Source organism: Paenibacillus sp. IITD108, assembly GCF_036541265.1.
In the GTDB taxonomy this organism is placed as follows: domain Bacteria; phylum Bacillota; class Bacilli; order Paenibacillales; family Paenibacillaceae; genus Pristimantibacillus.
In genome coordinates this window covers 1-57,671 of record NZ_JAZHCT010000017.1, presented here as the reverse complement: position 1 = coordinate 57,671, position 57,671 = coordinate 1, and the positions used below count along the sequence as shown (strand labels likewise).

The following is a 57,671-nucleotide window of genomic DNA, read 5'->3' as shown; positions in this document are numbered from 1 at the left end:
ATCCCGCTGCTGCTATCAAAAGGGATAAAAAAAACAAAGCGTTAACTTTAATCTTCATGTTATTCTCCTCACAAGAAATCCATATCAAAAGCGCGAATAGTTGCCTCTCCTGAAGCATTCATTGTAGCAACCCGCCACGCATAACGTAGGTCATTCTCTTTAATAAATTCGTCAACGAGAAAAAACTGTGTTATGTCGCTTGGAAACTGTTTTTGAACACTCAGTATATTCCGCATAGCTTCTTCCGATCCGCAACTCCAAACGATAACAGGTGGCAAACTATTTGGTATTGGATTATATAACCCTCCATTTTCTGAAAATGTCTTTAGGTATTGTTTAATTTTTCTAGCCATGAAGCGTGCAGGAAGCTTATTTTGAGATAGCCTCTCGACGTACATTACCATCTTACCTATTGGGGTCTGCATTGCCATCAGTGCCATTGGTGATTCGTAATCTGGTGCCAATTCCGGATACCAATAAAATTCGTCTGGTTTTAATACACCCTTTTCAACAAGCATAATTCTTATGTCGTTTATGGCACAAAACGGTAAGCAATTTTTTATTGATTGAGAAATGCGGATGGGATCAGGTACTTCCATCCCTAGACCGTACCCTAGATAATTTTTTGCAGCTATCCCAATACTCCACAAATGTTCCCGATCATTAAACTGACTTTCCAGGCGCCATCCTTCAAACCAACCAATCTTTTGTAAAAACCTTAATCTGGTTGCCAATTTGTGTGACTGCGGAAAGATATTACGGAATAGATGCCGCAATTGCTTCTCTGTCAGTACCTTTGCCCGTGCTAATACAATTGCGATATCAATATCAATCTTTGATATTTCACCTCGAAGCACTCGCCTATAAACAGAGTCAAAGGCCGTGTCCGGTTCGCGGTTCCACTTTAACATCTCAATATTAAAAGTCGGGTCATCGAAGAAAGGAACTTGCCCATCTTTTGTAGTCCAAAGTGAAACCGGCTGAGTTTGTGTATTAGATAAAGTTGAATGCATTAGACATCATAGCTGCGTGATTGGCTTCTAACTTAAATATTAGAACTCTTCCACGCTTAGTCTCTTTATCAAGACGAGTGATTTCCGCAGTTGCAACAACACCGGATGGCAAACCGGAGTAGTATTTGTTTCTTAAATTACTTGCTAAATTCCCAATTAGGGTAATACCCGTTGGTAGTTCACAATAGTAACTATTATTACCTGGTGCCTTGCCTGTAATGGTGACTGCTACTTTATCGCCAATATTGTGATGTTCTTCAATATCGTCCCAAAATCTTTCTTTACCTTCTACAATTACATCCTTACGTGATAAGATGACACGATAACCAAACTCTCTAGAACTGGAAGACTTAGTTTCTGCCAACTCTTGCTCATCTGCCGCCATTTCATCCGTATTTTCTTCCCTTAGTTCTGTTCCTAGATTTTCTTCCTTTCTAATTTCCAAAACCTTTGCTTCAACCTCGGCTCCTATAGGAAGAATGTCTTTTAGATTTCTGATTTTTCGAACATCCCATTCAGCTGCTGGTATTATACAAGGGAAACCATCTACATCTAGAAAGACTACGTTTGTGTCCAATACCCCTGTTACAACCCCTCTTACATGATCTCCTTGACGAGTATTGGCTAGAAATTGGTTCACGACTTTAGGTATAGCCTGCAGCCTGCTAACTAATACATAATCTTCATTTAAGGACGTTACGATAAATGGTACTTTTGTATGAACAAAGCCATTTAACGATGCTACATTACGATCAACAAAGTCTTCCTTTTTGCAATAGAGATTAACGTTTTGGAAATTAATAATGACAACTTCTTCTTTTTTGCCTTTTATAATAGCCGACTTAATTTGTTCAACTTTTCCGTACTGAACCCACTTTCTAACCATCGACTCTCTCAAAATCTCCAATACGTGCTGATTCAGACTCATTTGTACTCCTCCTTGGATTTGTAGGGGTAACGAAAAAAAGACGCATAAACAACCCCTATAGAGGTTATTTATGCGTCCTTCGCTACGATAATATTTTCTTACTTATTACCATAAACGATAGATCTACGGAATTCAAGAGTTTTTTATTTTAAACCAGCTTCCTTCAGCAGATTGTTTTTGAACGCCAGAATGAGACGGAAGGCATTGAAATCGATCATTGAACGGAAAGCTATTTTTAAAATTCAACCAACAATCAACGATTTGTACCATTCCAGAAATAAAGAACTTCTTACGGTTTACCTTGCGAAATTTAATTTCGTACTTAATCTTCGAATAGCCACCCGTCAGTTTTTTCGAACATACTCTCTATCTACCATGCTGTGTATGTCTTTTCCCCCTTGTGAAGAAGTAGATTTAGTCACTTTTAAATAGCAAATACATATACTTTATTGTTAAATCTAAACATAAGGGATATAATCTTGTTTATTACATAATATGAATTTTCCTACAACACCATTACACAAAAACAGTGGAGTTCAATTTTAATTTTAGAATAAACTCCCTTCAAGATGATTTAGAGTCGAAGTTTATGAAAATTCGTTTAAAGGAGATAGTCTATTGATAAAAAAACTTCCCATTGGCCATCCAATGATTGAAGGGTATCCTAAACATGCAAATACGCTATCTATCTTGTCCCAGCATGATTCTGCCCTCGCTTGGATTCTATGCAATTATATTCAATTAAAACTTAGAATTAATCACGAAGGGGACTATTTTGATTTTTACACAATAAATCCAGTATTTCAGAAATCTCTTTTCGACTACCAACGTCATTCTAGAAAGTCTGTATTTCGATGGCATGGTGAAAATATAACTAAGTATATAATTGATTGCATTGATATGGACTATTACATATACACCGTTGTTGACGAATTTCATATCCCCAATACTCGTGCATATAACAAGCGTTTTTTTCCACATTCAGTCTTAATATATGGCTATGATACAGAAAGGCAAATTTATAATCTTGCAGGTTTCAATTCTCCTGAAGGCCAACCTCAAAAATTCAGAAAATTTGACCTGGCTTTTTCTGAATTCGAAAAAGCCTTTGTCTCAATTAAGAGTGAACCAAATCATAATCACTACCATAATAATGTATATTTACTAAGATACAATAATAATACTTCTTATGATTTTGATGTAAACGTTGTCATATATTATTTAGAAGATTATATCCTTTCAAAAAACTCATATTATAGAGAAAGCAACTATTTTAATCCTCCTCAAAATGAATATATTTTTGGTATTGAGGTTCTTAATGAATTGAAAAAGGTTTATTCCAGTGATTCAAAATGTAAATTTGATGTACGGCCACTTTACTTATTGAAAGAACATAAACAACTCATGTTGAATAGATTGAATTATTTTCAAACAAATGAAATATTATTTATACCTGAACAAATAAAACAATATTCTCATGTTGTAAATGAATCAACAATCAGTATAAATCTCCTCTTAAAATATCTAATAACGAATGAGCTAAAATTATTGTCAAAAATTCATGAGAAACTCGATAATATCTATAATCTTGAAATGGCTATTTTACCTACGATTTTAAATCTGTTAAAAGAGCTTAATATTGACTCTCCCTCATCAGATAAACTAGCTAGCAAAAATAAAGACCATTAGAAAACCTAACACGATTAGAAACTAAATTTTATTCTCTAACGATAATTCTCTCTACATGGTTGAATAGAACGGGGAATTTCATCCCCGTCTCCAAACCGTGCAACTGTCGATGAAATAGGCAACAAGAAGCCTCTAAGATACTGTAGCTAATAGAGTACGACGTTAAAATATTGTTTGACAATATCGACCAGGCTTGATGATAGAGACGGTAAATAAATTGATGATTCTATATTGAACCTTTTCTTTGCGCACCGTGTGTCGCCATATGTAAACATAAAGGAAGGAACCTCTGGCACACAACAGTACGAAGTTATCAGTCTCGTTTGGGCTAATCTCTATTCACTGTGCTTTTGATAATTAAAGATGAAAAGATGTTTAGAGTCTATAGAAGGATCCTCTTCACAAGCTTTTAATGCAAGGTTCCACAGCCGATCTCATTTCTAGGATTAAACTGGATTTGTAAACACGCTTTTCTGTGAATAAGTTGCAAGTCTTTCGTACTTGCCCTTTTATAGATAGGTAAATATATCATGGCGGTGAACACTATTGGATAAAATTCTTTCTTTTACAAAACCAATAATTACCTCATACCCTCTTCATGCCCAGCTTCTTTCGGGAATTCAAAATTCTCACGGATCTAAACCTTGGATATTAAGTAATTATATACAGCTATTTGCAAGTGATAATTTTATAAAGGATAATAACTATATTTCTGCGTGGTTTGATTTCTTTACCACGAATTTCCTACACCATGAAGTCCCTGTTATATCCAAACAGAAAATCAAAAGAAATTTAATTGACATGCTTTCAAATGATATAACAGAATTTGTTATTAATATGCTCAACGATGATTATTATGTTTGGTTATTTATTGATAAATATTACATACCAGGAACTCAACATTATTACAAAAATACTTTTCCTCATTCAATTCTTGTGTATGGATACGAAGAGGAAAGGAACGTGTTTTATTGTGCTGGCTTTTTTGATAATACAGGATATAAACAACTAACAGTAAAAAGGGAAGATATTAAAAAAGCTTATTATAGTAAAGAATTATTCGAGATAAGAAATCGGGCTGAATACTTAGATTATGTTATTATGTATAAGTCCAGTAATAAAAACGAATATAAATTAGATATTAATAATATAATTAGTCTTTTAAATGATTATTATTACTCTGTCAATTCATCTGAACACCTTTCAATGATAAGGAACCCCATCAAAGGTAAATATGGTTTAGACGTATATACCACCCTTAAGGAATATGTGATTTTTAGGAATAATGATCAACTAGATTTCGATGTTCGTGCCTTTCACATCTTATATGACCATAAAAAATGTATGAACTTCAGAATAGATTATCTTTATTCTCTTGGTTTTTTGAAGTTTAAGGAAATAAAGCTTTTTTTAGACATAGAAAGAAAATCTCTTATTTTGAGAAATACTGTTATTAAATGCAATATAAAATACAATCCTGATACAATTAAAAATATCTTAAGTATGATAGATGACATAGCATATCAGGAGCGAATTGCCTTGGATGTGCTACTTTCAGAACTAATTAAGTAGTAATGTTACGATTTCTAAGATGATGGTCTATTATTTGATGATTTTTAGTACAAAGACTATAACATTGTATTGTTGTTTATTTATTTATAGGCTTAAAACTGTTATATTTTCATGATAACTTAGATTGACCTAGCTGTAACTACTTACGGTAATAAGGTGAATATCATAAATTTGTTCCTACCGTTTTCCTCTAGCGAAGCTGAGTATTGTTCAGACTGTTAGGAGATCATGTTTAAAGCATTGATCTTCGTAAGTTTGTGATGTATTCGATAGGAACTTCTTACAGATTCCGCTGGCAGGAGGTGTAGGAAGTTCTATTCTATTCAAGAGCAAGAATAAACCTCCTGTCAAAGGACTGATTCACACGATTACATAGTCTTTACATGAATTCATGGGTTGAATAGTCCATCCAACAGCCACACCCAAGGCTTTAATCTTACCTCTCGTACGAGTATGGCTTGCGACTCAAGGCTTATCCTTAAAAGCAAATTCAGCAATCAAATCTATCAAACTATGCCATTTAATTAACCAGCAGCTCATTCTGTTCATGGCTTATCCATAACAGTTGCAATTCCTCGTGATCATTTAGAGTAATACGACTATATCGTTCAATCATGTAAACTCTTGTCAACGCCTATCTTTTCTATCTTCGCAAATTTTTCACCAATCGACACCAACCGCACCTGTACCCAGTTCCAAGCTTCCTCAACGTAGCCAATGTACAGATTTTGGCATACAAAGCGTGTAATTACGCTTCTTCTTCTAGACTACATGCGATGACATAACTACTCTTAAATTCCTGAAAATGACAAATGACTCATTTCGTCTTTTACATTTTTGTTCTTTGCAAGTGATTTAATTCTTTAAGGATTTTTCTTTTACTGCTTGATCTTCATCCCGCTTCCTCTCAAATAAAGAATGTACGCTTCCATTCTGGATAATAGTCTTCTTCTCTGCCTTTTCTTCTAAGTTTTGAGGTGCAACACATTGCTGTACTTCTGTTGTCTTATTAAAAGAATACCCATCAAAACGCTTGGATATCTGTGTGAAATCCTTTATTTCCTCATCCACTTGGGCAATAATCTCATTCGCTTCAGCATCAATTCTATCTTTAAGTCTAGCAAATTCCAGAACAACTTCAGCTTGAAGATCAATAATTAACTCATCTCTCCAGTAGTTCATAAAATACTCTAAATCGTCATTATTTAAATTTAAAGCCCATTCATCTGCTTCACCTTTATCAATGAAGTCACCTTCGGCTAGAAATGCTTTTTTTTGTACTGCCCTCATGCACAAGTCGGCAATAAGAAAATTTGAATAGATTGAACATATTACCCTCGACCTCAACATGATCGAATCCAATCAACATCTGTTCAACAGGATTCGCTTTAAGCCTGAGGATGATTCTTTTTCTAGGAATTTTTCATACACTATATGGATTCATAACTGAAAGAACCCTTATGCAGGCAAGATTTAAGTTTTTTCGGATATACTCTCAATCTACCACGCTATATATGTCCTTTCCCCTCTCTGATGAGCTGGATTTAGTCACTTTAAAATTAGCAATTACATTTACTTTATTGTTAAGTTTAAATATAAGGGATATAATCATGTTTATTACATAATATGAAATTTCCCACAACATCTACATTAAATAATGACATACTCTTTTTTATTCAAATAACACCATTTGAATTTTAGAATAGTCATTTAGAGTCGAAGTTTCTAAAAATCCGTTGAAGGAGATAGTATATTGATAAAGAATCTTCCCATTGCCCATCCAATGATTGATGGGTATCCTAAACATGCAAATGCGCTATCTATCTTGTCTCAGCATGATTCCGCGCTCGCTTGGATTCTATGTAATTATATTCAATTAAAACTCAGAATAAATCATCAGGCGGACTACTTTGATTTTTACACGGTAAATCCAATATTTCAGAAGTCTCTTTTCGACTATGAACGTCATTCTAAACAGTCAGTATTTCGATGGCATGGAGAAAATATAACTAAATATATCATTGATTGCATCGATATGGACTATTATATACAAACCATTGTTGATGAATTTCATATCCCAAATACTTTGGCGTATAACAAGCGTTTTTTTCCACATTCAGTCTTAATTTATGGCTATGATATAGAAAAGCAGGTTTATAATCTTGCAGGTTTCAATTCTCCTGAAGGCCAACCTCAAAAATTCAGAAAATTTGACCTGGCTTTTTCTGAATTCGAAAAAGCCTTTGTCTCAATTAAGAGCCAACCAAATCATAATCACTACCATAATAATGTATATTTACTAAGATACAATAATAATTCATCTTACGACTTCGATGTAAACGTTCTCATACATTATTTGGAGGATTATATTTTTTCAAAAAACTCATATTATAGAGAAAGTAATTATTTTAACCCTCCTCAAAATGAGTATATTTTTGGACTTCAGATTCATAAAGAATTAAAAAAGGTTTATTCCAATGATTCAGAACGAAGATTTGATGTACGGCCACTCTACTTATTAAAAGAACATAAACAAATCATGTTGAAAAGATTGGATTATATACAAACAAAAGAAATATTATTCATACCTGAGCAAATAAAACAATACTCTCATGTAGTAAAGGAATCAACAATCAGTTTAAATCTCCTCTTAAAATATCGAATAACAAATGACATAAAATTACTGTCAAGTATTCATGAGAAACTCGATTCTATCTATAATCTTGAAATGGCAATTTTACCCACGATTTTAAATCAGTTAAAAGAGCTTAATATTGACTCTCCTTCTTCAGATAAACTTGCTGGTAAAAATAAAGACCACTAGAAAACCTAAAATGATAAGAATCTAAAATCATTTATCCTTTAACGATAATTGGTTGGGTAGACCAGGGTATTTTATCCCCGGTCTCTCAACTGTTCTGCTGCCGATGAAATAGGCATAATAACTGTAGCGACGTTGTAACATGCTGTGGTATAGAGTAATCAATAAGGATCGTTTAACCATATCGAACATGTATGAAGATGAAGGTGGTTTGCATACAGAGAATAGATGGATTCCCTTCATAACGCCGCTGTTCACGTTTCTGGGAACGTTGCTTAACTAAGTTGCAAGCTTTTTATACGTGTCCCTTTTAAGATAGGTAAAAACATCATGGAGGTGAATATTAATGGGTAAAATTATTTCTTTTACAAATAATTACCTAATACCCTATTAATGCTCGGCTTCTTTAGGGGAATCAAAATTCTCAAGGAAGCATGCCTCTTTTTTTAAGTGCCCGGCGGCTATGGCACTATGAATCCGAACTCCCTTCTACAAATGATTTATTTCGCCTTTCAGACTTATAAAACATCCCTATACATTTTCAGGAGAATTTAACTCTTTAAAGATTTTTCTTTTACTGCTTGGACAAAAGCTTGTGCATCATAATCAATTTCCAATGACACATTCTTTAAATCATCTAATTTATGATTGGGACCAGCCTCAAGCTTAACCGCGATAAAATTAACTTTCTCATTTTTTTTTAACCTAACTCCATTTAAAAGGTCACTCATGTTTCTACTAAATGATAGTGATTCAGCCGCAAATATCTTATCCTCTTCATCCCGTTCCTTTGCAGATGAAGTATGTAAGTACCCATTCTGGATAAAATTCTCCTTCTCTACCTTTTCCTCTAAGTATTGAAGTGCAACGCATTGCTGTGCTTCCGTTGTCTTATCAACTGAATATCCATCAAAACGCTTGGATATCTGTGTGAAATCCTTTATTTCCTCATCCACTTGGGCAATAATCTCATTCGCTTCAGCATCAATTCTATCTTCTAGTTTAGCAAGTTCTGGTACAGCTTCAGCTTGAAGATCAATAATTAGCTCATTTCTCCAGTAGTTCATAAAATACTCAAGAGCACCTTTATTTAAATTTAAAGCCCACTCATTTGCTTCGCCTTTATCAATGAAGTCGCCTTCAGCTAAAAATGCTTTTTGTGTGCTGCCCTCATGCACAAGTCGACAATAAGAAAATTTGAAAGGATTGAACATAATATCATCCTTAGTAGCAACAGCAACTTCTTCTCTCGTAACCGACTCCGAATAGGAAAAATTCGGACTTTGCATTTTATCCGGTGTAATACTCTCTCTAACCATGATTTGATCCATAGTTGTTGATCCAAAATATTCAGTTAGAATTTCAGCATCATAATTACTAACTCCACCATAGACAATTAGATTCCTAGTCGTACCAAGAGTAACTTGAACAAACTTGTCATCATATTTTACTGCTAACTGAGCTAGTGTTTGAAAGGCAACAAATGGAGCTATCTTATATTTACGTCCTTGACTAGCCAGTTTTAAGTAAGGTGGATTTATATAATCAAAGAATTCATCTACGAATAAACTAACAAGGGCTCGCGTATTCTCATCGCCCTTACGTCTGAATACAGCATTTTGCACGGTCATTAATACTAATTTACCGAAAGCATTAGAGACATCACCAAGTAAACCGTTATCCGTATTACAAAGTAATATACCACCTTTAGCAAGAATCCGATCTACATCAACGCTCCTGTCATTTATGAGTATTCGCGCTAGATATGGATTCATAATCAAATCAGATAGTAAATTTCGAGTCTGTCTTGTAAATTCTGATTGTAAATCAATAACTCTCTCCTTACCTTCATGTTCATGGCCTTTTGGATACCGCATAACAATTCCATCTCTATCGGTTTGTATTGAAAGTGCATCGTTTCTGAACCAACGAATAACCCGCTTCACCAGCATCCAATATAGTCTTTGATCCTTCACCATTGTTGCTATATCTTCATCGGGCGGAATCGACTTTTCAACAGATACGACTAAATCCATAGTAAACCGTGGATCTTGATACATTCGGTCTAGATCAAGTAAGTCACAATTATTAATACGATCAATTTTAATAAGATAAATATACATCTTTAGGACAGTACGGCATGCCTGCCGAAAAAACTCATTACTAACTTCGCTCATTCCATCTAATACAGCAGTAATGGTTTCTGCAACTTGAGATAATGGTCCGATCATGCAGTTAATACCAGGCGTATCCTCAGTGCTAGGATCAAGATATATAATTAATTCTTCAGGCAATCCATGACCTAGTGCGATACTGTATGCAGAATCACATAAGTCTTTCGCAGGCTCAATAATGATAGAGGCTATTAAATGTTTGGCCATTGCACGTTTAAACTCTTCTGACCCTGTGCCATATTTCTTCGCGTATTTTGGGAAGGCATTAATCATGTTCTGCATATGTTCCATATCTTGTCGAAATGCCTTAATGATCTTCATAGATGTTTTCCCGCTTCCTGGCGGGCCAAGCAATGAAACCCCAAGCTGTCTTGAATCACCAGTTAAGACTGCAGGAACGTTCGTTTCAACTTTAGTTGCTAAGGTTATATCTGGAAATACATTTGCTTTTTCATCACCGAATCTCCCCAAACGCTTATTCTCAAACTTATAATTCTTAAACCACTCTTGTATAAGGTTATCTTCCCGATATAGTCCAAACAAGCGTATGAGAACTAAAAAAAGTACGATATAAGGTAGAGACAATATAATCATTGAAACAAAGTGAACGGATTGACGATTAAGACTATCTTTGAAGGGGGACTCGAAATCGTCATGAACTGACATTAACGGATCATACCCGATTGGAATAATTTCGATTGAGCTAAATAAACAAACATGAAATGCAACTGCAGCTGCACAAATAATAAAACTTATTACCCTTCGAGCAAAAGTTGAATTTGATACTTTAACTCTTGTGCCAAAGAGCCAGGTAAAAATAGATAAACATACAGCTATTAAAAAATAGACTACGTTCGCATCCATAGGATTTGTGTAGAAAGGAAAGAATAAATGTAAATACGTTGGAACTTGTTCTTTAAAAGAGGTTGCACCTATACCTCCAATTCCCCAAAAAAGGGAATAGCTCATTCTTAGAACAGATAGCAGCATCAGTAATACAATGGTATGACTAATCACAACTAAAGAATGAGGAAGCCACTTTCGATAATTTAAATCAGACAGCTTTTCATTCAACTTGGATAAAAGACTACTCATCCTCAACCCCCGCTTCTGCAGATATAACTCCTGTTATCTTCTCCCAACGAATTCCTTTTTTAAATACTGGAACACGCACATACATTTCATCCCACTTCCTTTCAACCTCCAGCTCTTCAAAACTAGCAAAGTAAATGTTCGTTGAAAATTTCACAGGGAAAATATCGTCATGAAATTCTTTTGAACTCGGATAAAGCAGAATGACTCGAATCTGTGAGACAAATGGCCACTCTCCACCGGATTTAATCCATTTCTCAAACGTTGCAGCTTTTAGTTGAGGATTGACCCAACCATTTCGCGCATAATATACAAAATCAATTTTCTGAGCAGTTGAATTAAACCGGTCATTAATACGATTAACATCATCTTGTTTAACAATGAAATCCGGTAGTCCTGCTCCATAGGATGTAAGATCACACCAAGCCTTTCCTTGTTCTGAAGCGGGTGTAAAAATGCTCAGATTCGAAGAATGATTTGAAAAAAGTTTCTGTAAGTAAGAAAGATCATTCAATCGTTCCGGAAAAACAAATTGCTGGTTGTTAGAAATATAATCTGCAGCTCTAATAACTGTTTCGAATTCATCCCCATGGAGAACTGTTAGTTCATCCTCAAGTAGTGACTGGTGTAGAACTTCACACATGTACTTTCTTGTGTTTCTTAATCGTTTTTTACTATTTGGATGTAACTCTAGGACAAGGTTATCAGTTTTATCCTCGTTGAAGCGGGGGCTAAACCGTTCAACATAATTACAGAAAACTAATAATTTCGGTAAATTGGCTCTATCCTGTTCCCGCTTCAACGTATCCAAGATAGTTAGGTACTTATTCTTCAACTCTTTATGATTCATAGTGCCAGTATCCATTTCCAATACGAGCATTGGTTTATAAAATGACTTCCAGTCCCACGTTCTACCTTCGGATAGCTCACTGTATTTTTCAGTTAATACTTCATCTCGGATAGTTAGAGGATAAACAAATGGATGTAGGTCAAATCTCTCATTTTCGATGATTGTATTGTGAACAATATGAGGTTCATACATAATCCAATCGGGTTTATAAATCGTAGTTGAAATATTAGGATCACCGTTCAAGTAGCGCCTCCATTCACTATCAGGAATTTGCAATGGTTTTATTCGTTGTTGAACACGAGAAACCCAATCTACACTCAAATAGTGATGTTTCTTTTGAGACCCCAATCTTAAATCCATTAATGAAAAGTATTGTTTTGGTTCTCCTCGTAACTTGAGCGGAATTTGAAGTACATCCAATATGACTTGAAGGCCAAGATCTGTAAGAATGTAGCGATACTTGCTGTTTAACGAACCTGTTGGTTTGTCTGTATCAACTATTGTCTTAATAACTTTTCTTTCAGTAAGATAAGTCATTTTGCTCCAAAGAGTATTTTTTTTCATCCCTGTTACACCTAGACGGTAAATTTGGTCAGACGATAATGCTCTGTAAAAGTAAAGTGCCAATATAATACTGAAGTCATTTTTATTCTCTTTGGTTAGAATCATACGTTCTTCGAGAGAATACTTTTGTTGCTTTTCTTTACGTGTAACATTTTTCTTCCATCGACGAGTCAATGAAGTTGAAGTACGCAAGAGTGATCATCCTTTCCCAAACAAAAGAACGCACAAACAACACCAATAGGTGTAGCTGTGCGTCCTTCGCTAGCATTATAAGATTAGGACAAGTATAAGCCTAAATAAGTATTTTGACAATGAATAATTCCTTAAAGGCAACACGTTGAAATGAAAATTAAAGTAGAAAATTGATATGTAAAAAGTGTTTTAAAAATCAAGCTTGCTAATATACCTTACTCTCCTTCCGCGCCAATAATATTATGGTAAAAATCAAGCTATATAATTTTTACTCAAAGAATTGACGAACTCCTATGTTAGCAAGGCTTTATAACTATATGGTTTGCATTGTTTGCCATGGAAAGATGATGTGGAAAGATCGACTTTCCATTTTAAATTAGTCAAAAAGACAAATCTTATCTTGTTTCATCTTTCCATGATTTTAATATCTCTTTAGTCAGATAATAGCTTGTACTGTTCTAATAATATTTAGAGATTTTATAGCTGCTTTCGATTAACTGCTGGTGGACATTCATATACTCAATTCTGATCTAGTTTTCTGTGGGCCATTACTTCCAAGATTATTTCGTTATCTTTAGAGTGTTTGAGTGATCAAGAGGCAGCTGCTGGGATGTCGTGTGCAAAGCTGTTAAGAGGTTCTATGTAGATGATAAACACTTAAAAAGAGCCTATAAGTATATCTTTATTGGCTATACAATCGTAATGACATATTAGAAGGTGATTGTCAGAGCGATCTTCGCTTATTATGCTTCTATTCATAATCATTTTAGAATTCCCCCCTACTCCCCTCCATTAATAAACACTTAAACCATGTAGCAAGCCAAATCCTGATTACAAAACGCACTTTCAAATACAATCCTTCTAGACAAACCAACATCTTGATTGTATGATAGAGTCGTATATTTGAATCGATTCGATTCGATTCAATAACTGCATCAGTAGAAAGATTCATAGATTACCGCTGTTTCTACATTGCATCAGTTATTGCGTCAGTTATTGCATCAATTACTACATAAGCAACAAACATTCTCATGAAAGGAGGAAATATTTTGCAACGCGAAGAAATTCTAAACACCTTATTATCTCGTTTAGGTAATGGATTGTGGATTTTAGCTGTTTTAAAGAAAGAAGGTCGCCCCATTAATAAAGAACGACTTGGGGTTTTAACAAACGAACTTTATCATAAGGCTATGGCTCAAACAAATGAACCTGTCACAAGTGATTTAATAGGATCTAGGCACACTTTAGATCAATTGACAGCCCAACTATATGGTGCTGGTCTTGTAGACACTCCTGACTTGCCTGGACGAGCTACATTCTACACTTTATCTTCTCTAGGTAAAGAACTCATTGACTACAGAGAAAGTATAAAATAAGGAGGAATTTAGATATGCGTGAATACATAAACCGTGATGATCTACGATTAAGCTTAAAATTTGGTTTTTTGGGAATTGGTATGGGAGGTAATGCAATTGCTTACGAATGTGCTTCTGTCCGCACTAAAATTCCAAACAATTTCAATCCCTATACTGCCCTGCTTATTAATACAAATGACGTCGATCTGCAACGTTTCAAAGAACAGCCAAACATTAAAAAATATCAACTAAAAGGTTACGAAAAGGGTGCCGGCAGAGATCCCATCATCGGTGAAGAGGCCTTTTTAGCACATAAGGAAGAGATTAAACAGCACATTGAAGAAATGTTCTCAGACCGCGACTTTGTTTGGATTATTGTTGGTCTTGGAGGCGGAACTGGTACGGGGGCTTTATTGGAGGCAGTAAAAACCGTATTAAATGCTGGATTCCATAAAAAATGTGGTTTCATTTTAACAATGCCACGTGACCAGGAAGGCCTGAGTGTATTAGAGAATGCTATTGATCGATTACAAACTTTCTCGCAAGCAATGAAAAATCTTGGTGGAATCTTACCAGTAGACAACAAAAAACTATATAATTCTTTTATAAAAGATCATCCAAACGCAAGTATCAACCAATACTTAGACTACAGTAATAAATTTATTGCAGAGACTTTGCATGAATGGAATATTGTTACTGCTTCATTCGATCCTATAGGAGGATATCATTTTGATAGTTCAGAATTTCTCAATACACTAAACACTCCTGGCATCTTATCACTTGGTAAGGTAAAACTAGAAGCTCCAAATGTTGATGTTGAACAAGATGCATCCTATCTTCCAACGTTTAAAAGATCAATAGAATCAGGTATTTTATCTGATGGCTATAATTTTAATGATGCAAATCGTCTTGCTGTTTCTGTTGTAGCCAGCAAAAACAATTCAGAACGTATCTTCACAATGAAATTTATCAATAAAATTGAACAGACTGTAGAAGAATTAGCTCCATTTGCAGGTGAAAAGCCTATATCTTCATATCAAGATAACAAGGCTAACAATGATGTATCCCTATATTCTATTGTTGCTGGACTAAGGCTTCCAGCAAGAGTAAAAGAAATGGTGATAAAAGTGAATGAGCTGCGAGAAAAGAATGAATCTAGCACAGACGATATTTTCTCATCTTTACAGTCGTTTTCCAAAAGAGAACGTAAAACTGAAAGCCTAAATGTAGCTGATTTATTTGCTGCTCCCGCAAAAGAAGATGTTAAAAATACAAAGCCTACTGAAATCGATCCTTTCAAAGTTTAATCAACTATAGCCCCATTAAAGGGGCTATTTCTATTTCACTTCCTCCTTTCTCTTACCCAGCTCACTATTGATTCTTATAGCCGCAATAACTGAATCAATTACTGATGCAGTTATTGCGGCAGTTTAAACACTAGATATCTCCCTAAAACAATCTGTAAATGTTAAAATATTAATTCTTCGTGCATCTTCCTCTATTCAGCTGCATTTTAATACCTATCTTTGTTCCTGTGTACTACAATTCAGCAAAAGCAATTCAGAACGTATCTTTACCATGAAATTTATCAATAAAATTGAACAGACTGTAGAAGAATTAACTCCAACTGCAGGCGAAAAGCCTATATCTTCATATCAAGATAACAAGGCAATCAATGATGTACCCCTATACTCTATTGTTGCAGGACTAAGGCTTACAGCAAGGATAAAAGATATGGTGATAAAAGCGAATGTGCTGTGAGAATAGAATGAATCTAGCACAGGATGATATTTTCTCATCTTTACAATCGTTATCCAAGAGAGAATGTAAAACTGAAAGCCTAAAATTAGCTGATTTATTTGCTGCTTCCACAAAAGAAGATGTTAAAAATACAAAGCCTACTGAAATCGATCCTTTCAAAGTTTTATCAACTATAGCCCTATAAAGGCGCTATTTCTATTTCACTTCCTCCTCCTCCCTTCTTTTACCCAGCTCACAATTGATTCATATAGCCGCAATTACTGATGCAGTTATTGCGGCAGTTATAACACTAGTTATCTCTCTAAAACAATATATTAAGTCTTTGTGCATCTTCCTCTATTTCAGCTTCATTTTAATTCTTATCTTTGTTCCTCTGTACTACAATTCCTTTCGAAGACAGCCTATTAACAGCTCATACACTCTCAACATGTCAAATTTCAAGTCCACCCCCTTCTTTAAATGCTATCCATTATCAACTGCATGATTTTATACAACTCAATTAATAGCCTATCAATAGATAATAGCCTATTATTAATTAATAATGATCTATCTATTAATATATCAATAGACTCTAATTACATCATGGCAAAATATTCATGATAATCTATTGATAGTTAATAAGCTGTTATTAATTAATAACTATCTATCTATTGATATATCAAAGTATGAATTTAGTGATTTAACATCGACTCCAATGATATCCTTTTAACAGGTGGGAGTGCCTTATTAATTGTCTATTGATATGTCGAAGTGTATTAATAGGGGCTTGTTATTATTCTTCAAGCTTCAGTTGGTAGTTTCTTGATAGGTGATAGACTGTTATTAAACGGAAAGTTGCTATCATTTTATCTTTAAAGATGGCAATAGTATGTCTGTATTGCATGCACAAATATGCTATAATATTCTTAATTCATTACCCAAATGACCTATTAATAGGCTATTATATGCTCCTAACAAGCTATTTAAAGGTGAAACGAGTGGGGCGACATGTTACAAGCAGCAATGGCTACATAAGAATACAAAGCTAAAGCAGTTGCTTCGATAATGAGATGTATGGGAGGTAAAATTTATGCAAAACGTTGAGCATGACCATTTAAAGCAATATGAGGGTTTTTATACAATCGGTGATGTTCATACTAAGTTATTAGAAATGGGGATCAATAAGCCGGTTCCAACAATAAGGAACTGGGTTAATGATTTGCACCAATTCCAAGTGCATACTTTAGGCCGAAATTCTAGAGGAGAACGAATTTTTAAAACCTCTGATATTGAAATTATTCGTTTTATAGCTGAAGCTAAAAATCGATTTGGCAACAATCTGTCGATGGCTACAATATGTCAGATGATTGTTGAAAATGAAGCGTTTAAGGAACATTTATTTTATGACCCCAATGATGGAAATACATCAGGTGAATCAAACGCTCCAGCATTACCCGAGCATCGAATACGGGAATATTTGAAACAAGAGCTTGAAGAGATTAGTAAGATAAAAGAGGAAATGCTAGAAATGAAGAATAATTATGAACTCCAGCTAAAACAACTTCCTAGTCCAGAAAAGGAAAAAGAAGAACGTGCAATTGAATTTAGAACTATGATCCTGGATAGAAATGCTTTAGAGAGAAGAGTTAGGACTAAACTAAGAGAAGAGGCAATTAAGGAGTGGGATAAAAACCCTATAAAAAAGGGCTTTTTAATTAAAAGTGAAGATACTGCTGCCAAGATTCTTTTTATAGATAAATTTATTGATGAACATTTTGAAGAACGACTTAAAGGTGAAGATCAATGAGCCAGTGGGGGAGAGAGTATGCTATTTACGTGAAAAAATATCTACTCTTTACAATGAGATAATTATTAGAACCTTGGGAGAGTGGTACCATGAACCAACAGGGGAGAGTGAGGAGGAAAATCAGTCGTGTAAGGGAATTCTACTTCAAGATGGCGAAAGATTTAATCAGAGAACTTGGGATTGTGAAACTAACAGGCTGGAATCTAAGCCTTGAATATATCCGCGAATACAATGAAGAAGAGCTTTCACATTATGAACTAGAAGAACTAATAATAAATCTGCGACAATTCAAAAACAACTTACTTGTGGACCCGTAAGAAAAAGAAGGCAATCTGGAAGACGAGCAGAAGCAGTCAACCTTATCCGAACTTTTGCCTCTGGAAATCGAGGGAACACCTGCCAATTCACTCAACGAACACTCTACGAATGAGTATTCCGAATCGGACAGTGAAGAAGAGACTCAAGATGAAATTGATTTCTTTGATGGCGAACCCATTTATATTGACCCCTTGGAAATCATTGAGCGCTATAAAAACGGAGATCTATATATTGGAACCAATAATGAGCGGAAGTATATTGAGGATCAGTCTTGGCGCAATAATTTTCCAGATATCGTAAAAAAAATATCACGATTACAATGAACGACTCTGTTGATGAAGTTATAATCAGACAAAAAAACTTATGAGTTCAATAAAAGGTTCTGGAAGTAACGAAATAACACGATTTATATCAAATTTGTCGCAGATCATTTATGATCGAAAAGAGTTCCATGCAGATATCAACGAAGAAGAGTTTGAGCATCATGATACTTTGGAAGAAGATAAAATTGCTGAGTTGGTGATGTTTAGAGTCGAAACAATCATTTTGCCTCGCAATGAAGCTGTCGACATATATAATAAGTCAAAGGGAAATATTTCATTCAGCAATCTTTGGAATGTTCATTTTTCAGAAGCCCTAAAACAAGAGGTAAGGGAAAGGGACGGCCATAAATGTGTTGTTTGCGAAAGCGACATTGACTTACACGTTCACCATAAGATTCCTCGCGATTTTGGTGGTGTTCATCATAGAGACAACTTGGTTACGCTGTGTAGTTCTTGTCACCCGGCGATTGAAACGGGAGATGTAGCGAAGGCACATTCCAAGTGCCTTTTTAATTTCAGGAAAACAAAGGCAATGAAAAGGGTAAATCTTGATTTGCCATTAGATAAGATAAAGCTCAAAGCACAGGTCGATCAGAAGCTAGAGTACTTGTTGACTGAGTTAAGTAAAAAGAACGAGGATAACTTATCGGGCGTTGTTGTCGAAATCATGTCCCGTTTAGAACTTCTATTGGATAGGAACTTCAAATTCAAAAAAAAGCTAAGCATAGGTAGATGACCAATGTAAAAACATGTCCAATGCACTTTGGGCTAGACTAGAGAACTAGCAAGTCCTCATTATCATTCTGGTGTCATTGTCCAATCACTATCATACAATTCCTTATCTTCTTTTAAATGCAATCTTTTTATGAAGTACTCATATCGGATAATCGCAGGGATTTTAATAACTGCCTCAAATTCTTTCTAGTTTATCGGCTTCATTCGTGTCTGTTAAAAGCTTTATTCAAATATACACTATTCTGATTTAGATAACGAAGTTCCGGCAGTCTAACAGGAAGTGGAGAGGGCAGCAGCCGCAGTGATTTTTTCGTTCAGAAGGTAACGAAGAAAGTCAGATCAATAGACTAAAGGAACCTAAAGATTTAATAGAATGGAGATTTATTATGAAATCGGTCATTGATCAATTTTCTAAACTATTATTGAACTGATTTAATAATAATGATATTCATACAACGGAAGATAAAGTCAGATATACCTTTTTCGCATCACTTTTACTGTACTCAAATATTCAACCACACGAGGTCATTCTTGAATATCCTCATCCGGGTCTGGCGATGAAAGAAGTAGATACATACATTCTTTCTGTCCCTGGTCGTGACGGGCTTATTATTGAGTTTAAGTACGACAGATATTCAGGAACGACATCACCACGTCCTCATAAGGCAGGAAAATTCTTCAATGATTTGTATAGGCTAAAGATATTTAACACTGATCGGAATGTGAAAAAGTGGTTGGTGTATCTGACGGATAACGAAATTGTGCGTTATTTATCCAAAGAAAGAAACGGTTTACAGTCCTTTTTTAATTTAAAAATTGGCGGCATTTTACTAATCAATGAACAGTATATTGCAACCAAATCAAATACCTTTAGCAGTGCAATAACGTGCTATGACAATGAGGAACTTACAATTAGATGCATTTGCAACGAAGACCCGAAACAACATAAATTACAGATTTATGAATTGTCACATGAATCAGCAATTTAATTTAGGAAAAGGAATAGCTTGTGCATGATGCCATTAATTGAGGTTGACAGAGCAATAAAAGAGATTTGGATTAACAACATTAGTACTGATTATACCAATGGATTTTTACTGCTTGAGGACAGTTTGAAAAATGCTTTATACTCTCACCTAAGAACAAAACTAACGGACAGATTTCTATTGAGCAATAATATTAGGATATTTACAGAACTGAAAACTGAGAATAATGAGCGCATTGATATCGCTGTTGTAAGAATAGATGATAACAAAGATATCATCTGACTAATCGAATAGTTGAATATCTTGCAGTTATCGAATTGAAATATAAAAAGGAAAACACACCAATTACTCCATTCTTGAAAGATATCCAACAAACGAGAAATTACTTAAAAAGAAGTGGAATGCAGGATTGCCAGTATTACTTAGGTTTTATACACGAAGAGGAGTACATCATGGAGGAGACTTCTTGGCTGTCGGAAGAAGAGAAATATAGTTGAGCTGCGGGAAATGTAACCGAACTTTCAGGTTTTTATAATAAAGGAACTCAAGTATTTACTGTAATATCTTATAATAGTATGAATAAGGATTTAAGCAAAATTACGGTTTAGGGATCATCTGCCTTATTCTAAACTCCTGTTTAATTTTTTTCTCTTATAGTTTATAATTCATCTTTTTTGGTATAAGCAAACCACCATTGAATAGCGTAAGAAACTGTTGTATATAAAAAAGATCACATTGCGCTTAGTCAATGTGATCTTCTTTATAAATATTAGTTATATAGTTATCTTTTACTATAGGAACTGCCTCCGAATTGATTAATTCAATAATTTCAAACTTGTATGTGCTTTTCTTTCCATTTTGAAGCGTAATAGTAAATGAACAGAGTAGGGGAGAGGCGTTGACTGATGGTATGAAAATCGAATAATTTTTCATCTCGCCTGGTTCCCATAGATTCACAATTTCATATGAGAATTCATCACTACTTAAATTATTATAATAATAATTTGGATCGATGTAGTAGATTGCTTCTTCATAATTTCCTTCATTTATTTTCTTTATGAATTCCGTAACAATATCTTTTGGAGAACCAAAATCAGATAATGGCTTCCCAATGTAAGGAGCATCAATGTCTTCAAATCCTGGATTTAAATCTTTACTAGGCTGATCACCAGTCAGACGGCCATACATAAATATGAATAGAACAATGAGTGCCCATAATACTGATAATGTAATTATTATTTTTTTCATAATTCACCCCGGTGGTTTGATGAATTTTAATGGATTATCATATTTGCCATTTACCATTACACTAAAATGTAGATGTATTCCTGTTGATCTTCCTGTTGAGCCCATGATGCCTAAGACCGTACCAGGCTCTACAATAGAACCGACCTTAATATTCTTGTCAACGGATTTTAAATGAGCATAAATAGTGACTAATCCATTTCCGTGATCAACATACACAGCTGTACCGTAAGTCCCTTTTGAGCCTGCATGGGTCACTTTACCATCAGCTACTGAAAAAATCGGTTGAGCACGTTCATCAAATTTACCATTAACAATTGGACGGCCAATATCTATTCCAGTATGCATAGATTTTTCTTTCGTTACTGGATGTATCCTAACATAGTAACTAGATGTAATCCTTGTAGACACGGTAGGCCATTTCCAATCACCATTTATAGGTGCGCCCGAATCGTCTTCCCACCAACTTGTGTCATCACCGTAATACATACCATAGGTTCCGTCATAACCATCTAAAAATTCTTCATTATTTGCTATGATGGTTTGAATAAGTAGATCAAATTCACTACTCCCAAACTTCAAATCCATTAGAAGCTCGTCAAATTTTGTATAATCAGACGTAGAACTGCATGAAGCTTCAACCCATTCAACCGTCTCCACAGTAACGTTAACTTCATTTCCTTCAGTGTCAGTTGTTGTATAACTATAGGAAGTGGACTTTTGATTATAAGTAATTTCTTCAATTCGATTCCACGCGTGTACAGAAGTTATTAAATCAATATCTTTCTCATTAACTGAAGTGCTTACACTTGTTTCCGTTTTTTTATCTTCGGTCTTAATAATGGTTTCTCGAGTAGTTGTTTCTTTAGTTTTAAATTTTGTCGTAGTAATGTCTGCTTTAAGATGCTTCGCAATCTTTTTTGGGTTAACCTCCCATAGATCCTTATTATCTTTAAGAATTTTAATGTTATCTATAAACTGCATAAGCAACTGCGGGGAACGATATTCATCATACGAACTTGTAGATTCATACGCTACCACATATTCCTGTGTTAACTCTTCAGGTGTTTTGGGTGATTTGCTTCCCGAGAAAAACCATCCGAAGAAAGGCATGATATACATAACCATGCCTCCAACTAAAATAATTACAATAATAATTAGAATTCCCTTAACACCTAATAATCCAGCAATAGCAAGTAGTAACTTTCCTATTAAGGCAATAGCTTTGGCAAGAAGTTTCTTTAATAATTTGAAAGCAATTTTTATTAATTCTTTTTTAATTTTATTCTTTGCATAACTTTTGACTTTATCTATCATATTGAATCACCAGTAAAATCTTTAGAACTCATTGACTTCTGACGTCGGATATCAACTTGATTGATTGGTTTCTTCTCTATAAAATTCATAGGATTATTTGTTCGACCTTCATAAGCCGCTTTATTGCCTTCAGAGTCATAACTATAAGCTGTTCTTTCAACAAAGGTATTGTTAGTCTGATCAAACGCACCAGCCGGCTTAAATTTGAAAACACCATCAGACTTATCCACGTTGTATTCTTTTATAGCCTGCTGCCCCTTTGACAAGGAGACGTTACCATGTCCGACATTTGATATACGATGATACTGACCACTATTATCCTTTTTGGCTAACCAGGAGCCATCTCTTGTCTCTACAGTAAATACACTTTCTCCATGATGAAATGATCCTGCAGAGCTAGTTATCCCACTAACTTTTGATGTTGCAACATCTGCTCCGCTTGTATATCCGCCTTTACCTAGCAAGACTTCGCCAGCAATCCCGCCAGCTTGCTCGGCAGCTGCACGTCGATAAACTGGATCATTGAAAAACTGCTTACTTGGTGTGGCTGTACGACCTACACCGGCAACACCACTTGCGATTGCAACACCGCCACGTTGAATACCATTTAATGATTTCCCGTTAGATTCAAGGTTGCCCTTCATATTTTGATAGGTTTCCTTTGACTTATCCATCCAGCGATTACCGACTCCATAGGCTGCAGCTCCAGCTCTATGTCCGGCAGATTCACCAACTGCAGCAAAACCTTCAGCAAATGCAAACTGTCCCATTGGTCCTAAAGCTGTTCCAGCGGTAGCTCCACCCATGCGCATAAAACCTCGACCGATACCAGCTGCCATTGTTGAAAAGCCCTGTAAACGAGCTTGATGAGCATTTCGAGCAGGAGTCATACTATAATTACTTGATGGAGAAGTTCTATAGCTTACAGCGCCACCACCATTTGATACGGTAACGGACCCAGAACCATCCCTCTGCGAAGCTCCAGATTGCCCTTTAGAACGCATTGTCGATCTACCTTCACGAATACCTGAGTAGACATCCTTAACCGCTCTAGCGCCGTGCATAAGAGCCCCAGCACCAGCCATTGTACCGATTGTAGCCATAACTCCTGAACTTTTACTGGTTGCCCCTAAAACAAAACGAATTGATTCTGAAAGTGGTATGAACATGGCCAATGATATTATTAACTGTAACCACGTAATTTCCTTGTTCTTAAACAACCAAAAAAACAACCAAAACATAACAGCGTGTACAAGTTGTGAAATGATTTGTGCCCAAAGTTCTTTCATTGCTGCGCCAGTAATTCCTTTTAAGTGAGGGAAGAACATAGTTCCTATCCAAATTGGAGCCAAAACTACTAGACTAGCGATCATAAACATACGTTGAATGTAAAAAGCTTCAAACCAAATAGAAATACCTATTGAGAAAAAGTTAACAATAAGTTGCTCTAAGCCATTTAGATCTTTAGCTAAGTCACTAACCGTGATTCGATCTCCACCGCCTGTATAATTCCCAACCAAGTTAGCACCGTATTCTGAAAGATTTAATGGAACCTTAATATCTCGTTCGAGTAAGGTAACGCCCATCGATGTAATATCAAAAAACAGTCCTACTATCGTAAAAAAATTCATCAACAATAAAAGTGCTGTAAAAGTCTTTATACCTACATCCATTGCATTTAATTTTAAATTCGATGAGAGAGGGGAGAGGGCAAACTGAACAAATAACTTGATCAGTGCTATTAAAAACATACCTCCTACAAAAATAGAAAATATTGCAAACCCGCGAAATATTGCATTATTAAATTCTTCGTATTCAAATATTCCCCAATACTTCTGAGTGCAGTTTGCTCCATTTGCGTCGCAAGTCAAATGCTCTTGAAAAACATGCTCCGCGGGCTCGCTAATACCAAAAAAAGGTTTGAGGATGCTGTCAAATAGAAACACAAAAATATCTACATACCAAGGTTCATCTTTACCAGCAGCAAAAGCTACCGAAGGTATTGCAAAAACTAAGAGAACTGAGAGGACAACAATCGTAACAAACTTTTTTCTGTTCATTGTGGCCCTCCTAAATCGACCCGATGGTCTCTGATTCGATTATTTCTCTTTCTGGATATAAATTATTTTTTTCCATATAATCAGGGTCTGTATCAATAAATTTCCGCATTTCTTCAGATACAGTAACCTTTACAAATGCACTTGAACCCCCTACACGAAGGATACCTTCCCCGCGGCTTTCGTCCTCTTCTGATTCTGGGGGACGACGACAAATTATATCGAGTTCTCCTTCACTAAAATTAAAAATAGATTTCATCTGTTCTTTTTCTTCTGCAGAAATAGATCCGATTCGTAAAAATACTGCTGAAGTAGCATTTTTAACTACTGCAATACCATCCGGATCGTCTAAAAATGGAGCTAAATCCTGTGTGATAATATCTACACCAGCGTTATATTTCCGACTTCTTCTTGCTAGCTCCTCAACGAATTCCATACCTCCTGGAACCTTCTTCAAACGCCACGCTTCTTCTATTTTTAATCTTTTCTTGTATTTTCGAAGTGATGGGCGCTTGATAAAATATTCCCATCCTAATGTCGTAATCGTATGCATAACTAATTCGAATACATCGGAACCTTCAACGGATTTGATGTTAAAATTAACCCAAGGGATACTATCAAAAAGATCATCAACATTTCGACCTGGCCCGAATGAAGTTTGTCCATCAAATAGCTTTCCATCAGGTTTATCTCTTAAATAGCCACGTAATACCTTTAGTAATCGCTTTGCATCATCATCAACAAACTTTTCGAAAGTAAGGTTTTCCAAGTTATAACCCGATGTACAATTTACAAGCAGCTGCTTGTAGATATCCATAAGTGTAAATTCTCTTTTTCTTTTTCTTTTGTAAACAATCTCTCCAGTATCAAGCCTTTCTGCTTCTTTTTCTTTTTCAAATAATGAATTGGGATCTTCAGTAATCCCCATAATGGAAATAACATCTGAAATGGCTTGTTTTAAAAGGGCTTTTTCTTCTGGGACAAGACCATTCATCAACTTATCATAGAATTTTATTAATTGACCCTGTTTTGTTCCAATTGGCACGATAATTTTTGTAACTCTTCTGCCGTTTGATAGCGTAATGTCAACTTCTTCTTCAGTCATTGCACAGACATTTAAGCAAACATCGCCACCTTCTCTTACTTCAATTTCTGCGCCACCCATTAGAACGCAAATAGGGCCCATCTCACCCTCTGGATCTACGGTGAATTCACGAATCCCTAGCAGTACTTCTGAGCTCGAAGTATACTTCGTTGTCAATGATTTACCCGATCCAGATGCTCCAACTATTAAGCATGAATAATTATCAAGATAAGGAGCGAACACATTGAGAAATTCCATATTATATGTGTGTTGATTTACACCTAATGGAACTCCACCTGAAAAGGGGATTTTAGAAGAATAAAACGGACTGGCTGCTACAATTGCAGTACGATCAAAAAAACGACGATCAACAGCATCAATTAATTGATTGTTTCCAATTGGAAGGGAGGAGAGCCAACCATCTCTTTGACGATTATATAAAGTCCTTAAATTGTGGTCGTTGCCAATTAAGTCATCTTGTATGATCATACCGACTTGATCGAGTGTTTTTTCATCCGGTGCGAATAAAGTTACTACTAATGTTCCAAGAATACCATCGTTATAGCCATCTGCAATTTCCTCTAGTAACATAGCTGCGTTTTCCATAGATTTTTCTGCTTCACGGGCTTCAATATCATTTCCAGACTTTCTCATTTGTATTAGACGAGATCCTTCATCTGTTGAAGCTTGTTTGTACTTTTTTATAGCTTGTGTTTTTGTTAGTTTATTAAAATAAAAAGTAACATTCACAGCTCCTGCACGATAAATGCTTTCAAGCGCCCCTGTTGTTAGATTGGTATCCCCAAATTCGAGTATAAATGAGCGAAAACAATATTCTGATCCTCCACGATCACATTGAAACCCTCGATCTCTAGGATGTCGTGGGATTTCGTGACCAACTAATCCTATTAGGTCCATAATTTCTAACTGACGAGTATCATTATCTAATTTTTCTTTAATATGGTTCTCTGGCTTAACTTCTTTTGGCTTTCTTTTAAACCATTGCTTTATCTTCATTATCGGTCTCATCCTCCATATATCTATAAGATTCTCGGGAGAAATCACTCATTACAAAAGGGGAAAGCATACCTTCTTTTTCCATTAGACTTCTAAAATGATTCATACTACCTTGCTGTTTGTTTAAAGCAAAATATAAAGCTTCATATAAATCGATATTCGTCGAAATTTTACAACGACCACCCATACGTTTGTAATTTAAACGAATATTATTAGCTAAGCGACCGAACTCATTTCTTGCCTTAACTAATATTGATTCTTCCGTAAGATTCTCAAGCATTTTTGCTGTATATCGTAGTCGCACAATAAAATAACCTTGGTAATCAAATTCATCTACTGATTGCTGCCATGACTTTAAGAATGGGAAAAATATAGACTCTGCATATCTTTGTGCTCCCGCTCCTAAGTTAGGAAAAGATTTTTCATATGGCCGTAACTGATCACCTAAATCTATTGGACGAGAAGAAACATGAGTAGCAAATTCAACTTCTCTACCTGGGCCAAGTGAAATAGAGGCTAACATATGCTCATAAGCAGTATCTGTCTCAACTTGCTCTTCGTGGGAGCGAAGCAAGTAATTAATTGGCTCGGTTTTAACAATACCAACAAAAATTCTTGTCCCATTTTTCTCTTCGAGCAGTTCGCATAGATTTCCATGGAACTCCTTTATTCCCAATAAAGTTTTTATAGGTACATCAAGTTCAATGTCCTCTTTTTTGTTATATTTTTTATTTGTCTTTTTTTTATTTTTGTCTAATCTTTTTGAAAGCCAAGGGATAATAGGTTTATCTGTAATTAGGCAGTACACGCACCAGCCAACGAAAGCCAATCCCGCATACATAAACATATCCCACACCCATTGTTCATTCATTATCGTTTCCTCCAAACACCAATTTGCTTTTTGTGTCTTAGATAATAGTAGAGGTGCCTATCCATGTAATATCCCGTCTGTGAATTCGTTACTAAGGCAAAGTAAAGAAAGGGAGCTTTTACTGGTAATAACACAAAAATTAAAATAATCATTCCGAAAAAACCCATACTATCGGTATAAATTGTCTGAATGAGTTGAATGTATACAATAAAAGAAACAGCTAAATATGCTACTTGCCGGTAGGAAAAAAACTTAATTGTTTTCCTTTCTTTCTCTGTATCAAATGGCATTCTAGCCCTCATAATTTAACCTCCTGTAAAAACATCCCCCCTCAAAAAAGAAGGGGGGATGCTCACAAATTTTCTTTTATAAGGTATATGTGATATTTGCGGTTTGAATTGTCGGTTGAATTTCTTCAATATATGTAGTTTTTTTCTGTGCATCGTCAATCATCCAGTTAGCTAATGCAGGGGCTTTAGCTACTCCATAAATAGCTATAGCTGCACATACAACTGCACTTATGCCTATTGCTCGTTTCTGAGCATTACCTAACGATAACCCTACAATAATAAAACCAATTACTAAACAAGCGATTATTATAAGTACTCCAATAATTCTGATTTTAAATATCAAACTTTCGATTGTTTTTTCGATGTCTTCAGCTGATCCGGTTGCACCGCCAATTTTTGGTATGGTGCTTGCAAACGCACTATCTCCAAAAGCTATTAGAGTAGACAAAACAATTGCAAAAAACATCAGATAAAATATAACTCTTTTCCCCACTAATGCTCGACCAAAACTCATACTCTTTCCTCCTAATTTAGAATTTTAACGCTGCTTAAAACCATCATCCTCCTCGCAGCAGCACAAAAAGGACGCAAACAAAGTCTCACGTAAGTGAGATATGTTTGCGTCCTTCGCTATACATGTATTATATTCCTAACCTCATATTACACGACCTTAGGGGTAACTGACAATATTGATCTTTACAAATTTGAGAAATTAGAATAGGATGGAGGTAAGGAAATGTAAGGAATCGGAGGGGTTGAACTTATGAGAATCATAATTGGTTTTTTCAACTTATGTTTTATAATAGCTTGTTTTACCTTTATTCCAGAGATTACAGAAGGTTTAATTAAGTTTGGAATTCTTAAAGATTTACAAGTATATCGAGAACCGACCTGGGTTTACTTTTACATGGTCATATTTGTTCTAATGCATTAGTTATTGTATACTCGGTACTTATTTTATTATTTATTAATGTATATGGTAGGCAGTGGGGGAGAGAGGAAAAAAAGCCAAACAATTGTCACTTGAAACTTATGGGGTATCATATTTATATTTTCTTTTTCTTGATAAGAAGTACCAGGCTAATTTCGTTCAAGAGTCTTCTAGCTACCCTTACCGATTAGTTGAACATTATGAAAAGCTTCATAAATTAGGCGGGTATGAGGCAGCTGCAGATAAACAGGATTATGTAAAAAAACACTATGAACTTTATCGAAAGCAACTCAACTGGCCAGATGTTGAATTTCATTTCTAACATTTAATTAGTCACTGGAGAAGATCTAATAGCTTCTATCAACATGTCATAAGAGTATGGCCAAGGAGGAGAATGAGAGTGGATTTATTATATAACTATTATAAGAGCTGTACGAGTGGTGTGAAAAGGATGCTGCAGAACAGTAATTCAAAATACGAACTAAAGAGGTAATATTATTCCATTGAGGATATTGTTACCTCTTTCTCTTTGTTTTTAATTAATAATGAAAACGCCTCTACCATTTCATCTAAATATTCTTTCGAGATCACATTCTGCAGCATATGCCAAGCTCACGCTGCGACAAAATCTGCGTTTTGGTCATTCAAAAAAGCATTCTATAAGTTATTTCTCGTGTCTAAAAATGTCGTTTCTTTGATTCCCACGAACAATTTATTACACCAACAAGTCGTTGAAATGGCAATGTGCAAAAGGACACGAATGGGAAGCATTGTCTCACGGCATAAAGAAGGGACAATAGTGTCGAAAGTGCTCGGGACATCATAAATTATCTATTGTCGAAATGCAGGAAATTGCAAATTCAAGGGGAGGACAATATTTATCGAATCAATATAAAGATAATTAGACTAACCTAAGGCGGAAATGTTCGAAAGGGCACGAATGGGAAGCTACCCCCAATAATGTAGCAAGCAAAGGGCATTGGTGTCCAAAATGCTCAAAGAATTGGAATCATAAGTAACGGGGGCTCTTTTACTTATGCAAGATAGACAAGTTTAGTGGGCCGAAATTAACTTAGAGAGCGATGTAGTTAAGAGGTCCTTGCGAGAAAGACTGAGGGGATAAAAGGATGATTATACTACAGAAGCGGATGCTGTTCCGTAGTGTTACAATCTCATTAAGGTGGTGGATCAGCGGGCGGATGTGATCTTTTTCAATTTGCCAAAAGTAATTAGCGTCCAGCAATCAGAGAACCTACTACGTGGGGGCTTTTTTGTATTATATCGAAATTGACATGGGGTATGTCATCATGAAGAAGTTGCAACTTGAAACTGGCCGCCAATCGAAGGTTGTTAGATAAAAAGACTCCGCGGCGCCGGTAAACGGCAGCTGGTTGGATCGGCAGACGCTGCCACGATATTTGCTTAATAAGATCAGGAGTGTGTGATCCATTGAAATCAATAATGTAAAATAAGCCACAGAATCTTAATATCATCGAAGTTGTTCATTTAACGCTTTAACACCGTTCGAAATGGTGGATGGAGAATGTCAATTGAAAATAAATTGGGCGTTGTCGAAATAATTTATCTAGAAAGGCAGCAATAAATCCGTCAATGTGCAATTCGAATTATCAACGTAAAAACAAACAAGATGGTTACTGCTCTTGTTGCCTGCGCTTATTTGGTATAGAAGGAATATTATCCAAAAAACCGATTTATTCAGAGTTAAATGTTATGCAACGGAATGCGGACTTTGCATTGTAATGAGCTTATATGGATAATATGTCATCACACAAATCAGAAAGTTCCTTTTTTTCTACATCATCAGTGAACTCCTCAACAAATCCACAAACGGACAATTTATAACCGTTGTCAATATGGTATTGTCTAAAGTATATGCTCTGAGTCACTTCGCAGCTCTTGATAGTAATATCTCCATTAACTTTAACTTGACATGTAAAAGAATCCAATGGAATATACAACCCTTTCCCAACAGCCTTTATATAGCTTTCTTTTAATGTCCAAAGATCATAAAAATAAGATAGTTGGCTACTACTTTTTAAATTCAATAAGGCGCTGTACTCCTCCATTGAAAAAAACCTTTTGGCTATATTAAAATCGATAGGTTGAATATATTCAATATCAATACCTACAGGATGTCTATTCGTAGCACAAACAACCCAGTTTCCAGAATGTGAAAGATTAAATTTATAGTTATAGAAGCTCCTTAGAAATGGTTTCCCATATTCATTTGTTGCAAAATCAAGATCACTATTCTTAATACCTAAATCGTTACAAATTACAGTACGAACCAATAAATCAGCAGTTAACCCCCGCCACATATCCTCTCTCCTATGAAACTTCCTAAGCCTCTCTTGTTTATCTGTATGTAAATAAGACATCAAATAGTCAATCTTGGAATCAAAGGTCTTAAAATTTTTTATATTGACTGCATAAATTCGAATAATAAAATACACCTCATTTCGATTCAAGCATATTATTCAAAGTCATTAGCATTAATAAAAATTAACACTTTCGTTTTTTAGAAACGATTTTTCAAAGGGAAGTAGCCCCCTTCAAGTCGCTAGTCCATTTGGTTGACTTATGCCAATCTGTTCACTATTGAATTTGAAAATGACCTGCGTTTTAATCGGTTTTTCTCTTTTCGTTGTCGTCCCTTTGACTGGCGACCTTGCTTTTTCTTGTACTGCTCAAATTGGACGAACGATCCATTTTCGTTGGTCAGTGCGAACTCTTGGATCGTTTAAGTTTGCAAACATACACGTCGATCTAGCTATTCATTGACCTGATAAGTTTGATCAAGCGCAGAGTGCAAAGTATATTCAGCTACATATGGTGTATTCGGGGGCGAAGTGCAACATCATCTCGAACTGCGCGATCGACGACATTTGCCGCTTTGACGGCAGGGCAGCTCGTCTGATTAACAAGGTATGTACTCTCGCGCTTGTCTATGCTGCTCCACAAACGTTTTATTAATATAATTATTAATTTATCAAGAGTTTTTCAAAGATTAATGGGTGTAAGTTATGCTATATATAACTTTCATGTCGTTTTTGCCCATAAAAAAACCTTATTATTAGGGGATGGTAGTCCTGCCCTAATAACAAGGGATTTCTCATGAATAAGGATAACATAAAATTGATCTTAGCGGAATACCTCATTTCGTTAAAAGACAAATTGATATTGGAACATATCCAAACGATGCAGTTGGATAAGTGCGTAAAGAAGCCGGACAGTGTAACAACAACCCAATTGTTCATATTCGCTCAGTTGATTCAAATTGAATTATATACCGAAATCAGCTTGGTACTGAAGACAAAAAAAAAGCTGCAAAATATCATCGCTTGGATCCATTAGCGCTTTCCTAGAAGCTGTATTTCTTGATTTGGTGGGCAAACTCTTTCACCGTTTAGGAAAAGCCATGCAGCTCAGAAGATTGAAAATGAAGAGAAGAATGGAAATGCGCCTCATGTCCGATGCAAGCCGTTATGATAAGCGGTTTGGAAATTCCTTCACGGTCAAGTCTAATGGCACTCTACCGATGTTGCAAGTGTGAAGATGCTGCCTGCCCGTACAACAAAAATTGTCGAGAAAATGTCGAATATCCAATTCTACATATATCATTTATTTGGATCATTTTGTCGTATAGAATAAATGTTGTAAGAGGTGCAATCTATTTGCAATATCATCCAAAGAACACTGAAAAGTAGTTTTATCGCCATTCTCATAGACCAAATGTGAAATGGGAGAGACCCCGAGGGCTAATATGAATATCCACAGTGGGATCGATCATATTTCAATTACCTCAAATCTGGTTTCCCAAGCACTCTACATTCTCCATTCTTATCACTCAAGCTGTCAATGACGAAATGTTGAGGATTTGTGAAAAAACAGGAGAAAACATTACTTTATAGTGGGAGGAATAAAACATGAAAATTATGCAGGAAAATTTTAATCACAAGTTTGCTCGGAAAACAGACCATTATGAGATCACTTGTCACACTCAACACAATAGGTTGTACAAGATTACATTGAGTAAAGAAACAATAAAATCTTTTTTGTCAGATTTTTCAGTCTATGAAACGCAAAACTTGGAGTATGTGCCGTATCTTCGCTTTAATATGGCGGGAAGGCTGCAAGAATTACTCGGAGAATCGTTTACACAAGATATTCAAGGTATTTTGCAAGATCGTCAATCCGGAGGTTTTACGATTTCTATTCAAGGTCAATCTATCAACACCGATGACTATGTTAAGTTTTCAACGGCAATCAGCCATTTGATTGGAATTCCAAATCATGATTCGATGTCTGGGACGTTTTATGCACGATTTTCAGTTAAAGATACTGACAACAGTGATTCTTATCTACGCCAGGCGTATCGCTTTTTCACGTTACACACAGATGGGACTTTTGTAGACGAACCAACAGACTGGTTATTGATGATGAAGATGGAGGAACGTAATGCCGTTGGAGGTGAATCGCGTCTTTTACATCTAGATGACTGGGACGATTTCGATTATTTCAGAAAACACCCGCTTGCTTCTCATAAGTTTTTATATAAAGCGTCACCGAGTAAAAATGTACCACAAGCAATTTATCGCACCACATTTTATGAGCATGAAAGAGAAATATGCATATGCTTTATAGATCAATTTGCTTATCCTGAAACGATTGAACAATCATTATATCTTATGAATCTTTCGAAGTCACTTGAATCTTCACCTGCTACAAAGTCCCTCGTATTACCCATTGGCGAAATGATTGTAATTAATAATAGGTTTTGGATGCACGGACGTGCTGCTTTTGAAAAACACCCAGATCTCCATCGCGAGTTGCTCCGTCAGCGCGGAACGTTTGCCAATGAACGTCGAAAGAACCTTTTCATCAATTACATGCAATAAGGTACTTTTTGTGAAACAAAACATGGAAAACTAATAAATATTCAGAAATGAGTTTCAATTGATTAGTGTATCTAAATCTAGTATGAACATCATGTAATTATCTCGAATAACTAAGCAATATCAATTCAGATGGTTTAACATTAGCGCACTGTTTATCGTCGCAAACACATCTCTAGGCCTTACTGAGTCTTTATAAACATGAAATTAGGAAATGAGAAGGGGTTATTATATGGTAAATGGTAAAAAACTATTAGTTATAGGTGGCCCTAAAATTGCAATCAATATTGTGAAAAAGGCTCAGGAAATGGGAATATATACGATAGTAACAGATCAATTTATTAATTCTCCTGCTAAAGTCATTGCTGACGAAAGCTATATGGTAAGTACATATGACACAGCTGGTTTAGTGGAATTATGTAAGAAATTGAGAGTAGATGGAGTGATTACTGGATATTTTGATTCCATACTCCCTCATTATCAGGAAGTATGTGAACAGTTGAATATGCCATGTTATGCAACTAAAGACCAGTTTGAAATCTCCGTGAATAAAAATAAGTTTAAAAAAGCGTGTATTGAAAATGGCATCCCCGTAGTCCCAGAATTTAGATTGACTAGTGAGCTATTGAGTAGTGATTTGGAGAAAATAGAATATCCAGTACTTGTTAAGCCTGCCGACAACTGTGGAACTAAAGGTATATCGGTTTGTAATAATGAGTTGGAGTTAAGGGTTGCTTGCACAAAAGCCCTTGAGTTTTCCTCTTGTAAAGAATTCTTAGTAGAAAAATATATGGATTATCCGCATGTTGAGATGGACTATCACTTGGATGATGGAAAAATCGTTTTAGAGACTATGTGGGATAAAAGTGAGATAAATAACCAAAAAGGTTATGCTAGTTTGCCTGAAGCATTTATGTTTCCTTCAAATTATTTAAATAGTTATATTAATCAAATGAATGATAAGGTTATTAAAATGTTTAAGAATTACGGTTTTAAGAATGGTCTCATCTTTCTACAGGCATTTGTTAATAATGGGAGTTTTTATTTTTTTGAAATGGGATATAGATTGGGAAGTGCACAGACATATAAATTTATTGAAAAATGCTGTGGTTATAATCCATTGGAATTGTTAATAAGATTTTCATTAACTGGTTCTATGACCGAAGAAAATTCAAAGATCAATATATCTCCTTATTTCAATAGTAAGAAAGCGGTACAATTAATTTGTTTGTTACATGAGGGTACTATAAAAACGATTGATGGATTTGAAGAAGTCCAAGCGATTCCAGAAGTCATACATATTGAACAAAAACATTTTCCAAATGATGAAATTAAATTAGTAGGTACATACGATCAAATTTTAGCAAGAATCTATTTAGTCTCTGAAAATGTGCATTCAATTATACAGGCAATTAATAAAATTTCCAAAAATTTACGTGTCTATGATGTTGAAGGTAATAATCAACTGTTTCAAATCTATGATGCCAATAAATTATATGACTGGTCAATTGTTAAAGAATTCAATGGGGTATAGATCTGGGTTGAATAATACTTCGAGCCTCTCAATAAAAGTTATGTAATGAGTATGTAATGAGTATGTAATGACTTCATTGGTAAGTCGCGTTCCGAAAGAAATCGCCAAACCTTAAACGAGCGCGGCATCCAAGCTAGTGAGCACATACTCAAAATCTATACGAGCGCTTGCAAAGCCTGCTAGTAGCAAACCTCAATGATCATATGCGGAGCGTATTTCCAGAAACGGCCGACCGCGTTTTACGGAGGTATTGTCCTGTCCAATGAATGGTGTACAGCCGGAAAAAGGAAATAAACTCTTGTGCATCGTTAGCGGAACGGTGCTTTCCACTCAAAAAAATAAAAAGGGTCTGCGACATAATTGCAGACCCTTATTGAGCCAATCATCGCCCTTAGTTATCCCATTGTGGGTATCGTAAGCGACTGTCAGCACTAGATTCGCTTGGCTTTCGAAGGCTTGTTGCCGATGTCCCTTATGAGAACTGCCATTACTGCTATTTAAAAGATATTGCCAAACCGGTCGTCGATACGGATCGCAAGTTGAAAATGAAGCTCAAGAAAGCATGCTTGCAAGATATCGAACGAAAAATTGGAATAACCCGGGAAACTTCCGGAAGGTACAACAAGCCTAAATAGAGGAGAGCAACGTTCTTATTATAAACAACTAGCTACGTTACTCCAAAGGATTTTGGAATGGTTCTTTTAAAAGAATAAGTTATTCCTCTTAATTTAGTAATATTGGATGCGAATTTATCATTTGAATAAGCAAAGAATTGAGCCGAATTGACTCCAGCAAGAGACGCATGGGGACGTTCCTGGTTGTTGAATTGGACTCTTATGAAACGCGTGATGTCCATCGTATTCGTTGAAAATGATACGTTCATACTTGAGAGATTGGAAATATGATCCATCCTTTTGTTGTCTGTTGCTCAACCCTTACCATCCATAGGGACCTTCACTTTCAAGCAGTTCAACATAGTCAGAATTGGACCTGATTTGAACATTCAATAATTAACATTAAACCGCTTAGCTGATAGGAATGTGCGTACGTTCCATGTAGGCTCGTGCTAAAGTTCGGCTTCGAATAGAGCTTCGAGACCCAAAAGCTACATAAGACGAGTATACGCTTACGATTATCTCATAGACTTTCTCTTGAAGGATCCAGGTCTCCGCTAACCGAAGTAAGAGGGCGTCGTACTTCTTGTAAATTTACTGATATAGATATTATATTTAATTACATTTACATTTTATTCAATTATAGAAAGGATCATAAAGTGATAAATAATAAAGTTGAAGACTATTTCGTTCAGTTGGCTGGGCTATTAGAAAAAATGGAAGTAACATGTTATATTGCTGGAAGTTATGCTATGGGACTATACATCGAAGGGACAAGTGATTTAGATATCACTTTTATTTTTAAACATGAGAATTATATGGATAATAAAAACACTATACTTCGTCACGCTGAACAATTTAAGTTAGAGCTCGATTTAATGTTTTTCTGTGAAAATGAAATATTTATGAATCCTAGTTCTAAACAAGTAAGGGAAGGAATACTAAGTCCAAAAGTAAATGGAAGATTGTTTTGGGGGAAGAATGTATTAGATTCGTGGAACCTTCCATCACCAAAAGATTATATTGAATCAACTATTGATTTAACTCTTGATTTTATAAAAGAAGCCAGGGGCTTAAATTATCTAGATCTACCAATAAACTATCCAAATGAGAATGATTATTTTAAAGGTTATATAAGGAGTAGAAGAGGGAAGATATCGACTAAATTGCTTGTTTGCATCTACACATGGATTGCTGGGTGTAGATTAGCAGTAGAAAAGGGGCTATATATGCCATCAAAATATGATGTGGTTAGCGAATATAAAAAACATTATGACGATGGAGAGTATTTGGCTACTTTGCTACGGTATTGTAGGGATCAATGGGGCTATAATATACCTACTGATGATAAGGGGTTAACTCTACTACACCACTATTGCGCAGAAGCGTTAACTTGGGAAAAGAGATTTATTGATGACATTTATATAGAAAATAATAAAGTTAATACCCTGATCGGAGGATTTCAAAATGGATGAAGTATATTATGATTATATGATCGATCAATTCAAAAAAATCTTAAGTATTGACAGCATTTCTGGTGACTACGAGGAAATTCAAGAATACATAACAGATCAAATCAATAAAATGGGTTACGAATACGAGCTCCTTAACAAAGGGGGCATTATCGCGACACTTGGTGGAACTAATGAGGCATTAGCAATAACAGCCCATGCAGATACACTTGGACTAATGATTAAAAATGTAAATAAAGATGGATCAATATCACTTACTCCTATAGGAAGATTACCTGAGTATGCAGTGGAAAATGAGAATGTCCGAGTTAAAACGCATACAAGAAAGATATATACAGGTACAATTCGGCGTAAAAATTCGTGTATCCATGTCACACCTTTAGATGAACGATCTACTGTGGCAAGTTACTCAGATAATTTGGTCCTTTATCTAGATGAGCCCGTGGCTAATGAGAAAGACGTAGAGGCTTTAGGAATTCTGTGTGGAGATATAGTATCTTTAGAACCAAGGTTAGTCTTGACTGATAACGGGTATATAAAATGCCGGTTCTTGGATGATAAAATAAATGTTGCTATCTTGCTTACATATATGCATTTTCTTAAAAAGGAAAATCAAATTCTTAAGAGAAAAATATATGCTTACTTTTCAATGCATGAAGAGATTATGCATGGTGGTGCATGTGGATTCCCAAAAGATACTGAAGAGATATTGGCACTAGATGTAGGGTGCGTTGCACCTTTACAAAACTCGTCAGAATATAAAGTTACCATTTGTGCTGCTGATTCGCGGTTCCCTTATAATAGAAAGAGTTTAAAAAAACTAATCGATGTTGCAAATGATCATAATATTAGTTATACACTTGATATTTTCACACCAACCTATGGTACGGACGCAGATCTTGCGCTTTTGGCAGGATATGATGTTAGGCACAGCCTTATAGGTCCTGGAGTAGTAGGTACACATAGTTATGAACGAACGCATAAGTTGAGCCTGATAAATACATTTGATTTGTTAAATTCTTACGCACAAAGTTAACCGAAAATACATTTTGCGATAAAAGTATAAACAATAATAGGTTTACCGGAATCATCTTTTTATTTACTCTAAAGGAGCTACTAAAGAACATGTATAATGTGGGGATAGTGGGATTTGGTAAATCAGGGAGTCGATTTGTTCGAGCCTTTATTTATTTACAACGAAAATATAAAAATATTCTTTTGAAAGGAGTATGCGATAGAAATATAGATAAAGTAAAAAGACTTAGTGACTACGGAATAGAAGTATATAATTCTTTTGATGAATTTATACAGAAAGATGAATATGATATTTTAGTAATTTCGACGAATGAAGATAGTCACTATGATTTACTGTGTGAGGTGAAGAAAAAATCAAAAAGATGTAAAAAAATAATTATTGAAAAACTGCTTGTGGAAAAATTGCATCAGGCTTATGAAGTGAAGAGAATGTTTGATGATTCTTTTGTATCAGTACATTTTGTTGAGAGGCATAGCCCTGTTATAGAAGAATTAATAAGATGGATGAAACATGAAAATTTGTCTGTAAGCAGGTGTTCCTTTTTTTGGGGAAAGTATAGACTTTATGATAAAAGACCAACTATTGGGGTTTCCTCGGAAATTTGCCACCCCATTGATTTAGCGATTATGTTGTCCGACACAAAACCAGGGGCAGAATTTGAAATTTTACAAGGAAATTATGTATGTAGTAACTATTCACACTCCGGAAAAAATTTGATAGATACAATGTCAGTTAATATAATGTTGCAAAATAAAATATTGATTAACGGAAATAGTTCATTTTTATGGTATAGCCGTAAGAGGGAACTGAATCTTTTTTTAATAAATGATATAGGGATTATTAGTTATGTAGTAGAGATAATTTTTGATAATCCGCATTGGGATATTGATACATGCACTATTAACGAGATCAATAAGAATGGTAGCAAGAAACTCATTAAAAGGTTTAATGCTGAATCGTTTGATAATAAAACAGCTTGCATTACAAAAACAATTCGTTTTATTGAAGAAAACATAAATGAGGTAAAATATGGAGATGTAAGTGGAAATATTGTTCATATAAATCAAGCTGTCTATATCCAAGAAATTATTGCAAAAATAGAAAAGCACTCTAAAAAAAATAAAGTTGTAAGTATATTTAATAAAGAGATTATTCAGGAAGAAGAGGATGATACACCAGATGAGTGGTTATTTGATTACTTAGATGAACTCTATGAAAAAATTGATGTGAGTAAAATAGATAATTTGTATTGAAGATTATCAATACAAATCCAGAAAAATAAATACTGAACTATATTTGTTTTGAACGAGCTAAAGTATCATTTGGAAATCCTTTGTTAATCATTATGATTTGTTGAGTTACATTACATTAAGGGGGCGAATGAATCATTAGAACAATAAAAGGTAAAAATATTGCCTTTATAGGCATGGCGACATCTGGGAAAAGTACGATTGGACCACTGGTTTCGAAAGAGCTCAATATGACATTTATTGATACTGATTCAATTATTGAACAAAAATACAATAAGTCATTGGGGCAACTACTCGAAGATATTGGTAATGAAAAATTTATTATTGAAGAATCAAGTGTCATTTCTTCGCTCAGTTGTACGAATACTTGTATATCAACAGGGGGAAGTGTTGTTTATTCTCATACAGCGATGAAATTCTTGAAGCAAATAGCACATATAGTGTTTATAAATCTTTCATACCCAAAGATAGAAAATCGACTTGCATCTATTGATATTAAAAGTCGTGGGATTGTTATTGAGAAAGGAAAAAACTTATTTGATATTTATAGCGAAAGAAAACCCTTATATAGTATATATGCAGATTATACAATTGAGGCAGATGACAAATCTATTGAAGAATTAGTAGCAGAAATAACTGGCATATTTAGAGGATAAAGATAGCTTATAAAAAGGAACGAAATATTGAGCTTAGAGGTCTATGTTCAAAAAAATTCTAATGGTGTATACCACTTCTTTAGGAAACGTTAGGGGTGATTAGGTGCACAGCTCACAACAGTATGAAATAAACATGAATAAAACTGGCTTGCAGCTGGCCGAACGTGCGAGGGATTTAGTACATTCGAAGGCTTGGCATTTACTTACGAAAGAAGAAAAAAAGTTTGTCCGCAATCATTATATGGGGAGACAGGTATTCAGAGGATTCTATACAGACTTACAACTGTCACGCTTACTTACCATGCTCTTAAAACCATTAGCAGGCCGATTATTAGAGCCTTCTTGCGGGACGGGAAGATTGTTAGAGTATCTTGACCGCAGCAAACTCCAAATCGTTTGCTGTGAGATAGATCGGCAAGCAGCATCCATATGTAAAAGTATATATCCGGAAATCACACTATTGACAGGGGATACTCTGGCAAAAATAGACGAACTTCGTTCGCAATTTGATTATGTCCTAGCAAATCCTCCTTGGGGATTAAGAGTTAACCAATATTATGATAAGTATGAGTTGTTTAATGTAACACCGGAGAAAAGGAGCACTGCTCTCTTTTTGGAACTTTGCATTAATGCACTTAAGCCTGGGGGAAAGTGCGCCATTATATTACCGGAGAGTTATAAAAGTGAAGAATTTTCTTCGGTAAATAATTATGTTCAAAATTCTTCTGCGGTTTTAGCTGAAATCCATTTTCCTAAACATGTATTCTTTTCATCCAACATTCTGGTCTCGGGGTATATTCTGATACTAGAAAAAACGACTAGTTTTCGTAACTCATATATCAGTTCTTTAGATAGTTGGGATATTAACGATCTAGATTGGAATGAAAAATTGATTGAAAATATCGTTTGTGAATTTGAAAATTCACAAAACAGTGGGAAGCAATGACTCAATAATCAAGTGTTGCATATTATTGAAAGTCGATATGGAACTCGACTCCGACTTAAGTAATTATAACTGTCATGTTTAACAGTTGCCCCGAAGTGGTAGTAATGTGGGAAACGGGTGATTATTCGGATGTTCAAATGTAACAAAGGTAAGCTGGTACGAATCTCGCTGAAAATAAAAGGAAATTGGGGTGCTTATGAATAGAAAAATAGAATCAATTCGGAAGCAGGACATCGCTTTACGCAACATATTGTCTCATGCTCTACAAACAGTACCTTACTATCAGACATCACAAATCTGGGATAGTCCCACAATAGAAGATTTTCCTATACTTGAGCGATCGGCCGTAGCAGGTAACGAAACATCTTTCCTCTCAACGGCTGTCCCTTTCGCCAAATTAAAGTACCAGACAACGAGCGGCTCGACAGGAACACCAATACGTTGTTTCAAGTCGAAAATCGATTCTGTTCGCATGGGCATTCCATTATGGAAGCGAAGGAATTGGTTCGGAAAGGTTTCACCAAATGATCGATATGTGATGTTTACTATGAGGTACAACTTAGACAATCCGGTGATATATTCAAATAACATTTTATTTTTAAGTTTGTTGGATCTTAGTCCAGCAATGGTGAGTCTCTATATAAATGAAATTATTAAATTTCAACCTAAATGGTTGTTTGGACCACCGTCAGCACTTCATTATATCGCTTTGCATCTAATAGAAAAGGAAATAAAAGGGTTTCCTAGGTTGCAATTTATTGAATTGGCTGGTGAATTTTCCACCCCAGAGGAACAAGCTTTTTTGTCAGATGTTTTTAGATGTCAGGTTACCAATATGTATGGCTCTAAAGAAACATGGCTTATTGCATACAGTTGTCCTAATGGACATATGCATGTCGCTGATGATAATGTTTTTCTCGAATTAATCCCCCTACAAATGGAAAACACACAAACAAGTGAAGTACTAATAACAGGCCTAAATAATTTTGCTATGCCTTTTGTGAGATACAAACTTGGGGACATCGCTCAATCTAACCCTAAGTTAGAATGCGAATATCCTGGTCCATCTATAAAACTAATTGGCGGAAGATCAGGTGTTTTTTTTTCGTATAATGAAAAACTTCTGAATTCGGCAGTGCTGTTTATGCTCATAATTGATTTTCATCAGTATTACCCAGGCACTATCCGACAGTTTCAGTTTGAACAACGTGGTCCTTATCAATTTGTTCTGCATTACATTCCCGGGGCGAAATATCAAGGCGATAATATTACTTATCTCGAACAATTGATAAAAAGCAGACTGGACGGAATAGATTTAACTTTAAACGCCTTAGAATATATACCGTTAAGTAACAACGGAAAAGTATCATATTATGTGAATAATACTATTTGATAGGTGAGTGAATTAAAATGCGTAACTCTATTTATAAATTTATCAAGAACAAACTTCAGGATTATGGAAGAGAAGTATCAGAAAATTATAAACTAGTCGACGACTTAAATTTGGACTCATTATCAATTTTGACTTTAATCACGGATTTAGAAGATGAATTTTCAATTGAAATTAATGATCGATTATTGTTGACCGTTGTTGAAGGAACCATTGAAGATATTGTAAAACTGGTTGAAAAAATATTACAAGATAGTTCCTCTAAAGAGGTTTCATTATGACTGACAATACAATTATTCTACAAAAACTGTTTTTAAAGAACGAAGAGAATGTGTATTTGCAAACTATGGACTCCTCGTTTACTTTTTACGAATTTTTTTCAATTATTAACCAAATAGGAACCTTGTTGAAAAATCAGCATCCGGAGCGATCATTAGCTCTAATTTCGTGTAAACGACCATTACATTTTATTGTATCTTATTTTTCCTGTTTAATTGCTGGCATGGTTCCAGTTGTTTGCTCGGGTTTATTGAAATCAGAAGAAATCCACAGGCTTCTTATAGGGAAACGATTATTTTTGTGTGATTATCCAGTAACAGAAATCTATGGGGTTTCGTGTATCCCATATGAAAAAATGCCTCAACTAATGCTTCATTATTTCCCCAATGGGAATAACGAATCTGTTTCTGACTACAACATATCCGTATTGATTCCGACTTCTGGTACGTTTGGAAAAGCAAAACTAGTTGGGTTAAGTGTAGAGAATATTATAAGTAACGTCGAAGCTATAAAGAGTAAATTAAATCTAACTTCCTTAGATTCAACTATTGCTGCTTTGCCATTACATTACAGTTTCGCACATACAACACAAATGTGGTTACAATTATATTTAAGCGCAAAATTAGTTTTGACCGAAGGCTATTTCGTTCCAAAATTATTTTATTCATTAATTGAAAAATCACAACCCCGTACAACCGGTTTCATTGCTAATCATATCCATATGTTAACAACTGCTGGAGCAACTCTGAATCCTACTGCAGAATCACTTCGAACTATTGTGATTGCGGGGGGCTCTACCAGCGCTACGCAAATGGAGAAATTACAGACACTTTTTCCTCATACTACAATTTTGCAGGGCTATGGATTAACAGAGGCCTCGCCAAGAGTTTCCATGGAGACCCAAGGAGAAACTATTCGTTTTGTAAATGGTATTCGATCTAGTGGAAAGCCACTTCCAGGTGTATCAGTGTGTATTTTCAAGGATGATGAATCGAGCTATTCTAATTCTCAATCAATCTTGCTAGAAGAAGGAATAATTGGAGTAAAGGGTCCCAACCTTATGGTAGGTTATTACAATGATCCGGAAGAAACTAGTAAAGCGATAAAAAATGGGTGGCTGTTTACTAACGATATTGGTTTTTTAGATCAAGACGGTTACCTTTATGTCAGGGGAAGAAAGAATAGTATGTTTGTACACAAAGGTTATAAAATTTATCCTGAAGAAATCGAGTCTTATGTTTTGGAAGATAACCGAATAATGAATTGTCTAATACAATTTAAACAGACGGAACAGAATTTCGCATATTTAATGACTATTGAAAGCGATTATACAATAGAAAAACTTGACATTTGGAAAAGGTTAAATAAAACATTGCCATATTGGAAAATACCAGATGAAATTATTGTAGGTAAAGTACCTGTATCGGCAAATGGCAAAAAAGTTAGGAAGGAAGCGGATTAATTGAATATTTGGGCACGCTCTTCTTCTCTTTTCCAAACGGATGCCCCGTTTGGAGCACTAGATTGTTTAAATAATTCAATTTCAGCGTATTTGTGGAGTGTTTGTAATGATTACCAAGCCTTTTGTGTTCATAACTGGGATTTCTACTATATCCAGGGCTCTGATAATTTTGGAGCGAGTCTTTCGAAGGAACAGATCGGTCGGCTTCTTCGAGAAACCTATGGTATAGAGTTTCAGGAAATTAGATTCGATGAGATACCATTTAACAAGATGTTTATTATCTCGCTAAATGCAAAACAGTTGGATTTCATTAAAGAATGTTATGGAAAGAAAGACCAGATGCATTACGTTTTGGCGCAAGTAGAAGCTGATAATGTAATGCTATACAGTCCATTTTATTCCGTCCGTCGGTTAGTAACTAAAGATTTTCTTCAGCAAGCATGGTCGGAATTGAAAAAGCCAATTTTCAGTTTAAATCAGCTTAATACAGAGGTGGTCAAGTCTAATATTTCACCTTATCTGTTGTGTGAAGATTATTTTACAAAGTACAACTCAACACTTAGAAATATTTTTGAAAGATACAAAACTTTATCGGAACAAAATGATTATTCTGAGTTCGAAAGTTTTTTTGGCCGCTTGCGATGCATTGAGTTAGCTAGGCGCAGACACTTTGAGGCACTGGAGACTAAATCAGACTTTGAAGATCGCATCCTGAATGGGTGGGTTAGTGTATTGAAAAATGTAATTCGTTCCCATACACTTCTTGGAAAGTATGAAGTAGCGGTTTTAAACAGTCTGCAAGAAGTCGTCAAATATGAGATTGAATACTTGAAATCATTTCAATACAATGTTGAGCAAACTGATAGAAATTCATGATGACATAAATTATTGTTAAAAGTCATTAAATTTCCCAGACTCAAGCTAGTTGTGGCTATCAGAACGTTTATGTATAGATTATATTTGGGTTAATTCGCTAACCGAAATGCCGCATATCATTCCTCAATAACTGTAGAAAGGTGAGTTTTTATGGAGGTATTAAAAAATGCGAATAATAAAGCACCAACGATAGGCGTAATTGGACTAGGCTATGTTGGATTACCACTTGCTCTTGAATTTTCGCTTAATGGGTTTGATGTAATTGGTATGGATATAAATTTTGATAAAGTCATGAAATTGAAGATGGGGGAAAGTCTACTAGGCAATGATATTTCGACAAAGCTCCAATTATGTTTGAGTAGTAATAGTAATACTATATTTTTTACTACTGAGTATTCAATGATTTCTAAGTGTGAAGCAATTATAATTTGTGTGCCGACGCCATTAAACGAAATGCGCGAGCCTGATTTATCATATTTAGAGGATGCCGTGTCGAATATAAGAAAACACGTTCGTAAAAATTCATTAATAGTTCTTGAATCCACTTCGTATCCGGGGACTACTGAGGATTTATTGCTATCAAAATTCTCAGATGATGGTTATATCATCGGTAAAGATCTTTACTTATGTTATTCTCCAGAAAGAATTGACCCTGGGACTTTGAATAACAATATTACACACATACCAAAAGTAATTGGCGGAGTGACACCAAAATGTTTAGAGCGCGGAATAAATTTATACAAAGCAATCGTTCTAAAATTGATACCGGTTACATCTACTAAAACAGCGGAAATGACAAAACTTCTGGAGAATACATTTAGAAGCGTAAATATCGCCTTTATAAATGAGTTTGCCTTACTCTGTGAAAAAATTGGCGTGAATATTTGGGAAGTTATAAAGGCCGCCTCTACAAAGCCATACGGTTTTATGAGTTTTTATCCAGGACCAGGTGTAGGAGGACATTGCATCCCAGTGGATCCAGTGTTTTTATCTTGGAGAGCAAAACATCATAATTTCTTTAGTGAATTTATTGAGATTTCCCAAGAAATAAATAGAGCCATGCCGAATTATGTAGTACAGAAAATTACAGAAGCCTTAAATCGAAATATGAAGTGTATAAATGGATCTAAACTATTATTGTTAGGAATGACCTATAAACCAAATATTGCTGATTATCGTGAATCTCCTTCGATTGAAATATACGAGATGTTAAATTATTTGGGAGCAAAAATCACAGTAAATGAACCGAATATAGACTTAATTTATGACAAAAAAGGAAATATCATAGAGAACAAAGAGTTATCCTATCACGAATTAGCTAATTATGATTGCATTGTAATACTAACTGCACACTCGGTATATCAACCAGAATTAATTGTGAAATATGCAGATCTAATTGTGGATACTAGAAATTTATTAGACGGATATATTGATGATAAGATTGTATTGCTAGGTGCACCTGATAAAAATTTTGATCTAAAAAAATTAGTTGCGATATAAAATGAAAATAGGCGAAGAAACACAGGTTTCGGTTAAAACAAATGAAAGGAAGGAGCCTTTTGAGTTGCATAAACGTTTTTGGAATGTTTATTTATTCTTTTGTATCAAAACGCCCATCGTTGCCGTTGGCATTATTACCATACTCTTATTAAGCATGAACGCTCTCATGGATGGTATTAAGATAAGTCAATACCTTCCCATGACTGCCGAAGTGTCGCTTCACACTAATTCGGTGACATTAGAAGTTAATTTCACTGATGTTAGATCAGATATAGGTAACGGGGATCCAATCATTTGGTTTACTCATTATAGTGGTAACCGATATGAAGGTAAAGTTCTAGACATCAATCATGGGCAGAATACGACAGCAATCAGGATTAGTGCCAAGTCGGAAGATTGGGCCGATGCCAAAGCGGAAGCGAGGAGTGAAAATGGAAAGCTTGGGATTACTGTTGACGTTCCGGTTGGAGAGAGTACTGTAAAACAGCGTTTATTTTCTAATTGGGTAAGAAAAACATGAGCAGGGGGACATTTCGAGTAAAACTGAAGATCCTTTGGCCGATAATATGGAAGTACAAGTTTAGCCTCGCAAACTTATTTCTTTGTGTACTTGTAACCTCGGTAATCGGAATGGTTTATCCATACATATTCGGTCTGCTAATAGATGAAGTTTTTTATCATCGGAATATAGCTTTTTTTAAATTCATTGTTCTTGGATACGGTATTATCTACTTAAGCGAAACAGGACTTCATTTTGTACTAAACAGTGTGTGGTCTTATTTAGTCACGCGGTTCTCGTTCGATATTCGCAAAAAGCTGTACGATAAACTCCTTTCTCTTCAATCATCTTTCTTTCATAACAGCCGTACAGGAGATATCATGATCATAATTAACCGTGATGCGGACGAAGTGATGAACTTAATCCATTGGAACATTTTTTATTTGACGGCTAACGTCATTCGTCTTCTTACAGCAGTAGTCTTTGTTCTGAACGCGAATGTGTATCTTGGGTTAATTATGCTAGTGGTCATTCCAGTTGTTGTGCTTGTTACGAGGGCGTTCGCCCATGCGACGAAAGTACGAGTAGAGGAGCAACGAACACAATATGGAAAGTTTATGAGCTGGTGTGTTGAGATGCTCGCAGGCTTACGTGATATACGGCTGATGGCTGTAGATAGTTATATAAATCGGCAATTTGTCAGACTTATTGCGCAGTATATGCGATTGACAAATCGGACAAGCACTATCCAATATTATTCTAATCGAGCGGTCAGTTTTGTTACACTCATATCAGACCTGATTCTGTATATATCAGCCAGCCTCTTTATCATTAAAGGCAACTTAACAGTAGGCAGTTTTATCGCCGTGATCGACTATTTTTTCAAGGCGAACGGACTGCTCCAAAATTTGAGTGGAGCGAGTGCTCGCCTACAACAAAATAAAGTGGCTCTAAACCGCGTATTTGGTCTTCTTGGCGAACAAGAAGAGATGAGCTCGGTGGGCGCTTCTAAACTCGTTGTCAGCAAGGGTACTATTGAGTTTGAAGAAGTGTCATTCCGATACCGTAGCGAAACTCCGGTGCTTACCCGATTAAATATACGGATTGAGGGAGGGGAGACGGTAGCCATAGTAGGAAAAAGCGGAAGCGGTAAGACCACGTTAATCTCACTGTTACTACGCTTTTACGAGCCGAGTGAAGGTCATATATGGATCGATGGTATGTCTATTAAGGATTGCATACATTCATCAGTCCGTAAATCTATCGCTGTCGCGCTACAGGAGCCATTCTTGTTCGAAGGAACAATTCGTGCAAATTTGCAGTGGGGAAATACATCCCTATCTGATAACCAGCTTTGGATGGCTTGTCAGTCAGCGTATATTGAGGATTATGTAAGAAGTTTACCTAAAGGGCTTGATACGATAATCGGAGGTGCTTCTGGCATATCTATGTCTGGCGGGCAAAAGCAGCGTATTGCAATAGCGAGAATATTTCTAAAGCAACCCCGTATTTTTGTTTTTGATGAAGCCACTTCAGCACTCGATAGAGAAGCTGAAGAAGCAATTAAAACAAATTTGAAACAGTTAGGTGAACACTCGACAAAAATTATTATTGCCCATCGACTTTCGTCAATACTCACGGCGGATAAAGTTGCCGTTCTGGAAGAGGGCCGAATTGTCGCGTATGGGCAGCATCAGGAACTATTACAGACTAGCGACACATATCAAAAACTTTTCCAAGAGCAATATGCAGAGTACAAGGAGGAAAAGGTGATTTGAATCGATCATTTTTCAGGGATAGGCTGAACTGGCTCTATGCATTCCAACATCAATGGAAACGCTTCCAAACGCAACTGATTTTACTGACCGGCTTCAAGATTGCGCTTCTGGCACTGAGTCTTATCTCTCCGTTACTCTTCAAAGTATTAGTAGATCGAGTTATGGTGAATCGAGAGCTCGGTGTACTTTGGCTTGTATGCATTGGTTATTTGTGTATTTATATTGTGGAAAGTTTAGTGATTTACGGACAAACGGTGGCGGGAAACAAACTTACTAATCGCCTTACATTCGCTATTCGAAGGTCTATTTGGAGTCACTATATGCGCATGCCGTTTGAAAAGTTCGAACTCTCGGACCGGGGCGATCTCAAAAATCGAATTGATCAAGATACGCTAACGGTGGATCGATTTCTAAAATCTCACATACTCGAATATGGATATAGTTGGGCGTTTCTGATGTTTGGCGCAGTAATGTTATTTTTATTTAGTTGGCAACTGGCAATATTCGGAATGCTGATGGTGCCGATTTCGTTTTGGATGACTAAAAGGCTTGGAAGAGGTACAAGATTAGCTTCCGAGCAATATCGTGAAGTGTACGGACGATATGAAGGTTGGTTGCAGAATTCCATTCGTGGGTGGAAAGAAACTAAAGCGAATGGCATGGAAAAACGAAGCTCAATTATATTCACCGAATATTGGCACAAACTTATCGAAGCTTTTTTCAAAAAACATCTATATTGGTATGGGAATCGATCGTTTCAGGCAGTTAAAGATTTTTTTATTACACGCATGAATTTATACTTCATTGGAGGATTACTAATAATTTACGGAGAACTTTCAATCGGAAGTCTATTGGTGTTTATGAAATACTATGAGCAATTTTTCACTCATCTTGGAAAAATTGGGGATCTTGATATGCAATTGGCTAATGATATTCCTTCTTTGGAAAAGGTTAAAACTGTATTAGATGAGCTGGATGCGGTAACCGGCAAAATATCGAAATTTGCTCAGTGTCCTATTATACCAGACCATCAAGTTAAATTCGATAACGTCAGTTTTAAATATGTAGGGAAGCAAGATCCAGCGCTACAATCCATAACTTTCTGTGTCGAAAAAGGTCAGACTGTAGCACTTGTTGGTAAAAGCGGTTCCGGAAAAAGTACGATCGCTAAGTTATTGCTTGGCTTGTACGCGCCAATGGCAGGGCGGATAGAGGTTGGCGGTAGAGACATAGCGAGTATTAGGCCACGTGACTTACAGAGTGAGATCGCTGTCGTTATGCAGGATCCCACAATTTTTAATCTGTCAGTGTTTGACAACGTCCGACTGGGAAGACCAACGGCGACAGATGAAGAAATTATGGAGGCTTGCCGGTTGGCACATATGGATGAATTTGTGCTTAAACTTCCAGAAAATTATTCAACGATGATCGGCGAGCGGGGCATACAACTATCTGGAGGGCAAAAACAACGGCTTGCTCTGGCTCGGGTACTTTTGTCGAGGGCCCCGATTATCTTGCTGGATGAGGCGACATCGCAACTCGATCTTGAGATTGAAAAGGAAATCAATTGCAGGCTTCAGCAACTGTCGGGCAAGCGTACAGTTCTAATAATTGCGCATCGGTTGTCTTCCATCATAAAAGCTGATCGTATTGTAATATTAAACGAGGGTCTGATTGAAGATGTAGGTATTCACCAGGAGTTGTGGCACCGGAACGAGACGTATCGTACACTCTTTCGGAAGCCCGTTCAGGAAATCGGTTTATAAGCTATGCATAACTACGAGCCGATTAAGCAAATGAAATAATTAATTTGTTTCCTACTTTGCGTATACCTGACATGAATAAAAATTTCAAAATGGCAACAGCCCCGTCAAGTCTGCATGAACAAAGAACATCCATCATTAAGAAAGGACCGTTTCAAAGTATCTTTTGGTCTGGGGCAATTGTAGTTAAATATACGAAATAGTAATTAAGATGATCTTGTTCAAAAACGATCCGAAGGCTGGCATGATTAGCCTTTTACAGTATATACAAATTCGAGAGAAAAAGAATGAATGATCAAATCACTTTTGAATATTTCCAATTGTCTGATAAAGCCAATCTAAATAACAAATAATATCAAATTTTACATATCAAATTCATTTATATGGTTCATTTTGTTATAATGTATATTTATTGGAGGTGAAATGTAAGATTGTAGGTTAGAGATACTTTAACTGGAATTTTGAATAATTCAAGTTCCATTAATAGCTTGGCAGAATTATCTCCTTTCATTAAATGACATTTATACTTTCTTTCCAAAACAGACGAATTAGATTAGAAACTAAACGAATTATATTACCCTTTCACACCTGCATCGAGTCAGATTACAAAAGGCAGATTATACTTGAGAAGAAAGTATATCTCAGAGATTGTATTAATGTTGGTTAAGATAGGGACTAACCGCCTGAAAGGAATGCTGAAAAATGGAAGACAAACTAACAGGACTGATTGTAAAAAATATATCATCTCAAACCTTTAACGATGATCAGGACTTAAGACTAATTGGATTAGATTCATTAAAAATGATTAGACTGATAGTAGAAATTGAAGAGATATATGATATTACAATTCCTGATGAACTATTAACTAGTGAGACATTTTCCACGAAAAAAAAGATATTGAATGTCATCCAAGACATCTTAAGTAAAAAATCCGAAGGTTAATATGCTCAGTTGAAAAAAGCACTCTTAAACCAACAAACAAATGGCTGTACCGGTTACATGGGGTCACACTTTGATCATAAAGTTCTTGAGTTCATCTTGATATAACTGGAATTGGCATAAATCGAGCTTTTAAAGAGACTGAGAGGAGCAATAGTATTGGAGAAGATACAATTATATTCTAGTTTACCTCCACATAATTCAAGTAAAGATTACCTTTCAGATGTAATTAATATAGCCAGGTTGTCAGAGCAATCGGGATTCGATGGCCTTCTTTTATTTACTAACCATCACGTATTGGATCCATGGGTAATGGCATCTGTAGTTTTGTCAAATACCGAAAAGCTGATACCTTTAATCGCAGCGCAACCATATATGTTACCTCCATTCACTGCAGCTAAAATGATCCAAAGTTTAAATTACCTATACAATAGAAGAATCAATATTAATTTATTGAGTGGAAGCCGCGAATCAGAATTAAAAGAAGTAAATGCTATGCTTGCCGATAAATCAGCCAGATTTAATAGACTGGAAGAATACACAACCATCCTGCGGGAAATATTGGTGAGTAAATTACCAGTTGTTTATGAGGGGGAGTATTACAAACTACAAGGACTTCACATTTCACCTATTATAACAGAGGAACAAATGCCAGTATTTTTCGTGGCAGGCAACTCTTCTGAAGCAATATCTTCGGCGCAGAAATATGGTGACGTTACCTTATTTCGGCCTGAACCCTTTAATATATTCGAAAAATTTTACGTTGAAAAAATAATGGGATCGAAAATTCGAATTGCGATTCGTATCTCGATTATTACAAGGCCAACATCTGCAGAAGCGTGGGATGTGGCCGAATCCAGGTTCCCATCAGATAAAGATGGTTTAACGAGAACGCGTGTTCGTAAAAACTCGAGTGCAAGTAATACTAGAACAATGGCAAACCTTGCATTGAAACAAGAAGTTTATGATGATGTTTTTTGGATGGGGGCTTTTCTAAGAGGGAAATCATCCGATCCTTATTTGGTTGGCAGTTATGAGGAAGTAGCCCTATACCTTGCTCAGTATATAAACTTAGGTGTGAAGATTCTTCTGATTGGCGATCTTTTTTCAGAAGAACAATTTTATCATTTTAACAATATGTGGGAGTGTCTTTGGATCAATCGCCATTCAAGTGAATTTCAGGAAAATGGCTTCTGAAAACCACGACCGCTAGGCTATTGCTTAGAATATATCCACCGACGGCGGGGCGATTAGCTTATTATTGGAGTGTATTGTTTAGCTAAGCAATTCACCTTCAAGACCAAGAATAATTTGGCCGCCGACAAGATCTGAGCCTATCAGGCAATTGAAAGCGATCATTCACTTCCTAATGGTTAGCTAGACAGAAAGAGGTCAATAACTGCAACCTCATAGGTTCCATGTCATTGCACCCCTCAAGAAGAACCGAATCATTGATCCATCCAGTTTCACATTAGAATTAACGGTTTTTCCTGGCGGTACATTCGTTAATCCAATCTCTGCTACATTACCGTGGACGGTCAGGGTTTTCACTTTCACGAAGTCCCCGGTCAGCACACGCCAGAGCGGTTATCTCTCAACGCTTAGCACCGTGAATTTGGCCGTGACGCTTGTGCTCAAACAGCATAATATCGAATAATATATCATGATACACGATTTGGTCCGGACGCTATAGTTCGATTATTTGACCAGCGTTCAAATAAAAGATAAAAATGTGCATCCACCCTGATCTTGTAATTTTGAGACTGGGACCGAAAGTTGGGACGGCTGCCCGCTTCTCTCAGATAGCCTTAGAATGCTATTAATGCGGCAAAGCACTAATTTTTAGGTAGAGCCACTATATCCGCCTGATAAGCGACGCTAACGGGTAGAAGACTTTCGGATCTAATTAGGCGCAACCCCAACTTTGGTTGTCTACTATTCCCAGTAACATCATTCTTATTTGCTAAAGTTGAGAGTTAAAATAAAGTGGGATCACAAAAAATTAGAACAGAATATCAAACTCTACATATATTATTTATTTTAAATCAATTATCAGATAAATAGATATTGCTGAGATTGATGTGAATGATTACCACTTCAATAATTTGGCACTGGATTTTCAACTAGTCTAGCCAAGAGCGCAACCGAAAAAATAGCGAATTTCAAAAACTCATCATATGGAGAATAATCATTATGAATGTCCGAACAATGAGGATAGAAATTAATTTACTTCGGGAAAAGGATTCATTGCCTAATGAGACTGCAAGACTTGTCAGTAAATTCGATACGCGTATAATTAAGATCAACAGGTTAATCAGACGGTCCTACGGTCAACCATTATGCTTACAATACATGGCCGATTTAATTTCTTGTCATCCAACATACCTTAGCAATACATACAAGAAAATTTTTGGTATTAGCCCCATTAAACATCTCCAACAAATCCGGCTCGAGCGTGCGGCTGATTTGCTTCAGAAGGAAGAGTTTAAGATAACCGATATTTCTCGGAGAGTTGGGTATATTTCAACCTCGCAGTTTATTGAGGCGTTTAGAAAGAAATATGGCTGTACACCAAAACTTTATCAGACCAGGCTTAATTTAAACGTCAAATAGCCCGCAGCTTGTTATTAAAATTAGAGCTAATCTCTTAGGTTTTTCAATTATAAATAATACCCGACAAGTTAGAGTTAGTGATAGCTACTACGGAAGCATCTTGTCTAGCGAATCTGGTTCTTTGAGATCGGCTAGCTAGGCAGTTATCCTTGAAGCCGCATGAGTATTGGCAAATAGACAATTTTTTGTCTAATAACGAACGGTTAACCTCGCATTCACTTCGTTATTCAAATGTTAAAATAACGAAGGTTACTTTTATTAATAAATTACCATTTTCGCAAGTAGTGTAATTGTGGTCAAGTCCAAATTTGTGTGTAAAATCTCGTACAAAAAACCTACTCGTTATGAGTAGGTTTTTTGGTTGTCTTTGCTGTTTGCTTTCGCCACTCGTGACACTCTTTCATTTCACTGTATTTATTTTCAACTAACCATTTTTCATTCATCTCTATTAGCAATGTACAAATAGTCAAATGACACTGCAACAGACAACAGCTCGTGGTGACCCGAGTCCAGTTGTGCTCTATTAGGGGAGCACTCGAGTCAGTAAGTCACGGTAAGGCATTTTGATCATTCCTTTATACCAATAAGCTGTTATAGAGGCATGCTACTAGAGCTTTGTTTAGAGGTATGTCGGCGATCAGGCAGCATGGGAGTACAGAGGCGCAATTGGGGATAGGCGAAACAGTTGGGAGGGGAGCGAACGTCTTTAACAGGCAAAGGCCCCTTCTCAATCCAACATCACTTACACATGAATTAGAATTATCAGCAGCTGTATTTCATCTATTTAATATGATGGAAGGGAATTCCAGTCAGCCGCATTGCAATAGCTCTGACACAACTCTCGAGCGAAAAGGTGCAGCAGCTGGACTTATTTGATTACCGCCGAAAATATTTGACCTAGAGAGAGCTGTGGATGCTATAAAAGACCGTTTTGGCGATGTGGCGATCAGGAGCATCGTCTTTCGAAACTAGCGTTGCAAGGGAAAGGTCTGGACAGATTGGAGGCTAATATAAATGAACAAACTGGATGGTTACATTCGTTAGGGGAAAAATGCTTTTGACCGGATATCCGGGACACTATGATCAGCGGATCAGGCATTTAGACCAACTCAAGAGGAATTAGAGATGAAAAGAGACAAAATTCTGTTTCCTCATTTAATAACGATAACCCAGAAATCAACTGAGGATGTTGGGCTTGCAAAATAACCTTAAAGGGAGTTAGTATTCGATGCCTAGAAGTCATCATGTATAGTATTTCAGATGATTACTACGCTTTAAAACGAGACTTAAAAGCCGTAACATCAGGATATCTGAAGGAGAAACAAGTAGTGATGGTATTTTATATTACCGCTATATTTGTCGCGGAATGAAGAAAAGTTTGGCATTGTCCATGAAATGCGTGCAGAAATGTTGCTGAGATTAACTAAGTATAATTCTGATATTGCAAAATTAATAGGAACAAAAAATTGATGGAGATAAATCTAATTACTTAGGGAATTATACGTAAATGAGGAAACTAGTTGCCAGTTTTGCATCAATAATCGAAGGAGATTTTGACATAAAAGCTAGTCACTTTCTAAGTCTTATAGATAGCTACTGGCCAAATCACCCTAATGAACATCATAAGTCCTGTATAATAACGCTTTTTCCATAAAATGTATTGACGGGATCTGAATAATGTAACATAATGTATAAAATTATTTTTTTTATGTAAAGAGAAAGGAGATTTTTTTCACAATCCACTGAAACTAGTATAGTATGTACAAACTTATTAAAGATAGAAAACGCTTAACTTTCTATATATGGATATGTTATGGAATCTTTAAGACATTAAATTAAATGAAGACCTTTTTAAGAGAAGTATTTATGAAAGATAAAGATGCACTTTTGCGTAAAAATCAGCGACTTATACAAGAGAAAACTTCTAATAAAAAATAATACTCCAAACAAGGATGGGAACAACAGAAGGTCAAAACTTAAATTACAAAGAGGAGTACGCTCATCTAAGACGTTATGATTGCATATTGTAGCGAAACATTTATTACACCTAAAAGTTCTTAAAATTACTAAATAGTTCAAAGGAGATTATCATGCGAATCCTACCAGTTTCAGAACCAATTGTATCTGTCTACCCTAAACATTCCATTCCATTAAGTGTACTATGCAATCATGAGCAAACACTAGATTGGTTATTAAGTCAATATATTCAAATAAAGGTTCATAAGAATTATATCACTAGTCTTCCTACTGATTGGTGTGATTTTTATACTATTGATCCCAGATTTTCCACCTCACCTTGGTTACATTCAGAATGTGTGACAAGATCAAGCATTATGAGTTGGAGTGAAAATGATCCTATTTCTTTTTTTATTAAATGTATTGATCTGGGCATGTATATTTCAACAAGAGTTGATGAGTTTTATATCAATAATACAAAAGCAAATCTGAATAAATATTATTTTCCACATGCAATTCTGGTATATGGATACGATGAAAATAATCAACTATTTTACATTTCCGGATATGATATTAATGGTAAATTTAGTAAAATAAAAGTTTCTTTCGCAAACTTCGAACAAGCATTTTTAAGTTTAAATAATAGTGAACTAGAGTTTTTCTCAGAATTCACTCACTTAATGACATTTAGAGAAAATATTTTTAATTATAAACTTGACTTTAATTGGATATATAAACAAATGTATGATTATTTAAATTGTGAAAATACAAGTTTACGTTTTGGTGGTTTAATTAATACAAAACTAGAAGATTTTTATTATGGGTTACAAGTTTATGACAAAGTAATGGATTACTATGAAATTAATAATAATACTATAGATCATAGGCCTCTTCATTTAATATGGGAACATAAAAAATTGATGATAGTACGACTGAAACATATGGAAAACAAACAAAAAGAATTAAAACTCTCTGATGAAATAATGGGTTATTATGAATTGGAACAAATCGCTCAAATTACAAGAAATTTAATGTTAAAAATCAATGTTACAAAGAATTTGGTGGAAATAAAAAAAATTAATAATAATTTGGAAGACATGAAAAAAATAAAAAATAATTTAGAGGAAATGAAAAAGAAGGAACGAAACATACTTCATTTAATTTTACTTAAGTTGCAACCATTTATTAACGAATCAAGAGATTGAGTTTAAACTTATAATA

At 35.6% G+C, this 57,671-nt stretch carries 47 protein-coding genes and 1 pseudogene (1 of these 48 running past the window's edge); 34 read left to right on the top strand and 14 right to left on the bottom strand.

Features of this window, described 5'->3' with window-relative positions:
- The 3 genes in view from V1L65_RS15950 to V1L65_RS15940 are tightly spaced (at most 10 nt apart) and all read right to left on the bottom strand, a layout consistent with a single transcriptional unit that may run on beyond the window.
- On the bottom strand, positions 1-58 hold the start of the coding sequence (locus V1L65_RS15950; protein ID WP_331700189.1) for a hypothetical protein. 728 nt of this gene lie to the left of the window's left edge; 58 of the gene's 786 nt are visible here — the first part of the coding sequence; its start codon is at positions 56-58; the stop codon falls past the left edge of the window.
- A gap of 10 nt (positions 59-68) precedes the next feature.
- Entirely contained in the window at positions 69-1,013 is a 945-nt protein-coding gene (locus tag V1L65_RS15945) for a hypothetical protein (RefSeq protein WP_331700188.1), read from the bottom strand.
- The gene (locus V1L65_RS15940; protein WP_331700187.1) at positions 994-1,941 is read right to left on the bottom strand and encodes a S1 RNA-binding domain-containing protein; all 948 of its coding nucleotides are present in this window, start codon (positions 1,939-1,941) and stop codon (positions 994-996) included. Before V1L65_RS15940 ends, V1L65_RS15945 begins: the two co-directional genes overlap by 20 nt.
- A 618-nt stretch (positions 1,942-2,559) precedes the next feature.
- On the opposite strand from V1L65_RS15940, the gene V1L65_RS15935 reads away from it, so the two are divergent.
- Positions 2,560-3,630, top strand: a complete 1,071-nt coding sequence (locus V1L65_RS15935) for a hypothetical protein (RefSeq protein WP_331700186.1) — start codon at positions 2,560-2,562, stop codon at positions 3,628-3,630.
- Positions 3,631-4,176: 546 nt separating this feature from the next.
- Positions 4,177-5,202, top strand: a complete 1,026-nt coding sequence (locus V1L65_RS15930; protein WP_331700185.1) for a hypothetical protein — start codon at positions 4,177-4,179, stop codon at positions 5,200-5,202.
- A gap of 855 nt (positions 5,203-6,057) precedes the next feature.
- On the opposite strand, the gene V1L65_RS15925 is transcribed toward V1L65_RS15930, so the two are convergent.
- Positions 6,058-6,492: a hypothetical protein gene (locus V1L65_RS15925; RefSeq protein WP_331700184.1), complete on the bottom strand. Its 435-nt coding sequence runs from the start codon at positions 6,490-6,492 to the stop codon at positions 6,058-6,060.
- Between the two features lie 463 nt (positions 6,493-6,955).
- Here V1L65_RS15925 and V1L65_RS15920 point away from each other — a divergent pair, with 463 nt between their 5' ends.
- A complete protein-coding gene (locus tag V1L65_RS15920; protein WP_331700183.1) occupies positions 6,956-8,026 on the top strand; it encodes a hypothetical protein in 1,071 nt (356 codons plus the stop codon).
- A gap of 548 nt (positions 8,027-8,574) precedes the next feature.
- Here the strand turns inward: V1L65_RS15920 and V1L65_RS15915 are convergent.
- Together V1L65_RS15915 and V1L65_RS15910 are read right to left on the bottom strand one after the other, a co-directional pair.
- On the bottom strand, positions 8,575-11,271 hold the full coding sequence (locus V1L65_RS15915; RefSeq protein ID WP_331700182.1) for a TraM recognition domain-containing protein: 2,697 nt from the start codon (positions 11,269-11,271) through the stop codon (positions 8,575-8,577).
- Between the two features lie 13 nt (positions 11,272-11,284).
- Positions 11,285-12,895 carry a hypothetical protein gene (locus V1L65_RS15910; RefSeq protein WP_331700181.1) on the bottom strand — a complete coding sequence of 537 codons (1,611 nt, stop codon included), beginning with the start codon at positions 12,893-12,895 and terminating at the stop codon, positions 11,285-11,287.
- 1,049 nt (positions 12,896-13,944) lie between these two features.
- Between V1L65_RS15910 and V1L65_RS15905 the strand changes: the two genes are divergently transcribed.
- The 10 genes from V1L65_RS15905 to V1L65_RS15860 all read left to right on the top strand — a co-directional run bounded on the left by V1L65_RS15905 (position 13,945) and on the right by V1L65_RS15860 (position 20,441).
- Positions 13,945-14,271, top strand: a complete 327-nt coding sequence (locus V1L65_RS15905) for a hypothetical protein (protein WP_331700180.1) — start codon at positions 13,945-13,947, stop codon at positions 14,269-14,271.
- A gap of 14 nt (positions 14,272-14,285) precedes the next feature.
- Positions 14,286-15,557 carry a plasmid replication protein gene (locus V1L65_RS15900; protein WP_331700179.1) on the top strand — a complete coding sequence of 424 codons (1,272 nt, stop codon included), beginning with the start codon at positions 14,286-14,288 and terminating at the stop codon, positions 15,555-15,557.
- A gap of 271 nt (positions 15,558-15,828) precedes the next feature.
- A complete protein-coding gene (locus V1L65_RS28750; protein WP_442955701.1) occupies positions 15,829-16,011 on the top strand; it encodes a hypothetical protein in 183 nt (60 codons plus the stop codon).
- Positions 16,012-16,018: 7 nt separating this feature from the next.
- Positions 16,019-16,195: a hypothetical protein gene (locus V1L65_RS15890; RefSeq protein WP_331700178.1), complete on the top strand. Its 177-nt coding sequence runs from the start codon at positions 16,019-16,021 to the stop codon at positions 16,193-16,195.
- Positions 16,196-17,080: 885 nt separating this feature from the next.
- Positions 17,081-17,797, top strand: a complete 717-nt coding sequence (locus tag V1L65_RS15885) for a hypothetical protein (RefSeq protein WP_331700177.1) — start codon at positions 17,081-17,083, stop codon at positions 17,795-17,797.
- Between the two features lie 89 nt (positions 17,798-17,886).
- Entirely contained in the window at positions 17,887-18,114 is a 228-nt protein-coding gene (locus V1L65_RS15880; RefSeq protein ID WP_331700176.1) for a hypothetical protein, read from the top strand.
- 54 nt (positions 18,115-18,168) lie between these two features.
- Positions 18,169-18,438: a hypothetical protein gene (locus V1L65_RS15875; protein WP_331700175.1), complete on the top strand. Its 270-nt coding sequence runs from the start codon at positions 18,169-18,171 to the stop codon at positions 18,436-18,438.
- Between the two features lie 40 nt (positions 18,439-18,478).
- The gene (locus V1L65_RS15870) at positions 18,479-19,174 is read left to right on the top strand and encodes an HNH endonuclease (protein ID WP_331700174.1); all 696 of its coding nucleotides are present in this window, start codon (positions 18,479-18,481) and stop codon (positions 19,172-19,174) included.
- 556 nt (positions 19,175-19,730) lie between these two features.
- Complete coding sequence (locus V1L65_RS15865; protein ID WP_331700173.1) at positions 19,731-20,162, top strand: hypothetical protein; 432 nt, start codon at positions 19,731-19,733, stop codon at positions 20,160-20,162.
- A 24-nt stretch (positions 20,163-20,186) separates the two neighbouring features.
- Positions 20,187-20,441 (top strand): hypothetical protein, encoded by a 255-nt coding sequence (locus V1L65_RS15860; protein WP_331700172.1) that lies wholly within the window; start codon positions 20,187-20,189, stop codon positions 20,439-20,441.
- A 459-nt stretch (positions 20,442-20,900) separates the two neighbouring features.
- Here the strand turns inward: V1L65_RS15860 and V1L65_RS15855 are convergent, their stop codons facing one another.
- The 7 genes from V1L65_RS15855 to V1L65_RS15825 form a co-directional block, all read right to left on the bottom strand.
- Positions 20,901-21,407, bottom strand: a complete 507-nt coding sequence (locus tag V1L65_RS15855) for a hypothetical protein (protein WP_331700171.1) — start codon at positions 21,405-21,407, stop codon at positions 20,901-20,903.
- Positions 21,408-21,410: 3 nt separating this feature from the next.
- Positions 21,411-22,721: a M23 family metallopeptidase gene (locus tag V1L65_RS15850; RefSeq protein WP_331700170.1), complete on the bottom strand. Its 1,311-nt coding sequence runs from the start codon at positions 22,719-22,721 to the stop codon at positions 21,411-21,413.
- Positions 22,718-24,781 (bottom strand): hypothetical protein, encoded by a 2,064-nt coding sequence (locus tag V1L65_RS15845; protein WP_331700169.1) that lies wholly within the window; start codon positions 24,779-24,781, stop codon positions 22,718-22,720. The genes V1L65_RS15850 and V1L65_RS15845 overlap by 4 nt, the downstream gene beginning before the upstream one ends.
- Before the next feature lie 10 nt (positions 24,782-24,791).
- The gene (locus tag V1L65_RS15840) at positions 24,792-26,879 is read right to left on the bottom strand and encodes a VirB4 family type IV secretion system protein (protein ID WP_331700168.1); all 2,088 of its coding nucleotides are present in this window, start codon (positions 26,877-26,879) and stop codon (positions 24,792-24,794) included.
- A complete protein-coding gene (locus tag V1L65_RS15835) occupies positions 26,857-27,750 on the bottom strand; it encodes a hypothetical protein (RefSeq protein WP_331700167.1) in 894 nt (297 codons plus the stop codon). The genes V1L65_RS15840 and V1L65_RS15835 overlap by 23 nt, the downstream gene beginning before the upstream one ends.
- Positions 27,750-28,052, bottom strand: a complete 303-nt coding sequence (locus tag V1L65_RS15830) for a PrgI family mobile element protein (RefSeq protein WP_331700166.1) — start codon at positions 28,050-28,052, stop codon at positions 27,750-27,752. Before V1L65_RS15830 ends, V1L65_RS15835 begins: the two co-directional genes overlap by 1 nt.
- A 64-nt stretch (positions 28,053-28,116) precedes the next feature.
- A complete protein-coding gene (locus V1L65_RS15825) occupies positions 28,117-28,554 on the bottom strand; it encodes a hypothetical protein (protein ID WP_331700165.1) in 438 nt (145 codons plus the stop codon).
- Positions 28,555-29,026: 472 nt separating this feature from the next.
- Here V1L65_RS15825 and V1L65_RS15820 point away from each other — a divergent pair, with 472 nt between their 5' ends.
- Together V1L65_RS15820 and V1L65_RS28745 are read left to right on the top strand one after the other, a co-directional pair.
- Positions 29,027-29,293, top strand: a complete 267-nt coding sequence (locus V1L65_RS15820) for a hypothetical protein (protein ID WP_331700164.1) — start codon at positions 29,027-29,029, stop codon at positions 29,291-29,293.
- Positions 29,294-29,903: 610 nt separating this feature from the next.
- Positions 29,904-29,990: pseudogene (locus V1L65_RS28745) on the top strand (hypothetical protein); the annotation flags it as partial.
- A 747-nt stretch (positions 29,991-30,737) separates the two neighbouring features.
- On the opposite strand, the gene V1L65_RS15815 reads toward V1L65_RS28745, so the two are convergent.
- Entirely contained in the window at positions 30,738-31,460 is a 723-nt protein-coding gene (locus tag V1L65_RS15815; protein WP_331700163.1) for a 4'-phosphopantetheinyl transferase family protein, read from the bottom strand.
- A 1,458-nt stretch (positions 31,461-32,918) separates the two neighbouring features.
- Here V1L65_RS15815 and glaH point away from each other — a divergent pair.
- The 19 genes from glaH to V1L65_RS15725 all read left to right on the top strand — a co-directional run bounded on the left by glaH (position 32,919) and on the right by V1L65_RS15725 (position 57,655).
- Positions 32,919-33,890, top strand: a complete 972-nt coding sequence (gene glaH, locus V1L65_RS15810) for a glutarate dioxygenase GlaH (RefSeq protein ID WP_331700162.1) — start codon at positions 32,919-32,921, stop codon at positions 33,888-33,890.
- A gap of 229 nt (positions 33,891-34,119) precedes the next feature.
- On the top strand, positions 34,120-35,421 hold the full coding sequence (locus V1L65_RS15805; RefSeq protein WP_331700161.1) for an ATP-binding protein: 1,302 nt from the start codon (positions 34,120-34,122) through the stop codon (positions 35,419-35,421).
- A gap of 1,273 nt (positions 35,422-36,694) precedes the next feature.
- The gene (locus V1L65_RS15800; protein ID WP_331700160.1) at positions 36,695-37,510 is read left to right on the top strand and encodes a nucleotidyltransferase domain-containing protein; all 816 of its coding nucleotides are present in this window, start codon (positions 36,695-36,697) and stop codon (positions 37,508-37,510) included.
- On the top strand, positions 37,503-38,543 hold the full coding sequence (locus tag V1L65_RS15795) for a peptidase M42 (RefSeq protein ID WP_331700159.1): 1,041 nt from the start codon (positions 37,503-37,505) through the stop codon (positions 38,541-38,543). The genes V1L65_RS15800 and V1L65_RS15795 overlap by 8 nt, the downstream gene beginning before the upstream one ends.
- An 89-nt stretch (positions 38,544-38,632) precedes the next feature.
- Positions 38,633-39,796, top strand: coding sequence for a Gfo/Idh/MocA family protein (locus tag V1L65_RS15790; RefSeq protein ID WP_331700158.1), 1,164 nt, complete (start codon positions 38,633-38,635; stop codon positions 39,794-39,796).
- Positions 39,797-39,969: 173 nt separating this feature from the next.
- Positions 39,970-40,449, top strand: a complete 480-nt coding sequence (locus V1L65_RS15785) for a shikimate kinase (RefSeq protein WP_331700157.1) — start codon at positions 39,970-39,972, stop codon at positions 40,447-40,449.
- Between the two features lie 103 nt (positions 40,450-40,552).
- Entirely contained in the window at positions 40,553-41,395 is an 843-nt protein-coding gene (locus tag V1L65_RS15780; RefSeq protein WP_331700156.1) for an HsdM family class I SAM-dependent methyltransferase, read from the top strand.
- A 196-nt stretch (positions 41,396-41,591) separates the two neighbouring features.
- Positions 41,592-42,788 carry an AMP-binding protein gene (locus tag V1L65_RS15775; RefSeq protein WP_331700155.1) on the top strand — a complete coding sequence of 399 codons (1,197 nt, stop codon included), beginning with the start codon at positions 41,592-41,594 and terminating at the stop codon, positions 42,786-42,788.
- Between the two features lie 17 nt (positions 42,789-42,805).
- Positions 42,806-43,066, top strand: coding sequence for an acyl carrier protein (locus V1L65_RS15770; RefSeq protein WP_331700154.1), 261 nt, complete (start codon positions 42,806-42,808; stop codon positions 43,064-43,066).
- Positions 43,063-44,526, top strand: a complete 1,464-nt coding sequence (locus V1L65_RS15765; RefSeq protein ID WP_331700153.1) for a class I adenylate-forming enzyme family protein — start codon at positions 43,063-43,065, stop codon at positions 44,524-44,526. Before V1L65_RS15770 ends, V1L65_RS15765 begins: the two co-directional genes overlap by 4 nt.
- Positions 44,527-45,402, top strand: coding sequence for a hypothetical protein (locus V1L65_RS15760; RefSeq protein ID WP_331700152.1), 876 nt, complete (start codon positions 44,527-44,529; stop codon positions 45,400-45,402). It abuts the gene before it with no gap.
- 150 nt (positions 45,403-45,552) lie between these two features.
- On the top strand, positions 45,553-46,902 hold the full coding sequence (locus V1L65_RS15755; protein ID WP_331700151.1) for a nucleotide sugar dehydrogenase: 1,350 nt from the start codon (positions 45,553-45,555) through the stop codon (positions 46,900-46,902).
- A complete protein-coding gene (locus tag V1L65_RS15750) occupies positions 46,892-47,422 on the top strand; it encodes a hypothetical protein (protein ID WP_331700150.1) in 531 nt (176 codons plus the stop codon). Before V1L65_RS15755 ends, V1L65_RS15750 begins: the two co-directional genes overlap by 11 nt.
- The gene (locus tag V1L65_RS15745; RefSeq protein ID WP_331700149.1) at positions 47,404-49,179 is read left to right on the top strand and encodes an ABC transporter ATP-binding protein; all 1,776 of its coding nucleotides are present in this window, start codon (positions 47,404-47,406) and stop codon (positions 49,177-49,179) included. Before V1L65_RS15750 ends, V1L65_RS15745 begins: the two co-directional genes overlap by 19 nt.
- Entirely contained in the window at positions 49,176-50,945 is a 1,770-nt protein-coding gene (locus V1L65_RS15740) for an ABC transporter ATP-binding protein (protein WP_331700148.1), read from the top strand. The genes V1L65_RS15745 and V1L65_RS15740 overlap by 4 nt, the downstream gene beginning before the upstream one ends.
- A 699-nt stretch (positions 50,946-51,644) precedes the next feature.
- Positions 51,645-51,884 carry a phosphopantetheine-binding protein gene (locus V1L65_RS15735; protein ID WP_331700147.1) on the top strand — a complete coding sequence of 80 codons (240 nt, stop codon included), beginning with the start codon at positions 51,645-51,647 and terminating at the stop codon, positions 51,882-51,884.
- A gap of 156 nt (positions 51,885-52,040) precedes the next feature.
- A complete protein-coding gene (locus V1L65_RS15730; RefSeq protein ID WP_331700146.1) occupies positions 52,041-53,078 on the top strand; it encodes an LLM class flavin-dependent oxidoreductase in 1,038 nt (345 codons plus the stop codon).
- Positions 53,079-54,074: 996 nt separating this feature from the next.
- Positions 54,075-54,494 carry a helix-turn-helix transcriptional regulator gene (locus V1L65_RS28740; protein WP_442955700.1) on the top strand — a complete coding sequence of 140 codons (420 nt, stop codon included), beginning with the start codon at positions 54,075-54,077 and terminating at the stop codon, positions 54,492-54,494.
- 2,090 nt (positions 54,495-56,584) lie between these two features.
- Complete coding sequence (locus V1L65_RS15725) at positions 56,585-57,655, top strand: hypothetical protein (protein WP_331700145.1); 1,071 nt, start codon at positions 56,585-56,587, stop codon at positions 57,653-57,655.
- Positions 57,656-57,671 lie beyond the last annotated feature (16 nt).

Excerpts from the sequence above, each read along its gene's own strand:
- V1L65_RS15945 (WP_331700188.1), bottom strand. The coding sequence starts at position 1,013 with ATGCATTCAACTTTATCTAATACACAAACTCAGCCGGTTTCACTTTGG.
- V1L65_RS15940 (WP_331700187.1), bottom strand. The coding sequence starts at position 1,941 with ATGAGTCTGAATCAGCACGTATTGGAGATTTTGAGAGAGTCGATGGTT.
- V1L65_RS15925 (WP_331700184.1), bottom strand. The coding sequence starts at position 6,492 with ATGAGGGCAGTACAAAAAAAAGCATTTCTAGCCGAAGGTGACTTCATT.
- V1L65_RS15900 (WP_331700179.1), top strand. The coding sequence starts at position 14,286 with ATGCGTGAATACATAAACCGTGATGATCTACGATTAAGCTTAAAATTT.
- V1L65_RS28750 (WP_442955701.1), top strand. The coding sequence starts at position 15,829 with ATGAAATTTATCAATAAAATTGAACAGACTGTAGAAGAATTAACTCCA.
- V1L65_RS15890 (WP_331700178.1), top strand. The coding sequence starts at position 16,019 with ATGAATCTAGCACAGGATGATATTTTCTCATCTTTACAATCGTTATCC.
- V1L65_RS15885 (WP_331700177.1), top strand. The coding sequence starts at position 17,081 with ATGCAAAACGTTGAGCATGACCATTTAAAGCAATATGAGGGTTTTTAT.
- V1L65_RS15880 (WP_331700176.1), top strand. The coding sequence starts at position 17,887 with ATGAACCAACAGGGGAGAGTGAGGAGGAAAATCAGTCGTGTAAGGGAA.
- V1L65_RS15870 (WP_331700174.1), top strand. The coding sequence starts at position 18,479 with ATGAGTTCAATAAAAGGTTCTGGAAGTAACGAAATAACACGATTTATA.
- V1L65_RS15865 (WP_331700173.1), top strand. The coding sequence starts at position 19,731 with ATGAAAGAAGTAGATACATACATTCTTTCTGTCCCTGGTCGTGACGGG.
- V1L65_RS15860 (WP_331700172.1), top strand. The coding sequence starts at position 20,187 with ATGATGCCATTAATTGAGGTTGACAGAGCAATAAAAGAGATTTGGATT.
- V1L65_RS15855 (WP_331700171.1), bottom strand. The coding sequence starts at position 21,407 with ATGAAAAAAATAATAATTACATTATCAGTATTATGGGCACTCATTGTT.
- V1L65_RS15850 (WP_331700170.1), bottom strand. The coding sequence starts at position 22,721 with ATGATAGATAAAGTCAAAAGTTATGCAAAGAATAAAATTAAAAAAGAA.
- V1L65_RS15845 (WP_331700169.1), bottom strand. The coding sequence starts at position 24,781 with ATGAACAGAAAAAAGTTTGTTACGATTGTTGTCCTCTCAGTTCTCTTA.
- V1L65_RS15840 (WP_331700168.1), bottom strand. The coding sequence starts at position 26,879 with ATGAAGATAAAGCAATGGTTTAAAAGAAAGCCAAAAGAAGTTAAGCCA.
- V1L65_RS15835 (WP_331700167.1), bottom strand. The coding sequence starts at position 27,750 with ATGAATGAACAATGGGTGTGGGATATGTTTATGTATGCGGGATTGGCT.
- V1L65_RS15830 (WP_331700166.1), bottom strand. The coding sequence starts at position 28,052 with ATGAGGGCTAGAATGCCATTTGATACAGAGAAAGAAAGGAAAACAATT.
- V1L65_RS15825 (WP_331700165.1), bottom strand. The coding sequence starts at position 28,554 with ATGAGTTTTGGTCGAGCATTAGTGGGGAAAAGAGTTATATTTTATCTG.
- glaH (WP_331700162.1), top strand. The coding sequence starts at position 32,919 with ATGAAAATTATGCAGGAAAATTTTAATCACAAGTTTGCTCGGAAAACA.
- V1L65_RS15805 (WP_331700161.1), top strand. The coding sequence starts at position 34,120 with ATGGTAAATGGTAAAAAACTATTAGTTATAGGTGGCCCTAAAATTGCA.
- V1L65_RS15795 (WP_331700159.1), top strand. The coding sequence starts at position 37,503 with ATGGATGAAGTATATTATGATTATATGATCGATCAATTCAAAAAAATC.
- V1L65_RS15790 (WP_331700158.1), top strand. The coding sequence starts at position 38,633 with ATGTATAATGTGGGGATAGTGGGATTTGGTAAATCAGGGAGTCGATTT.
- V1L65_RS15785 (WP_331700157.1), top strand. The coding sequence starts at position 39,970 with ATGGCGACATCTGGGAAAAGTACGATTGGACCACTGGTTTCGAAAGAG.
- V1L65_RS15775 (WP_331700155.1), top strand. The coding sequence starts at position 41,592 with ATGAATAGAAAAATAGAATCAATTCGGAAGCAGGACATCGCTTTACGC.
- V1L65_RS15770 (WP_331700154.1), top strand. The coding sequence starts at position 42,806 with ATGCGTAACTCTATTTATAAATTTATCAAGAACAAACTTCAGGATTAT.
- V1L65_RS15765 (WP_331700153.1), top strand. The coding sequence starts at position 43,063 with ATGACTGACAATACAATTATTCTACAAAAACTGTTTTTAAAGAACGAA.
- V1L65_RS15755 (WP_331700151.1), top strand. The coding sequence starts at position 45,553 with ATGGAGGTATTAAAAAATGCGAATAATAAAGCACCAACGATAGGCGTA.
- V1L65_RS15735 (WP_331700147.1), top strand. The coding sequence starts at position 51,645 with ATGGAAGACAAACTAACAGGACTGATTGTAAAAAATATATCATCTCAA.
- V1L65_RS28740 (WP_442955700.1), top strand. The coding sequence starts at position 54,075 with ATGAATGTCCGAACAATGAGGATAGAAATTAATTTACTTCGGGAAAAG.
- V1L65_RS15725 (WP_331700145.1), top strand. The coding sequence starts at position 56,585 with ATGCGAATCCTACCAGTTTCAGAACCAATTGTATCTGTCTACCCTAAA.